Origin of the sequence: Pseudomonas syringae group sp. J309-1 (genome assembly GCF_032582135.1) — a bacterium.
GTDB lineage: Bacteria > Pseudomonadota > Gammaproteobacteria > Pseudomonadales > Pseudomonadaceae > Aquipseudomonas > Aquipseudomonas quasicaspiana.
This window is the reverse complement of the sequence record NZ_JAWHNU010000003.1, coordinates 1-57,671: the sequence shown is the minus strand read 5'-3', so window position 1 is coordinate 57,671 and position 57,671 is coordinate 1. Positions and strand designations below refer to the sequence as shown.

Sequence of the window (57,671 nt, the reverse complement as noted above, 5' to 3'; positions counted from 1 at the left end):
CACGACGGAGGTGGTCACCTGTTGGTGGCGGACGACGCCGCAGGCGGTTTCTTTTCAATCAATGGCGGACGTTTCGGAGAAGACGTTGGCTCAATGTATTACTGGGCACCGGACACTCTGGAATGGGAGCCATTGGAAATTGGCTATACAGACTTTCTGGAATGGGCACTCAGCGACCAGATGCTCATGTTCTACAAAGACCTCAAGTGGCCGACATGGCAAGAGGACCTGGAGAAGATGAGCGCAGATCAATGCATGACGTTTTATCCTTTCTTGTGGACGCAAGAGGGATCGCTGGAGACAAGCAGCCGCAGAATTGTGGACGTCGCAGAACAATATGAGTTGAACATTGACCTTGCTCGCCAGTTGGAACACCCACCGAGCTAGTGTCCAGTCTGTTCACTTCCACCATGGGCGCAAAACGCAGCCCCCGAAGGAGCACGCGGAGGTTAGGACCGCCGCGTTAGCGGTGTATCAGGTTGAACGAGTCACTGCTAATGTCGCGCGGCGCTCGCCCATCAATAGTGATCTTCCCAGTTTTCAAGGGAAGGCTTGCGGGTCGTGCAGGGTTCATATCGGGTGTGGTATCCCAAATACTCCTTATCCAGCGGAGCCATCGTGATGGTCTCGCCTTCCATGAGCTCACCGGTGTGCATCGAACGTCTGAAATACCGGCGTCGAGCGTCGGGAGTAGTGTTGTCGCATGACTCAGCTATCTCGATATACAGCCCGGTTAAATACTCGGCGGTAAAGTCGAGTGAACCGCTGGCGGGAAATTCACCTTTGTAAATGGGGACTCTTTTCTGGCCTCCCCCACAACCCCCTCCACCATAGCCGGGTACCCCGATGCTGCCTATGCAGAAAAACCTGTCGGCGCCGAGTATTAGCTGGTGAATTTTTACCGCCGTGTTGGCAAGCGGTTCGCCGTTGTCATCGACTACGCGCACGGAGAGGTGCAGAGGTTTGCGTAATCGATCCTCGTCCATGTTGGACATGCAGCCTGTCAGGGAAGCTGTCAGTAAGACTGTAGTGGCCAATAGGGGCAGTACTTGCATGTGTTGAGTTCTTCTATGAAGGATTCCATCCCGGACGGCCGTGCAGTTTCCTTTAACGCACCCGGGTTTAAACGTGCGGCATTGTTACATGTTCTGGGGGGACTCGGCGTTGCAATTGGGGACACTTCAAACCTGTGCGCCGCTTACGCTGAGAACCACCATTTCCGGCCCCATCTGCCTGGCATATTGCTCAAGGGCATGGCGAGCAATACTGACCACTTGCTCAGTCAATTCCAGACCCACCCCGGCGCGCCAGCAGGCGATGATGTCCAGCGGTTGAGGCCGCGTCACGTTTTCCAGAATGAAGAGCTTGCCCTCCGCCAGCTCCTTACTGACCAGAGCAGCCGGCAGCGCACCGATGCCAAAGCCGTCGCTCACCAACAGGGTCATGGCGGCTACGGAGTTGACGCAACTGATTCGCGGGCTGTCCACGCCACCTGCGTGCAGCAAATTGAGAATGTCCTGATGCGGACGGGAGTTGCGGGAAAAGGTGATGATGCGTTCGGCAGCCAGTTCGTCGATAGACGCGTAGCTGCGCTGGTAGATGGACCCGGCTTGCACAATCCACTCAACCGGCAATACGGCCAGATGCTGGTTGCGGACCGCATCACTGCGCACCATGTCGGTCTGCACGATCAGGTCCAGATAGCCCTTCTGCAATTGGTCACACAGGTTGAGTGATGTGTCGACAGTCAGCTCGATTTCAACCGCCGGGTAACACTCCATTAACGTCGATATGAACGGGCTCAACCACGTGTGGATGACCGTATCCATTACCCCGAGTCGCATACAGCCCTTGAGATCACTGGTGGCGCTGATGGACTGCTGGAGCGCATGCATCGTGTCGATCATCTGTTCGGCATAGTTGAGCACGCGCTCACCTTCAGGCGTCAGCGACACACGCTTGGAGTCACGCAAAAACAATTTGGCGCCGAGCTCATCCTCCAGCGCGGCAATGCGATTGGAGATGGAAGCCTGGGTGGTGAACATTTTCTCCGCAGTCAGGCGAAAGCTTTTCAGCCTTGCCACCCAGACAAAGGTTTCCAGAAACTTCAGGTTCATGCGTAACAGCCTGTACAGAAATGGTGGATCGACTTACGCAAAGAGCGTCAGCAAGCAGGATCCACACGCAAGTTGTACGCCAGAATTTTCAAAGGCAGGGGTTGCCGAGCGCTCTTAAAGAGTACGCATGATGGCTCGGCGGAAGTCATCGATGTGGTGATGGATAGCTTTGATGGCGGCCGCGCTGTCGCGATTCTCCATCGCGGTGAGTATCTGTAAGTGCTCATCGTAGATGCGCTCACTGTGGTGCATTTCGGACAACGTCAAGAACCAGAAGCGCGCCTGCTTTTCATGCAACGTACGGAGCAGTTCAGCCAGTACCCGATTGCGCGCAGCGGCGGAAATGGCCAGGTGAAACTGCAGATCAACTTCCATCAGACCCTTCACATCCCGGCGCTCCAGCAGCGGCTGTGTGCGCCCGATGATTTCGCGCATGTGGATGAAGTCATCTTCCTGAGCACGCTCGACGGCGAGCTTCACGCACAGCTCCTCATTGGTTCTGCGCACTTCGATCATGTCGAGAATGTCGTTCAATGAGATAGGCGTAACCATCACACCCTTGCGCGGCAGGATGGTCACCATGCCTTCCATTTCCAGACGGTGCAGCGCCTGATGCACCGGCGTACGGCCCAGCCCAAGCATCTGGGTCAGCTGCGCCTCGTTGATGGCTTCACCGGGACGTAGCTGGCAGGAAATGATGCGTTGCTTGATCTGTACATACGCCAGCTCGCGCAGGCTTGCACCACTCTTGGCAGCGGGTTTGCCAACGAGATCGGCGGTGGGCAGGTCAGTTGAATCGAGCAATCCGGAAATCCTCATGGGGCGCTGCTGATATATCACTGTATTTCATATCGTCTGGATTGTCGCTTTCCCCTCTCCCCAATCCGGTAACGAAAACGCGCCGTCAGAACGCATCGTCCGCCCAAAAGTGGTGCGTTTTGGTAACACATGGCCATTTCGTACGTTCTGTCACGACTTTTATCATCCATATAACCCTTTGATAAAAATGGTTTTTTACCTCGTCCCACGGTGTCTGGCATATCAATTGCGTATTGATAATCCTGTGATATATCAGTGTAACTTCACAAATCACTGACTTTCTTCTTATCCGTAACGAGGACTCCGCATTGACTCAGCTAACTCTCCAGGTCGCCAACCACGGCGCAGTAGTCGTAGAAATCGATCACCTGATCATCGCTGGCTGGGCTGGCCGTAACAGTGCTGCCGTGGAGCACCATATTGCCGAGCTGGAAGCCCTTGGGGTCCGTCGTCCAACGACGATCCCCTGTTTCTATCGGGTTGCCGCAAGCCTGCTGAACCCGGACGAAAGCATTCAGGTGCCAGGCAAGGACTCGTCCGGAGAAACCGAGTTTGTGTTGATCCCAAGCAGCATCGGCTTGCTGGTTGGCCTGGGTTCTGACCACACCGACCGCAAGGTTGAAGCCTTCAACGTGACCGTTTCCAAGCAAATGTGCGACAAACCAATTGCCGCCACAGCCTGGCGTTTCGATGAAGTCCAAGGCCACTGGGATCAACTGGTGATGCGCACCTGGCGCACCCGCGATGGTGTTCGCAGCCTTTATCAGGAAGGCCCGGTTACCAGCCTGCTGGCACCCGACACGCTCCTGGCCAAACTCAACGACAGTGCCAGCCTCGCACAAGGCACCGCGATGTTCTGCGGCACCCAGCCGGTCATTGGCGAGTTGGGTTATGGCGAAGCGTTCGAGATGGAATTGTTCGACCCGGTGCTTGATCGCAGCCTGCGCCACGCCTACAGCGTAGAACCGTTGCCAGTCGCGGAGTGATGCAGATGAAGCCAATCAAAGAGCTTGCCGAGGATCTCGCCAGCGGCGCGACCACTAGCGAGGCCTTGGTCACTGCAGCGCTGGAGCGCATCAATGCGCACCGAGCCGAAGGCGGCAATGCATACCTGTCGGTGGATGCTGAAAGTGCTTTGCAAGCTGCACGTGCCAGCGACCTGGCCCGAGCCGCAGGCTATGTGCCCTCCCCGTTGGCGGGCCTGCCGGTTTCGATCAAGGACCTGTTCGACGTGACGGGACAGGTCACGGCCGCTGGTTCCAAAGTGCTGGCCGGTAACGCGCCTGCTGAAATGGATGCGCCTGTTGTTGCGCGCCTGAAAGCTGCGGGCGCGATCCTGCTGGGCCGTACCAACATGAGTGAGTTTGCCTTCTCTGGCCTTGGCCTGAACCCACACTTTGGCTCTCCGACCAGCCCGGCAGCGACCGGACGCATTGCGGGCGGCTCCAGTTCTGGCGCAGCGGTGAGCGTTGCCGAAGGGATGGCGGTGGCCGGATTGGGTACGGACACAGGTGGTTCTCTGCGCATTCCGGCAGCGTTCTGCGCATTGGTTGGTTTTAAACCTACTGCCAGCCGCGTGTCTGCCCAAGGCGCATTCCCACTCGCGACCAGCCTGGACTCCATCGGCGCGCTGACTGCCAACGTCGACGACAGCATCCTGCTGGACAGCGTTTTGTCAGGCGAAACTTTTGATACGCGGCCGGCCTCACTTAAAGGCCTGCGTCTTGCGGTGACGCGGGACTTTGTCATGGACAATGTTGATGCGACCGTCGCAGCCGCTTTCGAGCGCAGCGTGCAACGCCTGACTGACGCGGGTGCATCGATTCGCTGGTTTGACTTCCCCGAGTTGCACGAGCTGCCAAAGATCAATGCTGCGGGTGGCCTGACGGCTGCAGAAGCCTGGTATTTGCATCAGGGCTGGCTGAGTGGTGAGCAAGCAGCTGACTACGATCCACGCGTGGCACAGCGTATTCGTCGGGGTGAAGCGTTGAGTGCCGCTGATTACCTGCATCTGCTCGCCCAGCGTCAGACCATGATTGCCCTCGCCACCCAACGACTGGGCGATGCCGATGCCTGGCTGATGCCGAGCGTTGCCGTGGTCCCGCCAGAGTTGGCACCGCTGGAGCAGGACGACGCGCATTTCTTCGCCACCAACGGCCTGGTTCTGCGCAACACCAGCGTGATCAATTTCCTGGACGGCTGCGCAATCAGCCTGCCCTGCCATGTGCCTGGTGAATTACCGGTGGGCTTGTCCATTGCTGGTCTGAAGGGTCAGGACGCCCGGGTACTGCAAATCGCCCGCAGTGTCGAAGCCCTGCTGCGCAACCCGTAAACCTGAGCGTGATTGTCGTTGCGCTCGTGGCCTTTGCCGCGAGCGAACCGCTATGGCGGCCGCTTTCAGGCTGCCATCTCTTGATCGATGGAGATGCAACATGAACCACAATCCCTCCCTGACCGGCGGCGCTGCTGACGTCGCGCCTGATCAGGCCGCAACTGCCGCGACCTATCGCAAGATCGCCTGGCGTCTGTTGCCGTTTCTGGTGTTCCTGTTCGTGCTGGCCTGGATCGACCGGGTAAACGTCGGCTTTGCCAAACTTGCGATGCTTGACGATCTGGGCTTCAGCGAAGCGGTCTACGGGCTCGGCGCCGGGATCTTTTTCATCGGTTATTTTCTGTTCGAGGTGCCCAGTAACCTCCTGTTGGAAAAGATCGGTGCGCGTCGCACGCTGGCCCGGATCACAATCCTCTGGGGCCTGACGTCAATGGCCATGGCCTATGTCTCAAGTCCGATGTCGTTCTACATTTTGCGGTTTCTGCTTGGCGTGTTCGAGGCCGGGTTCTTTCCAGGCGTCGTGCTGTACCTCACCTACTGGTTTCCCGCCGCACAGCGGGCACGCATCAACGGTATGTTCATGACCTCGTTCGCCATTGCCGGCGTGGTTGGCGGCCCGATTGCCGGTTTTATCATGAGTCGCATGGTGGGCGTCGGGAGCCTGGCGAACTGGCAGTGGCTGTTTATCATCGAAGGCATTCCTTCGGTGCTGGCAGGTTTTGCCGTGCTGCGCTATCTGCCGGAGAAACCCGTCAATGCCAAGTGGCTGAGCCCTGCCGAGCAGCAGATGGTCAGCGCGGTGATTGCCAAGGAAGATGCAGAGCCGGAAAAACACAGCAACCTGAAAGCGCTGGTTCGCAACCCCAAAGTCTGGCTGTGTACGCTGGTGTATTTCTGCATCGTTTCGGGGAACGCCACCATCGCTTTCTGGACGCCTTCGGTGATCAAGTCACTGGGTGTAAACGACACCATGAGCATCGGTTTGCTGGCAGCAATCCCTTTTATCGTGGGTACCCTGGCCATGCTGTGGAACGGTCAGCATTCCGACAAAACCGCGGAGCGTCGCATTCACTGCTCAATGGCAGCCTTGCTCGCAGGATTGGGCTTGATCGCCACCGGTCTGTGTCTGGGCAATGCAACCATGGCCTTGATCGCCCTGACCATTGCAGCAGCCGGGATTCTGGCGGCGTTTCCGGTTTTCTGGTCAATCCCTGGCGCCTTCCTCGCGGGTACTGCTGCAGCGGGTGGCATCGCATTGATCAATTGCATCGGTAACCTCGCAGGCTTCATCGCGCCTTACATGATTGGCTGGCTGCGCACACTGACCGGCAGCCTTGCGGCGGGCCTCTACTTCGTAGCGGCACTGGAGATTCTTGCTGCCGTGTTGGTGTTCTTTCTGTTCAAGGACGTGAAAGTCAGCCGTACGAAATGAGCTGTGGGAGCGGGGCTTGGTCTGGGCGGCATTCCGACGATAAACGATAACGCGGTATGTCTTCCGGCTGCGTCTCATGCATCGCGGGCAAGCCCGGCTCCCACAGGGTTGAGTTGGACTGTCGCGTACCACCGCGCACAAAAAAGCCCCCGTACCATTAGGTCGGGGGCTTTTTTATTCTGATCCCACTACAAACTATTTCTCCAACGGCTTGCCCGCTGTCTCCCTGGCACAGATCAGCGCGATCAAAGTAATACTCAACGCTGCGCACACGTACAACGAAACAGCCAACGTCGAACCATAGGATTTATACAAAGAGGCAATAATCAGCGGCGCAAAACCACCGCCGATAATCCCTGCCAACGTATAAGCCAGCGACGAACCTGCATAACGCACCCGAGTCGGGAATTGCTCAGTGACGAACGCAGCTTGCGGACCATACATCGCGGCATGAATAACCAGACCCACCACTACAGCCATGCAAATCGACAGCGGCTGAGCGCTATCCATGAGTTTGAAGAACACAAACGCCCAGACCATCGCACACAGCGCGCCACCAATATAAACCGGTTTGCGGCCGATCTTGTCCGAGAGAATTCCGAACAGCGGCACACAGATCGCGTTTAGCCCCGCGCCGATCATCGTCGCGGTAAGCGCCAAAGGCCTTGGCAAGTGCAAGACGGTAGTTACATACGTCAGGGTGAACACCACGACCAGCGCATAAAGCACATCCGAACCCACCCGTGCGCCGCCCGCCAGTAACAGCCGACGCCAGTGATTGCTGAATACTTCCTTGATCGGCGTTTTCGCAGTTGCGTTGTGAGCCTCGATTTCCTTGAACACCGGGGTTTCCTCAACACCGCGACGCAACCAAAGACCGAAGATCACCAGCGCGACGCTGGACAGAAACGGAATGCGCCAGCCCCACGACTGGAAGTCTTCAGGACTCAGCCCCCAGGAAACCAGCGCGATGAAACCCGTGCCCAGCAATGTGCCGCAGGAAGGACCGACCTGAGTGAACGAGGCGTTACGACCGCGCTGATGCTGCGCACCGTGCTCCATGGAGAGCAAAACCGCGCCCGCCCATTCACCGCCAATCGCCGCGCCCTGCACAAATCGTAACGCTACCAGCAGAATCGGACTCCAGATGCCCCACGCAGCGTAGGTCGGCAACAAACCCATCAGCCCGGTCGCCACCCCCATCAATACCAGCGTGGTGACCAGCACAAAGCGGCGACCAAGTTTATCGCCCAGGTGGCCAAACACGATGCCACCCAGTGGCCGGGAGATATAGCCGACAGCGTAAGTCGAGAACGCGAGAATGGTGCCGGTCAACGGATCAAACGACGGGAAGAAGATCGCATTGAAGACCAGCGCTGCCATCAGGTTGTAGACCGTGAAGTCATACCACTCCAGTGTCGTGCCGATGGTGCTGGCGGCTGCGAGGCGACTCATCTTCTTGCCCGAAGCCACGGGCGCTGAAGAGGCAACAGGTGGGGAGTCAGACAGCGCCTGTGTGTTTTGCGTCGTACTCATCATGTTCTCCATTAATCAACAATGAAGAAATGATCTGTCGGCACGTTATGGCTGACAAACGGGTTTTTTACACGGCAACGATCAGTTTTTCTTGTGCAAAATGGCCTGCGCACCAATCAAGTGCCGCCGATGAACCACGCTGGCGCAAATGGCAGTCGTGTGTATGGCAAACACCTACTTTGCAGGAACTGCCGAAGGCTGCGATCGCGATGTTTCAGGATGAGCGCTTTCGCTGCCTTCGGCGGCTCTCATCTAACAACACGTAACTATCTGAATTCACAAAGAGCCGGTGGGACCGAATTTATTCGGGAAGAGGCCAGTGCATCCGCAACATCATCTTCGTCTGGAATGCCGTCTTCCCGGTAGACACTAACGTTTTGCTCGTCCCAGTTGCCAGACCCGGGCCACATCCCTCGCCCGTTCCTGCAATAAACGCGGTGCATCTTCACAGGCTTCTGACAGGGCCATCGGGCCGGAAACCACCGAGAATGCGGCGGCAATGCCGTGCTCGTATAGCGCTTCATAGCCTTCACCCAAAGTACCAGCGAGGATGACCACCGCCACATCATGCTTTTGGGCAACCCGAGCAACACCAATCGGCGTTTTGCCCCGCAAGGTCTGGAAGTCGCAACTGCCCTCCCCGGTTATCACCAAATCCGCGCCCTGGACTTTTTGTGCCAGATCGACCAACTCGGCTACGACTTCAACGCCTGGACGGAAGCCCGCTTTCAAGAACGCTTTCGCGGCAAAGCCCATGCCTCCAGCGGCGCCCGCACCGGGTTCGTCTCGCACATCGCGATCAAGGACCGCAGCGCAACGGTCGGCATAACGCGCCAAGGCGTGATCCAGCGACTGTATCTGCTCGGGGCTCGCGCCCTTTTGCCGGCCAAAGGTGAATGAGGCGCCGTGTGGTCCGCATAGCGGGTTATCGACATCGGCTGCGATTTCGAAGCTGACGGACTGCAAACGAGGGTCCATGGCGCTCAGGTCGATACGCGCCAGACCGGCAAGTGCCAGACCTCCGGGGGCCAACGGAGAGTCGTGCTCATCATAAAACTGCACGCCCAATGCAGTGAGCATGCCCGCCCCGCCGTCATTGGTTGCACTGCCGCCGATGGTCAACACGACTTTCTCAGCGCCAGCATCAAGGGCTGCGACAATCAATTGGCCAGTCCCGTAGGTTGACGTGATGCAAGCATTGCGCTGGTCCACCGCCACCAACTGCAAACCACTGGCTTCAGCCATTTCAATGATTGCGGTTCGCGAATTGGGCAACCATCCCCAATGAGCAGTCACGTCAGTGCCCAGTGGCCCGCTGACGACGGTTTGACGTCGTTCGCCGTCGAGCACTGCGAGGATCGCATCCACGGTGCCCTCACCGCCATCGGCCATGGGGCATTGAACAAGTTCTGCGCAAGGAAAGACTTCAGCCAGACCCAGTGCAATGGCCTGGGCAACACCGGCCGCACTCAGGCTGTCTTTAAACGAATCAGGTGCAATAACGATCTTCATTAACGCTCCAGCGATCTGACTGCGCACAAAATAGTGACTACTCGCGAAGCATAATGAAGGTCAGGTCACGGTTTGCACAAGCGAGTGCCCGCAGCCCTCAGGCAAATTAAAAGATTTTAATTGGTCGGTCCAATTCATGATTACGAATATTGGTCTTGCCAATAAAATTCCCGACGTGTAGTTTTTCAAGCGTGATCATCCGAGCGGGCACCTGCCCGACTACAACAAAAAGAGATCAACAAAGAGAGCCTCCTGATGTGTAGATATCCCGCCTGCAGCGCGCTCGGTGCCCTTCCCCCCAACAAGGAGCATCAGCATGCTGACCGTCATCTGTAACGAACCCGGCTCGTTAACCGCTATCGAACGCGATAAACCGCTCAGGCAAGCCGGAGAAGTCCTGATCCGCGTCAAGCGCGTCGGAGTCTGCGGCACCGACCTGCATATCTTCACCGGCAACCAGCCTTACCTCGATTACCCACGAGTGATGGGCCATGAGTTTTCCGGGGTCGTCGAAGACGCCGACAGCGACAGCAAGCTGGCCGTAGGCGATGTGGTTTACGTGATGCCGTACCTTTCCTGCGGGACATGCATCGCTTGCCGCCAAGGCAAAACCAACTGTTGCACCCGAATTCAGGTGCTGGGCGTTCATTGCGATGGGGCTTTTACCGAATACCTGAGCATTCCCCAGGCATTCGTCCACAAGGCCGAGGGCGTTTCGCTTGATCAGGCCGCGATGATCGAATTTCTCTCGATCGGTGCTCACGCGGTACGTCGCTCGAATGTGCAGGCGGACAAGCAGGTGCTGGTGGTCGGTACGGGTCCTATCGGGATGGCCGCTGCGATCTTCGCCAGCCTGCGCGGCGCGAAGGTCACTGTGCTGGATACCCGCGAAGACCGTCTGGCCTTCTGTAACCAACACCTGAACATTCAAGCGGCCGTGCAAATCGGCGAAGGCGACAAGCAGGCTCTGGCCGACCTCACCGGCGATGATTTTTTCGACGTCGTGTTCGACGCCACCGGCAATGCCCGGGCCATGGAACGGGGCTTTGAATTCATCGCGCACGGCGGCACCTACGTGATGATTTCGGTAGTACGGGACTCCATCACCTTCTCCGACCCTGAGTTTCACAAACGTGAAGCCACCTTGATGGGCAGCCGGAACGCCACCAAAGAAGACTTCCACTATGTGGAGGAATGCTTGCGCAACGGTTTGATTCCAGATGCCGCGCTGAACACCCATCGGCTGACACTCAAGGATGTCGCCGAGTCGTTCACCACACTGCTCGACCCGAAACAGGGCGTGGTCAAAGCCATCATCGAGTGCTGAAAAACGCCTATAGAGGACGCACCATGAACCAGCCCTCCTTGCTTGTTTTGTCACCCGGAGATGATGTCGCGGTAGCCCGTGGCGACATTGCCGAAGGCCAACGGCTAAGCGCTGACGGCATTGAGCTGATCGCCCGGCAGCCAATTCCGTCCGGCCACAAGATTGCCCTGCGCGGCGTGTCGGCCGGGCAACAAGTGCTCAAGTATGGCCAGACCATTGGCCAGGCCACGCAAAGTGTTGAGTCCGGCGACTATGTCCATGTCCACAACCTGGCGATGCCGACAGTCAGTACCGAACACAGCGTGCAGAACACTTATGTGCCTACTGCACTGAGCCCCGAGCCGGTTACGTTTGAAGGTTACCTGCGCGACGATGGTCGGGTCGGCACGCGCAATTACATCGGCATTATTTCCAGCGTCAATTGCTCCGCGACTGTCTGTAAACACATTGCTCATGCGTTCTCTGCCGAACGTTTGAAGGACTTCCCCAATGTCGACGGCGTGGTTGCTATCACCCATGGCAGCGGCTGCGGCATGGGGGCTAAAGGTGAAGGCATCGACATTCTCAAGCGGACGCTGAGTGGCTATGCCAATCATGCCAACTTCGCCGGGGTGCTGTTGATCGGTTTGGGGTGTGAGGTCAACCAACTGACGCCGTTGCTGGATAAGCTTGACGATCGGTCGGCCCTGCTCAAGGCCAGCCTCATCATTCAGGACGCAGGCGGCACGCGGGAAACCGTGCAACGCGGCATCGCTCATATACAAGCGATGTTGCCGGTCATCAACAGCTTCAAACGCACAACCGTCCCCGCCAGCCATCTCTGCGTTGGTTTGCAATGCGGCGGCTCGGACGGTTACTCGGGCATTACCGCCAATCCGGCACTGGGCGCAGCGGTGGATCTGCTGGTGCAACAGGGCGGCACTGCGATTCTTTCGGAAACCCCGGAAATCTATGGTGCTGAACACCTGCTCACAGCCCGCGCCGCCTCCCCCGACATTGCAGCGAAATTGATGGATCGGATTCACTGGTGGGAAGCTTACGTACACCACAACGACGGTGACATGAACAACAATCCCTCGCCCGGCAACAAGGCGGGTGGCATCACTACCATTCTGGAAAAGTCTCTTGGGGCTGTCGCCAAAGCAGGTGCAACCGGCTTGATGGGGGTTTATCAGTACGCGGAAACCATTGAAGCCCGTGGACTGGTGTTCATGGACACGCCCGGCTACGACCCGGTGTCGGCGACAGGCCAGGTGGCAGGCGGCGCGAACCTCATCTGTTTCACCACCGGTCGGGGTTCGACTTACGGTTGCAAACCCACACCGTCCCTGAAGATCGCCACCAATACGGGGTTGTTTCAACGCATGGAACTGGATATGGACTTCAACGCCGGAGGGATTGTCGAGGGTCTGGAATCAGTGGCTGAGTCGGGCCAACGGTTGTTCCAGTTGATGCTCGACACCGCTTCCGGGCGGCAGACCTGCAGTGAAGAAAATGGTCTGGGTGATAACGAGTTTCTGCCATGGCAGATCGGCGCGGTGATGTGATGACGGCTTGAGTTCACAAAGCATGGACGCGTTCACCAACGGCGAAGCTATCGGTCGCTATGGTAGCCTTCGCCAACTTTCCGATGGACGCCATAACCATGGTTTCACCGATCAACGCCGCTGAACGAAAGCCGTACCAGAAAATTGCCGATCAATTGCGCAACTACATCGCGCAGGCGGACTTCAAAACCGGTGCCCGGCTTCCCCCTGAACGGGATCTGACGCGGCTGCTGGGGGTGTCCCGACCTTCGCTGCGCGAAGCGCTGATCGCGCTGGAAATCGAAGGCGCTGTTGAAATCAAGATGGGCTCAGGTGTCTATGTGCGCGCAAGCCACAAAGACGGCACCAGTAAGCCGGTGACCTTGGGCGAGAGCCCTTCAGAACTGATGCAGGCCCGTGCGTTGATCGAAGGCGAGAGTGTGATTCTGGCCTGTTTGCACGGAAAGAAAAGTGACTACCGTTATTTGCAGGACTGTATCGACGCGATGCGTGAAAGCATTGCCAACGGCCTGCCGCCGCTGGAAGACGACCGCAAGTTTCATCATCGCCTGGCCAAAATGAGTGGCAACTCGGCTCTGGTGCGGATCATCACTGCGCTGTTCGATGAGCGACATAACCCGATTTCGGCTCACCTCAGCAAGCATTCAGAGAATAGGTCGACCTGGGAGGCGGCGGTGATTGAGCACGAGGCGATTCTTCGCGCCGTTGCCAACAAAGACGTGCTCGGCGCGCAGACCTCGATGCGCCAGCACTTGAGCCGCTCGGAAGGCCGCTGGCTGCAGGCGCTGGAGCCTGAGGATGTCAGGGGTTAGCGTTGACTTTATATCCGTGGCGCCTGTATCGCGGGCACGCCCGGCTCCCACATTAGATCGCGGTTTGCTTTGGAGCGAGGCTTGCCCGCGAAGAACGATAATGCGGTTTTTCTGACAAATAGTGGCGACTGAATCGCGGGCAAGCCCAGCTCCAACAGGAGATCGCGGTCTCCTGTGGGAGCTGGGCTTGCCCGCGATGCAGGCGCTGAGGTCTTTCAGCTCAGCTGTTGCCGCACTGCCAGTTCCACACCCCGAATTTCTGCCAGGCCTTTGAGTCGACCAATCAGCGAGTAGCCAGGATTGCTCTTGCGGTGCTGATCGTCCAGCAGTTGATGACCGTGGTCCGGGCGCAGTGGTAATCGCGGGCCGCCTTCGCGTTCGCGTCTGCGCTCCTCGGTGACCAGCTCGCGGATAACCCCGACCATGTCCACATCGCCGTCCAGATGATGAGCTTCGTGGAAGCTGCGCGGGTCGGCCTCGCGACGGGTCGAGCGCAAATGTGTGAAGTAGATGTAGGGTGCGAAATGCCTTGCCATCGCCACAAGATCGTTGTCTTCGCGCAAGCCATAAGAACCGGTACAGAACGTCAGACCATTGGCCCGGCTTGGCGCGGCGTCCAGCAGCCATTGGGCATCGACGGCAGTTGACAGGATGCGGGGCAGCCCCAACAGCGCCCGGGGTGGATCATCTGGGTGGATCGCCATCCGCACACCGACTTCTTCTGCCACCGGAATCAATGCACGCAGAAAATAGCCCAGATGCTCACGCAATCTGGCTTCGTCGATATCCGCGTAAGTGCGTAGCAAAGCGCGAAAATCTTCCAGGGTGTAATGCTCTTCAGCACCCGGTAAGCCTGCAATCAGGGTATTGACCAACGCCTGACTCTGGCTGGCGGTCAGCCCCTCGAAACAGGCTTTGGCCTGCTGTATATCCTCGGCACTGTACTCCGCCTCTGCCCCCGGACGCTGGAGGATGAACAGGTCGAATGCAGCAAATGCAGTCTGATCAAACCGTAGCGCCCAGCCACCATCTGCCAGTTCCCAGGCCAGGTCGGTACGTGTCCAGTCCAGCACCGGCATGAAGTTGTAGCAGACGATATCAATGCCGCAGCTGGCCAGGTTACGCACGCTCTGCTGATAGTTGGCGATGTACTCGTCACGGCGACCGCAACCGCGCTTGATGTCTTCGTGTACAGGGATGCTCTCCACCACTGACCAGGTCAGGCCTGCGGCTTCGATCATCTGCTTGCGCGCCGCAATGGCCTCTACCGGCCACACTTCGCCGTTGGGGATTTCATGCAGTGCGGTGACGATGCCGGTCGCGCCGGTTTGCCGGACGTCCGCCAGAGAAATCGGGTCTTTGGGGCCAAACCAGCGCCATGTCTGTTCCATATGCTTCTCCTTTTCTTGTTAGTTGTGCCCAGCGAAGCGTTGCAACACGCTGCTGATGCCTTCGCCAACCAGCGAGCCATAAGCCTGTTGCACCGCGTCGCGAAACGCCGGTCGCTTCGCCAGTGCGGTCGGGAATACTTCATCCAGTTCCAGAAACGCATCCACCAGAGGCGCGCCGTCAAAGCGTCCCGCCAGATCGGCAAAGGTGGCATTCAACGGGTCGTCTACGACTTGGGTCGTGGTTTGTGTGCAGTAGCGAATCCAGGCTGCAATACCCAACGCCGTACAAGCGATATCGCGACCTTCGTCGAGCAACTGCTGTGCACCGAGCAACCAGCGTTGCGGCAGTTTTTGCGAGCCGTCCATGGCAATCTGCCGCAGACGATGTTGCAGGCTGTCATTGGCAAAGCGCGCGATCAGATCCCGGGCATAGAGCGAAAGATCGATGCCAGGCGGCATGTCCAGCGTGGGTGCGGCTTCATGGGCCATGTAATGCTCAATGAGACCTGCCATCCGGGCATCATTGACCGCCTCGAATACCAACTCATGACCTGCCAGCACGCCCACGTAAGCCAACAGCGAATGGCTGCCGTTAAGCATGCGCAGCTTCATCGTTTCGAAGGGTTGCACGTCCTCGACCATCTGTACGCCTTCCACCTCCCAGTCAGGGCGACCCAGCGGAAAGTTGTCCTCGATGACCCACTGGCTGAAGCTTTCACACACCACCGCCGCAGGGTCGTGGCAGTCCAGTTGCTGCTCCAGACGACTGAAAGACTCTGCCGTCATGGCCGGGACAATCCGGTCGACCATGCAGCTTGGGAACGCGACTTGCTGGTCTATCCATTGAGCCAGTTCTTCATCCTGTTCTGCTGCCAGACCGCGTACTGCCTGCCGGGTACGCTGGCCGTTGTCAGGCATGTTGTCACAACACAGGACGGTGAACGCCGGGATGTCAGCAGCGCGACGGCGGCGCAAGGCTTCGAGGACGATGCCAGGCGCAGAACGCGGCGTTTGCGGATGAGCAATGTCATGGGCAATCGTCGGGTCTTCAAGGCGCAATTGCCCCGTTGAAGGACTCAGGCAGTAGCCTTTTTCGGTGACGGTGAGCGTGACAATCTTCGTTTGCGGCGTGGCCATGCGCTGCAACAGCAACTCCAGCTCATCACCGCCCTCACCCGTATACAGCGCTTCGCGCACGACAGTAATTTCGCGCAGCGTCACCTGTTCGCGGTCGCGATACTCAGCCACATGGTAGCGACCATCCTGCGCACGCAAGAGATCAACCACCGCACGATTGGAGCGCAGGTTGGCACTGCACAGCCACCAGTCGCTCTGGCCATGACGATTGAGGTTACGTTGCAGGTAGACCGCCTGATGGGCGCGATGAAACGCCCCCAGGCCCAGATGGACAATTCCAATGACCGGTTCTGACTCTGAAGCAGTGCCGGTAGCAGGCACGCGGTTAACAGTCGGCATCGACACACTCCTTATGTTCTGGGATGGCTCAAGGCCGAATCATGTTGCGGAACCGGGACAGCCGCTTCACCGGTGTCTGCAGCGCTTAGCGGTTTTACGTAGCGCGCCACACAGACCGCGCCGATCACGGTCAACAGCCCTGCCAGCAGGAATGCGCTGGTGAACGAGCCGGTGAACTGCACCAGAAAACCGGTCAGGGTCGGGCCAATGATCCCCGAGGTGTTCGCCAGGAAATGCATGAAGCCGCTGACGCCACCCACCCTGGCGGCAGGCACGGTGTCCTGAATGATCGCCCAGTAAATGGCGCCGGTCAGGTACAGGAAGAACACCGCCAGCGCGACGAGAATGACCGCTGGATAAAGGGTTTTGACTATGCCAGCCAGGGCAATACAGCCTGCGCAAGCCAGCAGGCACGTGACCAGTACGACTTTGCGGGAGAACATCATCCGCCCGGTCTTCTTGAACACGAAGTCGGAGATGAAACCGCCCAAGGCCAGACCGAGGAAACCCAGCAGCCATGGAATGACGGTGGCGATACTCATGTCCTTGACGTTCAACCCATGGGCCATGGTCAGGTAGCTGGGGAACCAGGTCAGGAAGAAGAACAGCGTGTAGTTATAGGAAAAGAACGCCAGCGACGTGAACAGCACGGTAGGTTGTTTGAGGTAATAACGCAGCGGATGCACTGGCAACGAAGCCACTTCGCTGGTGCCTTCGGCGCGCTTGATCTCCTCGGCAACCTTGCCTTCAGGTTTGTCCTTGACGAACTTGTACCAGACCGCAGCCCAGATCAGGCCAACCACCATGATGATAATGAACGACACTTTCCAGCCGTAGCTGATGGCGATGAAGCCCACTACCGGCCCGGAAATCGCGCCGCCCAGAGGTGTGCCGGACATCGACGAACCCAGCGCCCTGGCACGCTGTTTTGGCGTATACCAGTTGTTGACCATCTTGCTGGTGGTGACGCTCAAAGGCCCTTCACCCATGCCAAACAGGATGCGGATCAGCACCAACGAGGCGAAACCGACGGTCAGCACAGTGAGGCCGCTGAACAACGACCACAACACCATCGCCAGCAGCAGCGTGGTTTTTGCGCCGTAGCGGTCAGCCGCCCAGCCACCGATAAAGTTGAACGCTGCGTAGCCGACGAAGAAACTACTGAAGATCATGCCCATCTCACCCGTCGTCAGACCGTAGTCCTTCTGGATGAAAGGGGCTGCCACGGACAATGCCGAGCGATCCAGGTAGTTAATGACGCCTGCCAGGAACAGCATGATGATAATTAACGTACGGCCTTGACCAAACATTGGAACCTCCCGCTTTTTATGTTTATTCGGTGAGGGTGCCCAGGGGGGCACTCGTATCTACATCGGACTAGTGACGCGCTTCACCCAACTGCACCAGCACCTTGCGGGTCTGTTCAGGGTGGTTTTCGATCAGGTCGATGGCTGCTGGCATCTCGTCGAAAGACACTTGATGGCTGACCAGCTCCTGAACCTGCAATTTGCCGCTGGCAATCAGCTCGATCACCTTGGGAAACTTGCGGTTGTTCAGGCGTGAGCCCACCAGCGTCAGCTCCTTCTTGATCATCTCCAGTTGCACCAGATCACTCGGTGTAGCATTGAAGCCCAGCAAGCCGATACGCCCGGCTGGTGAGGCCAGGCGGACCATTTGCGGCATCAAGGACGGAATGCACGCAGCGTCGACAATCAGCGGCACGCCTTCGCCGTGGGTCAACTCACGCATCGTGGCTTCGACATCGACAGCCTGACCGTTGAGGGTACGGCTGGCGCCCAGGGCTTTGGCGGTTTCCAGACGCGCATCAATTACGTCGGTGACAGTAATGTCGGTCAAACCCAGCGCCCGGGCCATCTGCACCAGAGTCAGGCCAATCACGCCAGCCCCATAGATCAGCAGACTGTCTCCCGGATGCACGTGCATGCGATCCAGCACGTTGAGCGCGATGGAGTAAGGCTCCACCAGCGCCGCGTGACTCAGGGACATCGAGTCAGGAAGACGATGGGCGTTGCTGGCCGGAACGCAGACCTGCTCGCTGAAACCACCGTCGCGGTGCACGCCAATCACTTGCAGTTTGGTGCAGACGTTGGGGCGATTGATCCGGCACGGGTAGCACGTGCCGCAGCTGATTACCGGGTCGATACACACGCGGTCGCCAGCCTTGAGGTGTTCGACGCCCTCACCCACTTCGCGCACCACGCCAGAGAACTCATGGCCGGTTACTCGAGGGAAACGCACGAAAGCGTTCTGGCCGTGGATGATGTGCATGTCCGAGCCGCAGATACCGGCGTAGGCCACGTCCACCTTGACTTCGCCGGGTGCGATTTGCGGCACCTCGACCTGGGCCAGGCCGAACTCAAAAGGTGCTCTTACTTGAAAGGCTTTCATCGGGTAACTCCTGTCAGGGCGGCCGCCGCCTGATGTTCTTGTTGTGATGATTTGATTGTCTTACCAGTGCCAGAGCGTGCCGTCTTCCAGGCGATTGACCGGCAGGCTGGCGCGTTTGTACGGATATTTCGCTGCGAGGGTTTCGTCGATGTCGACGCCATGGCCCGGGGTTTCGCCTGGGGTGAAATGGCCGTCTTCAAAGCGATAGGCATGAGGAAAGACTTCGTCGATGCGTTCGTCATGAGGCATGTGCTCCTGAATGCCGAAGTTGGGCACCCAGGTATCGAAATGCAGGGCAGCGCCCATGCACACCGGCGACAGGTCGGTGGCGCCGTGAAAGCCGGTCCGCACCTGAAACAGCGCAGCAAAATCGGCAATCCGTCGCACATGGGTAATGCCACCTGCGTGAACCAGGGTGGCACGGATATAGTCGATCAACTGCTCCTGAATCAGCTCGCGGCAGTCATGAATCGAGTTGAAGACCTCACCCACCGCCAGTGGCGTGGTCGTGTGCTGACGGATCAGACGAAAAGCCTCCTGATTTTCAGCCGGGGTGCAGTCCTCCAGCCAGAAAAGGTTGTACGGCTCTACGGATTTGCCCAGGCGCCCCGCTTCTATCGGCGTGAGGCGATGGTGAACGTCATGGAGAATGTGCAGGTCATCACCAAAACGCTCACGAACGGCCGCAAACAGTTTGGGCACATAGTTGAGGTACTTGGCGGTGTCCCACATATGTTCGGCAGGCAGGTCGCTGTCGGCGGGTTCATAGCGTTCACCACTGCGCTTGGCCACGCCATAAGTGGTGGCGATGCCGGGAATCCCGCATTGCACACGCACCGCCTTGTAACCCAGTTCGACATGGCGAGCGACTTCGTCCAGGCAACCTTCGATGTCTTTACCCGTGGCATGCCCGTAGACCATCACCCGCTCGCGGCTCTTGCCACCCAGCAACTGATACAGCGGCATGTTGGCGGCCTTGGCCTTGATATCCCACAGCGCGATGTCCACTGCGGCAATCGCGGTCATGGTCACCGGACCACGGCGCCAGTAAGCCCCGCGATACAGGTATTGCCAGATGTCTTCGATCCGATGGGCGTCGCGCCCGATCAGCGCGGGCAGCACGTGCTCTTCAAGGTAGGCGACCACCGCCAGTTCACGGCCATTCAGGGTCGCATCGCCGATACCGTAAATGCCGGCATCGGTGACGATCTTAAGAGTGATCAGGTTGCGACCCGGACAGGTAACGATCACGCGAGCTTCAATGATTTTCATCAGTTGCGGGCCTCTGCGGCAAAAGAAAATGTAGGCATATCCAGCCTGGGCATGGCGGCGCTGGGGATCAGTGCTCCCCGATGCTGAACCACTTGGGCGGCCAGTCGGTGCCCCCACTGAGCGGCGAGATAAGGCTCGCCGCCTTGTAAGCGACAGGAGAGATACCCGGCGCTGAACGAGTCGCCTGCCGCCGTGGTGTCGACGATGTTGCTGACGGTTTCGGCGGGCACTTCGAAGCGGTCGCCGTCGCAGTCGATCAGGCATGACGCCGCGCCTCGCTTGAGTACCACTTCGCCCACACCGAAGTGTGCGTAAGCACGGAACAAGGCCTCGACGTCTGGGTAACCAAACAGGGCTTCGTCGTCATCCCAGGTGATCAGGGCCAGATCAGTCAGGCGCAGAATCTCGCTATAGGCCTGCCGCGCAGCGTTGGTATCGGGCCACAGGTGGGGACGGAAGTTGTTATCGAAGACGATCCGGGTGCCGGATTGGCGGGCTTGAGCTACAGCCTTCAACAGGCGTGCGCGGCCATCGGGCGTGAGGATCGCCAGGCTGATGCCGCTCAGATAGAGGTAGTCGTAATCGGCCAGAGCCATCAGCATGGTGTCTGCTTCAGGCCCGTCGAACATGCGCCGCGCTGCGGCCTGACCACGCCAATACACGAAGCGTCGTTCACCACGAGTATCGGTCTGGATAACGTAGAGGCCCGGCAATGCGTCCTTGATCACTCGCACGTGCTGGTTGCCGACGCCTTCGTCACACCACAACTGGCGCATGGCATCGCTGAAGCTGTCCGCGCCAATGGCGGTAACGTATTCCACGGCGATGTGCGCAGCTGAATTCAATCGGGCCAGATAAACGGCCGTGTTGAGCGTGTCGCCCCCAAACGTCTGACTGAAGTCTGAGGCTGACTCGGCTCTCATCTCAATCATGCACTCACCCACCATCGCGACTTTGACGGGTTTGTGTGAAACGGATTGCGGCTGTTGTCTTGAAATCACTTTCATCATTACGCGCCTTATTATTTTTAAAACGGCGTTTCACTTGCAAGTTGTAGCGGAGTTTCGATCAGATTTTTCACCTCGTCAAGCAAAATGAAACAGCGTTTTGACTCGCCAGCGTATATCCTTGGGTTTTCCGTTCCCGTTGGAGCCTTCATGGACAACAGCACTCTCCAGAACAATGAACTGGTCTCCGCAGTGGGCCGGACCATGGCGGTACTAGAGGCATTGGCAGAACATCCCGAGGAAAGCGGCGTATCGGAAATCGCGCAGAAACTGGACATGTCCAAAAGCACGGTTTACCGCTTTTTGCAGTCGCTCAAGGCTCGTGGCTATGTCGTGCAGGATGCCGAAGAACGCTACCGGCTCAGCGTTCGGCTGTTTGAACTGGGCGCGCAAGCCCTGCCTCATCTGGACATCGTCCGCGAGGCTGAACCGGGCATGCGCCGTATCAATGAACTGACCGGCGAGACCGTGCATCTGGGGATTCTCGACGAAGGCAGCATCGTCTACGTGCACAAGATCGATTCCAAATACAACCTACGTATGTACTCGCGTATCGGTCGACGCGCACCGCTGTATTGCACAGGGATCGGCAAAGTGTTGATGGCGTGGCTTGAGCAACCGGAGCTGCTGGCACACTTGCAGGAAGAGAGCTTCGAGCGTCGCACGGCCAATACCCTGACCACAGTCGATGCTTATTTGCAGGAACTGCAGGTGGTTCGCGAACAGGGTTATGCCGAAGACCATGAAGAGTTTGAAGACAACATGCGCTGTCTGGCGGCGCCGATTCGCGACCGTTTTGGGCATGTGATCGGCGGCATGAGCGTGTCATTTCCCTGCTTCCGCTTTCGAGAAGAGCTCAAGCAGGACTACGTCAAGCAACTGGTGGAAGCCACGCAACGCATTTCCAGCCAATTAGGCTGGCACGCGTAACTACCTGCTGATCAAAGCGCTCCTTCAATGACCTGCCGAAACGACTCGATAAAAACCGTTTCGGCGCGGTTCATCCTTTGATCGCGGTTCCACATCAAAAACATATCGACATCGACCACGCCGTCAGCCGGTGGTAAACGCCAGATCAGCCCGTTGTGCAAATCGTTGTCCACCAGATGTTCAGGCAAACAACCGATGCCATATCCGGCGATGATCAACCGGCGAATCTCTTCAAAGCTGGGCGATGATGCGACGATTTTTCCGGTGAACCCCTGCTGATCGCGGAACACCGTCAGCGGTGAGAGATTGCCGCCCAACTGGTCGCTGGTGAAGCTGACAAAGTTCTCGCCCTGTAACGCATCCAGTGCCAGTCCGCGTTTGCCGAACAGCCGGTGTCGTTTGCCACAGAAGAATGCATAGCGCTGGCGCATCAACAGCACTCGCTCCAGTTTTGCCTGGGGAAAGCGGCACAGGCCGATGCCGAGGCTGGCGGTTTTCTGGTTCAGCGAGCTCTGAATATCCGAACTGCGCATGACTTCAAGTTCCAGCTCGACACGCGGATGCAGCAGGTGGAAGTCCGCAAGAAAGTCGTCATAGAGCGGTGACTGCACATGACTGATGGACAGCACACGCACTTTGCCAACGACTTCTTCCTCGGCACCCTCAACCGCCGTGCCCAGACGGGACACATTGCCATACATCTCCTGGGCAATGCCAAATACCTCTTCCCCGGCCTGCGTCAGGTCGAAGCGCGGCCCCTTGCGCACAATCAACGCGCAATCGAGCTGTTCCTCAAGCCGTTTGAGCGACTGGCTGACCGCTGATTGCGTGACGAAAAGCCTGGCTGCCGCACGGCTGATACTGCGTTCCTGACCGATAGCCAGGTAAGTGCGCAGCAGGTTCCAGTCCAGTCGATCATTGAGAAAACGCCGACCTTGCCACCTGCCTTGTGCTTCGACCGATTCGTCGTTGTTCATCAACACACCATTAGTAGCCTGACTAATACATAAAATAAGTATTAGCAAATTGATTAATTATAGGCAGCGAGCGATAAAGCAGGGAAGCGCCACAGAGCGCTATGTGAACAGCCTCAATCCCTGCCATAACGCCAATACTAAAAGGGCCTTGCATGCGAACCTCGTCCAACCAGCCTCGTCGCGCGGCTGCCGCGGCATTCATCGGCACCACCATCGAGTTTTACGACTTCTACATCTACGCCACAGCCGCCGCGCTGATCCTCGGCCAGGTTTTCTTCCCCAGCGATACGCCAGGCCTGAGCACCCTCGCCGCCTTTGGCACCTTCGCGGTCGGCTTCATCGCACGGCCCATGGCCGGGATGGTGTTCGGTCACCTGGGAGATCGGCTTGGGCGTAAAAAGATGTTGCTGTTCACCATGCTGCTGATGGGGTTGGCGACCACGGGAATAGGCTTGCTGCCGAGCTACGCCAGCGCCGGCATCTGGGCACCCATTGGTCTGGTGGCGCTGCGCATCGTGCAAGGCATTTCGGTTGGTGGCGAATGGGGCGGCGCAGTACTGATGGCCAGCGAACATGCGCCTAAGGGCCGTAAGATGTTCTATGCCTCCTTTGCGCAACTGGGCAGCCCTGCAGGCTTGCTGCTGGCGTTGATTGCGTTTCGACTGGTTACGTCTCTGGAGCCTGCTGAATTTGCCGACTGGGGCTGGCGTTTGCCGTTCCTCGCCAGCGGCGTCTTGATGCTGATTGGCCTGGCGATCCGCTTTGGCGTTGAAGAGTCACCGGAATTCAAAGAAGTCGCGGAGAAAGGCGAAACCGCCAAGTACCCGGTGCTGGACGTGCTGCGGACCTGCTGGCGGCAGATTTTCTTCGCCGCCTGTGCGGTGACCATCGGCTCGGCGGGCTTCTTTTTCACCAATACCTTCATGATCACTTACGTGACCCAGTATCAGGGCATCTCCCGGGCGACCATTCTGGATTGCCTGTTTATCGTGACCGTCCTGCAATTCATTTCCCAGCCCATCAGCGCGTTGCTGGCCGAGCGTATCGGCGAAGGCCGGTTCCTGATGCTGACCGCCCTGCTCTCGATGTTCATGCCGTACCCGATGTTTCTGCTGGTCGGCACCCAGAACCTGGCGTTGATGACCCTGGGCATCGCCATGGCTGTGATCACCTTGTCAGCGCTTTACGCAGTGATTGCCGGTTACATGGCTCAGGCATTCCCGGCGCATCTGCGTTACAGCGGGATCTCTATCGCTTACCAACTGATCTGTGCGATTGCCGGTGGCAGCACGCCCATCATCGGCACGTTGCTGGCCACTCACTACGCCGGGCAATGGCTGCCTCTGGCGATTTTCTTCAGCGTGCTGGCAGGCATTTCGCTGTTTGGCGTCTGTGGTCTGGCGCGTCTGCGCGGTGACGACAGCACCACACAACAGTCAGCGTTCAACAAGGAGCTTTCATGAATACCCCGGATTCTATCGACGCTGTGGAATGGCAGGCCCGCTGTGAACTGGCCGCGCTGTATCGGCTGGTGGCGCACTTCCGCATGACTGATTTGATCGACACGCACATCAGCCTGCGCATCCCTGGTCCCGAACATCACTTCCTGATCAACCGCTACGGGGTGATCTTCGACCGGATGAAAGCCAGTGATCTGGTGCGGATCGATCAGCATGGCCAGGTGGTCAATGGCGACGTGGAAAACAGCCGGGTAAATGCAGCAGGTTTCGTTGTCCACTCCGCGATCCACATGGCTCGGGAAGACCTGAACTGCGTGATCCATACCCATACCGCAGCCGGTATGGCAGTCGCCGCGCAAGAACACGGCCTGTTGCCGATCACTCAGCATGCGCTGAAGTTCTACGGCAAGCTGGGTTATCACACCTATGAGGGCATCGCCCTTTCGCTGGAAGAACGTGAACGCCTGGTGGCGGATCTTGGCCCCCATAAGGCGATGATCCTGCGCAATCACGGCTTGTTGGCGGGCGGTGGCAGCGTGGCCCAGGCGTTCCATGAAATCCATTTTCTGGAGCGGGCGTGTCAGGCACAGGTTCAAGCACTGTCCGGGAACAGTAAACTCGTGCAACCCAGCGAGGAAGTATGCCGTTTGACCGCCCAACAGTTTGATCGCGATGAAGCCGCAGAGATCATTCAGTTGAGCTGGAACGCCGCGCTTACCCTGATCGAAGACCAACGCGAGTCCTACTGCTCATGACCACCGTCGTCCTGTTGACCAATGACACCGTTCTGAACAGCGAACTGCAAATCGCTTTCGCCCGTAACGCGCCTGAACTCAAGGTGGTATTGCCTGATGACCCGGCCGCCTCCGAGGCGCAAATCGCGGCCTGCTGGTATCCACCGGCGGGCAGCATGGCAAGCCTGCCCAACCTGCAACTGGTGCATTCGGTGGCCGCCGGGGTCGATCATTTGCGTACGGATCCAAGCCGAGCGGACCTTCCCGCCTGCCGCGTGGTGGACCCGGACCATCGGCGAGGGATGACCGAATACGTGCGCTGGGCGGTGCTGCATTTTCACCGTGATTTTGATCGCGTGGCCGCACAGCAGCGTCAAAGCGCGTGGCAGCGTCACCCACAACGTCCTGCCGGGCAGTTCAGAGTGGGCGTCATGGGCCTGGGTTCACTGGGTGCGGCAATCGCCAGTGATCTGGCCGGTGCTGGCTATGCGGTGAGTGGCTGGGCACGTAGCCCGCGAGAAATTCCCGGAGTGATCTGTCATCACGGTGACGAGCAGTTCGATGGGTTCCTCGACGGCCTGGACATGCTGGTCAACCTGCTGCCCCTGACCGACGCCACCCGAGGCATTCTGTGTAGCAAGACCTTTGCCGCCCTGGCTCCCGGCGCGGTAGTGGTGAATGCCGGACGCGGGCAGCACCTGGTCGTCGATGACCTGCAACAGGGCCTAGCCAGCGGGCATTTGCGCGGCGCGGTGCTGGATGTATTCGATCAGGAACCGCTGCCGGTGGACGATCGTTTGTGGCAGATGCCGGGGGTGATCATCACTCCGCACATGGCCTCCGCCGCCTCCGACGATTGCATTGCACTGCAGGTCGCGGAAAACGCCCGCCGACTGCTCAATGGCGAACCCCTGAATAATCTGGTGGACCCAACGCTGGGCTACTGAAGCGACACGCAAGAGGTTGAGCGATGAATGTAATTGAATCCAACGGCGATCGCCTCTGGGCCAGCCTGATGGACATGGCCCAAATCGGTGCCACCGCCAAGGGCGGCAACTGCCGTCTGGCCCTGTCTGAGGAGGACAAAGCAGGCCGTGAGCTGTTCATGAGCTGGTGTCGGGAAGCAGGCATGACCCTTAGCTTCGATGCAATCGGCAACCTGTTCGCCCGCCGTGCCGGGCTAAACGAAAAGCTTGAGCCGATCGTGATGGGCAGCCATCTCGACACTCAGCCCAAAGGTGGTCGCTTCGATGGCATCTACGGGGTCCTGGCCGGGCTGGAAGTGGTTCGCTGCCTGAACGAGCAAGGCATCCAGAGCCCGCGGCCTATTGAGATCGCGGTGTGGACCAACGAAGAAGGCGCGCGCTTCACGCCAGCCATGTTCGGCTCTGCAGTATTCACCGGCACTCTGGCACTCCAGACAGCGCTGGATGCATGCGATGCCGACGGTATCAGCGTCGCTCAGGCGCTGGACGCCACCGGGCACGTGGGTGAGCAACCCTTCAAGCGTCCTTTCGATTCGTATTTCGAAGCGCACATCGAGCAGGGGCCGATCCTTGAAGACAACGGCATTCCGGTGGGTGTGGTGACGGGCGGTCAGGCCATTTGCTGGCTCGACGTGCAGGTCAAAGGCCAGAGCGCCCACGCCGGGACCACACCGATGAAACTGCGCAAGGACGCTTTGTTTGGCGTGGCGCAAATGGCTGCGAAACTTGAAGCCCTGGCTGAAGAGTTCGCGCCCAAGGGACTGGTCACGATTGGCCAGTTGAGCATCGCCAAATCATCGCGCAACACCATTGCCGGCAGCGTGAACTTCACGGTGGATTTGCGTCACCACGAAGACGGGCAGATTGCGCTGATGGAGGAGCTGGTCCGACAGCGTTTTCAGCAGGTAGCGGACGTCCGCGGATTGACCCTGGACATACAGCGCCACTGGCTAAGCCCGGCCACCCCGTTCGACAAGGATTGCGTCGCGGCGGTACGCCGTGCCGTCGAAGCGCTAGGTTATCCGCATCAGGACATCGTCAGCGGCGCAGGTCACGACGCCATCCTGCTAGCCCGACACTGCCCAACCACGATGGTGTTCATCCCCTGTGTTGACGGGCTGAGCCACAACGAAGCCGAGGACGTTTTCCCTGAAGATGCCCGCATGGGCTGCGATGTGCTGCTGAATGCCATCGTTGAGCGGATTCAGCGTTAGCTCAGCCTTCAGCCGCCCGCAGCACCTGTCGGAGCGGTGGGAGCGAGTTCATTCGGGAAGGCGGTATTTCAGGACATACATGTGCTGTGGATGTACTGGCCCTTTCGCGAATGAATTCGCTCCCACGGGATTGGGTTTGCATGGCGGTGACGTTTGCTGACCATCGCAAGCATCACGAATACCCTGTGGGACCGAATTCATTCGGGAAGGCGGTATTTCAGGCCATACATGTGCTGCGGATGTACAGGCCCTTTCGTGAACAAGTTCACTCCTACCAAAACTGTGTTCATGGAAGACACTAACGAACCAGCCGCTTCTCTTTTGACGGCCGGTAACCGAAGAACGCGCTGTAGCACTTGCTGAAATGACTGGGCGAGACGAATCCGCAGGCGACCAGCACCTCAACCTGGGACATCTCGGTATGCTGCAACAAACGCCTGGCTTCGGTGATGCGCAATTCCAGGTAATAGCGCTGCGGCGTGGTGCCCAGCTGTTCCCGGAACAAGCGTTCGACCTGACGACGGGAGCGACCGGAGTACTTCACCAGTTGCTCCATTTCCAGTGGTTCTTCGAGGTTGGCGTCCATCAGCTTCACCACCTCACGCAATGGCGCGCTGACCGATAGATGCGCAGAGTTCTTGATACGCCGATAACGTGACTCTTCAAAAGACAGAATGTCCTCGATGCCTTCGACCAGCGCTTTGTCATGCAGGGTCTTGATCCACTCCAACGCCATGTGGAAAGCCCCCGACGGGCTTGCGGCGGTCAGACGATCCCGGTCCACCACGAACGGCTCGCTGGTGACATGGGTAATCTTGCAGATTTCAGCCAGCGCGGGACGGTGTTCCGGGTGGATCGCGCAACGGTAGCTGTCGAGTAAACCCGCAACACCCAGAAACCACGCACCATTCCACAACCCCGCCAGCGCCGTACCCTGCTCTGCCGCCGTATTCAGTAATGCTGTCAGCTCGGGATAATGCTTGAGTTCGGTCCGGTAGCCGCCGCAGACAACCAGCAAGTCCAGACCGTTTATCCCGGCAGCTGTCATCTGCAGATCAGGTCGAATGACCAGCCCCAGATCACTGACCACTTCGCCCTCCTGCAAGCCAAAGGTACAGGTCGCGAACAAGCCGGGACGCAGCAGATTTGCGGTAATGATGGTGTCCAGCGCCTGGGTGAATGCAGGAAGCGAGAAATGTTCGAGCAGCAAAAATCCGGCTTTTGCCTGACGGGAAGCTGTTGACTCATCTCCAAGATAGCGAAGATTCTTGCCCTTCATGCCACCGCTGAATTGACGTCGCTCAGTCATGTCGTGCGGTTCTCCGCGTCATCAATCTCGTATCGATCGGCGACCGGGCCGTGTTGCGCCATCAGGTCTGCAACCCAGTCGATGAATACCCGTACTTTAATGCTGATGTGCCGGTTCGGCGGAAACGCCACATACAGAGGCATGGGTTCCATTCGCCAGCTTTTGAACAACGGGACCAATTCACCGCTTGCCACGTGTTGTTTTGCCATATAGTCCGGTAGCCAGAGCACGCCCATGCCTGCCAGTCCTGCCGCAAGATACGCATTGCCGTCGTCCACCGCCAACACGTAACGGCCATTAATCGTCAGACGTTCGGTGCCGTTGTGCATGGCATAGGGTAAGGCTTTACCTGTGCGCGCCCACAGGAAACCGATGATCCGGTGCTCAGACTCTTCAAGCTCGCGAGGGTGAACTGGAGTGCCGAGACGCTGCAGATAAGCTGGCGCCGCGTACACTCCAAGCTGCAAATCACCCACCCGGCGAGCCATGAGTGACAGGTCGCTGAGTTCACCGCCGCGGACCACGCAATCGACATTCTCGCCAATCAGATCGACCTTGCGATCACTGACGCCCATATCGATCTGAATATCCGGGTATCTGGCATGGAAACCGGGCAGTGCCGGCATCAGGATCATTCTGGCCAGCGGGCTGGGTACATCCACTCGCAACCGACCTCGGGGCAATGACGCTGCGCTGGAGAGACTTGTCTCTGCGTCATCCAGGTCCGCCAGCAGCCGTACCACGCGTTCGTAGTACACCGCGCCGTCAGCAGTGACATTGACCTTGCGCGTAGTGCGGTTAAGCAGTTTGACCCGCAGCCTGGCTTCCAGTTGTTGAACCAGTTGGGTCACCGTGGTCTTGCTCATGTGCAGCGTGTCAGCCGCCCTGGTAAAGCTCCCCGCTTCAACGACCCGGGCGAATGCCAGCATTGCATCAAAACGGTCCATTCCTGCCCCGCTATCAGAAGGATTGTTTGGAGATCACAAACAGTAGCGGCTAAGGTTGCGCGTTAATCGGGTGGGCGCAAGTGCCTGGGGTTTGTTTTTGTCGACTAATTATCCTGAATGAATGAGATCCTTGTGGGAGATTCTATGTTCGCCTACAAGCGTTGATCCCGGTGGGAGCGAATTCATTCGCGAAGAGGCCGGTGAATGCGCAGCCTTTGTATCGACAAAAATACCGCCTTCCCGAATGAATTCGGTCCCACCGGTCCTGCATGAGCTCGAGATGTTACCAACTTGGGAGCGAGGCTTGCCCGCGATACGGGCGCTTCGGTCCGTCAGGCACACCGCGTTATCGTTCTTCGCGGGCAAGCCTCACTCCCACAGAAAGCCGTGTTTGCAACGCTACAGCGCGGTGTCATGGGGACACCTGCACTGTCAGTTATTTTGTTTTTTTTCGCCCGTCCTTGAAAAAAATCCCGAAGGGCTACGTCTTTGATCATCTGTTTGAGAATTTTTCGCAAACGTAATCAAGACGTATGAAGGATCGTATTGATGCCGCGCTTACCTGCATTGCCGTCTCTTGCCCTGCTCATCATGCTGCCGATGGGCAACGGTTGGGCTGCCGAAGCTTCTGAACGTCCGGGTACTGCCCGTTACAGCATGAGCGCACAACCGCTGGCTTCGGCGCTGGCGCAATTCGCCAGACAGAACCGGTTACAGCTGAGTTTTGACGCCGCACTGGCGACCGGCAAAACCGCACCAGCAGTCAACGGCGAGCTTAGTGAGCGAGAAGCGTTGACCCGGTTGCTCAGGGATTCAGGTTTGGGCTGGTCGCTGACTGAAGACCGCACTCTTCTGCTGTTTGCGCAGCCTGCCAGCGGCTCAATCAACCTTGCGCCGTCGACCATTACCTCCAACCGTTATATCGAACATGCGAACGGCCCGGTGCAGGGCTATCGCGCAACCCGCAGCGCCACCGGGACCAAGACGGACACCGCCCTGCGCGACGTTCCGCAATCCATTCAGGTGGTCTCCCGCCAGGTGCTTGAAGACCAGCAGGTCAATAACCTCGGCGATGCCCTGACCAACGTCAGCAGCGTGCAACGTGGCAACAGCCATGGCGGTTCTTCCGAAAGCTTCATCATCCGCGGGTTCAAAGCCACCACTTATGCGGTGGATGGCATGTTGATCAACCCCTTGGTGTCGCGTCCGGAAGCGTTGCGCGATCTGGCCAACGTCGAGCGGGTCGAAGTCCTCAAGGGGCCCGCGTCGGTGCTCTATGGCCGTGGCAATCCGGGTGGGCTGATCAACCTGGTGACCCGCCAGCCGAGCTTCACCCCGGAAGCCGAGGTCAAGGCGCAGGCAGGTTCTTATGACTTCTATCGGCTTGAAGCCAACGCCAGCGGCCCTCTGGACGAAGCCAAAACCCTGGCTGGGCGCATGACAGTCGCAACCCAGACCGAACGCGGTTTTCGCGACACCTTCCGCGACAGCAAACGCATCTACGTTGCCCCGACCCTGCGCTGGGAACCCAGCGATGTCACGCGTGTGGATGCGGGCTTGGAATACATCGACCAGACCAGCCCTTTTGATCGCGGGCTAATCCCGGTCAACGGCAAGATCAACATGAATGCCGATCGCTATCTGCATGAACCCTGGTCGCGGGACAAGGCGGACAAGGTGTCGGTCTGGTATCGCGCCGAGCACGATGTAAATGACTGGCTGACCCTGCGCCAGATGACCCGCTGGGATCAGTCCCACAAGAATCGTTATGTGGTGGATTTGCGCGGACTGGAGGACGACAACCGCACCCTTGCTCGTCGTGCAACCGATGGCGACGAGCGCATCAAGACTCTGGACATGCAGTTCGAAGCCATTGCCCGCTTCGCCACCGGTGGCCTGAAACACACAGCGCTGGCGGGCTTTGAGTACATCGACGGCAAGCGCAACGTGGCTACGGATCGAGCAACATTGGGTTCAATCGATATTTTCAATCCGGTTTATGGCGCCCGGCCCGGCGCGTTCTCGTTCAACGAGGAAACCGATTATCAACTGGAAGCTTACAGCTTCTATCTGCAGGATCAGATCGATCTGAGTGAACAGTGGAAGCTGATCGTGGGTGCACGCTATGACGATACGCGGCAGCGCAATACCACCACTGACGCGGACTTCGAAGTCACCAGGACTAACCTGAACCCGTCCAAAGTTTCACCCCGACTGGGCCTGGTGTATCAGCCCACTGACTGGCTGGCACTCTACGCCAGCTACAGCACTTCATTCACTCCGCAGAGTGACACCCAGCGCAACGGCAGCCCTCTGGACCCTGAGGAAGGTGAGCAGTATGAAGTTGGCGCCAAGTTTGACCTGATCCCTGACCGCCTCAGCGCCACATTGTCGGTATTCGAGATCACCCGGCAGAATGTGGCAGCAACCGATCCCACAGACGACAACTACTCGGTACAGACTGGCGAGCAGCGCGTGCGCGGGGCTGAACTCGATGTCAGCGGCACTCCTCTGGATGGCTGGGAAATCATCGGTAACGTCAGCGCACTGGACGCCAAAGTCACCAAGGACACGACAATCGAAACCGGCAACCGTCTGGACGGCGTACCGATCCTCAGCGGTTCGATCTGGTCCAGCTACCAGCTACAAGACGGCCCCATGAAAGGTCTCGGCTTCGGCGCGGGCGTCATCGCCGTGGGCGAACGTCAGGGCGATATCGACAACAGCTACGACGTGAGCGGCTACGCCAGGATCGACGCCAGCGTGTTCTACGACATCGACGAAAACATCCGGGTTTCACTCAAAGGCCGCAACCTGACGGATCGCAAATATATCGAAACCGCAGCCAATACCGACGGTAACTACGCGGGCGCACCCGCCTCGTTCATCGCCAGCGTGAGTGCGAAGTTTTGAGTCGTTCCCAACCTGCCCTGAACGCTGAAACACTGCAGGTCGCCTACAACAAAATCCTGCGTAAACGCCTGTGGATCTGTGGCGCTCTTGTGCTCGCGTTACTGGCGTGTCTGGTGGCGGACATCACGCTGGGCACTACCCGGTTCGCTGCCAGTGAAGTCTTGCTGGCAATATTCGATCCGGTCAGCGTTGATCCGGATACTCAGGTGATCGTCCGCGAATTGCGCCTGCCGTTCGCGCTGATGGCCGTGCTGGTGGGCGCGGCGCTTTCGTTGGCCGGGGCCGAGATGCAGACCATCCTCAATAACCCGCTGGCCAGTCCGTTTACCCTGGGCGTGTCATCGGCAGCATCCTTTGGCGCGGCGCTGGCCATTGTGCTGGATCTGGGAATTCCCGGCGTGCCCGGCAGTTGGCTGATTACCGCCAATGCGTTCATCTTCGCTTTTGCGTCGGTGCTGTTGTTACAGGCCGTCGCCAGCCTCACTGGCGGCGTGCAGTCGCTGGTGCTGTTTGGCATTGCGCTGGTGTTCAGCTTCAATGCCATGGTTGCGCTGCTGCAATACCTGGCCTCGGCAGATGCCTTGCAACAACTGGTGTTCTGGAGCATGGGCAGCCTGAGCCGCGCCAGTTGGCCTGCAGTGCAGACCCTGGCCGTGGTGTTTTTTCTGGTGTTGCCATTCAGCCTGCGCGCGTCGTGGCAGATGACTACGCTGCGACTGGGCGACGAGCGTGCCGAAACGCTGGGCATTGATGTTGCCCGGTTACGGTTAGGGGCGTTGCTGCGTATCAGTCTACTGGCCGCAACCGCGGTGGCATTCGTAGGGACCATCGGCTTTATCGGGCTGGTGGGGCCGCACATTGCCCGCATGCTGATTGGCGAAGATCACCGTTTCTTTCTGCCGGTCAGCGCCTTGATGGGCGCGTTGATCATGTCGCTGTCGGCCATTGTTAGCAAACAGCTGATTCCGGGCGTGGTACTGCCCATCGGCATCGTAACCGCCGTCGTCGGCGTACCGTTGTTCATGAGCCTGATTCTCAAGCGAGGCCGGACATGAGCCAGTTGACGGTACGTAATCTGACTGTTGGTTACAAACACAGCACGGTGCTGCATGGCATTGACCTGCCGGATATTGCGCCGGGTCAAGTCGTAGCGCTGGTGGGCCCTAACGGTGCAGGCAAATCGACTCTGCTGCGCAGCCTTGCCGGGCTATTGTCGGCGACGGGAGAGATTCGTCTGGGTGATCTCGATCTGCTGCGTTGCAAGCGTCGCGAACGCGCTGCTGTTCTGGGCTTCATGCCCCAGACCTTGCCCGATGGCATTGCCTTGAGCGTATTGGAAACCCTGCTCGGCGCCTTGCGCGGGGGCGACTCACTGGCCACAGTCGGCAGCGCCCGGGAACAACAAAACAAGGCCTGCGCCGTTCTTGAACAATTGGGCATCCTGCATCTGGCCCTGCAACCCCTGGACAGTCTGTCCGGTGGACAACGGCAAATGGTCAGCCTCGCTCAAGCGGTGATTCGCCAGCCACGTTTGTTGCTGCTCGACGAACCCACCAGTGCGCTGGATTTGCGCTATCAAAACGACGTGATGAGCATGGTCCGCCAACTGGCCGATCAAGGCCGGATCGTCGTGGTTGTCCTCCATGACCTAGGCCTGGCGGCGCGCTGGGCCGATCAGATCATGGTGCTTGAGCGTGGCCGCCTGAATGTCGCGGGCACACCCGAACATACCCTGACGCCGACCATGCTGGAGCAGGTCTATCGGATCCAGGCGCGGGTCGAGCGCTGCAGCCAGGGCCGGGTGCAAATTCATGTGGATGGGTCTGTGGCATGAAGCGCATATTGCAGCTCTCCCCAACAACGGACCCACTGGATGACGCGAAATCTGTGGGAGCTGGGCTTGCCCGCGATAAGTGCACCGCAGATATCAGGTATATCGTGTCCAGCCTTATCGCGGGCAAGACCAGCTCCCACAGGGGTATTGGGGGGTGTCAGTGACTTCGTGCGTTTTTTTAAGGGACGTGGCATTGAGGACATTGGGCCTACTGTTTTTACTCTGCTCTGCAGCTCAAGCCGCCAACTACCCTCTCACCATCATCGATCTCGCCGGGCGCAGCGTCACCCTATCCCATAGCCCGCAACGTATCGTGTTGCAGGACAGCAATACCCTTTTGTCGCTGGCCCTGCTGGAACGAGAAAACCCGCTGGCCCGGGTGATTGCCTGGGATAACAATCTCGCCAGTTCCGACCCTGGCCTGTGGAATGTGGTCAGCCAACGCTGGCCGCATGCTACGCAGATCAAGGACCTGGATTTCCCCGACACTGGCCAGCTGGACATTGAAAGCCTGTTGCGCACCCACCCGGACCTGATCATTGCCCGGCTCAGTGGTCAGGCAGCCATCGAAAACACGGTACTCAACAGCGTACTTGAGCGATTGGACATTCCGCTGATCTACGTCGACAACGAACTGGACCCATTAGTGAACGTGCCCCTTAGTCTGGAATTGCTGGGGCGTGTATTGGGTAAAGAAGACAACGCCGAAGCGTATTTACAGGTTTATCGTCGCCAACTGGCAGAGCTGCGCGAGAAAACAGCTGGTCTGCCAGCGCCCAAGGTGTTCGTCGAAGCCCGAGCCGGGCAAGCCGGATCTGGCGGCTGTTGCCACACTCAGGCCCGTGCCGGTTGGGGATTGCTGATCGAGGACATCGGTGCAATCAACCTTGGCTCCCGCTACCTGCGCAGCGAATCAGCCGATGTGGCGCTGGAAACCCTGATCCTGAGCAAACCCGACGTTTACTTGATGACGGGCACACAGCGTTTGCGCAACGGCGTCACCGCGATACCTTTTGGCTACGGTGCCAATACCGAACGGATCAACAGTGAAATGCAGCGTTTGATGTCCCGTCCCGGCTTTGCGGCCACTGCGAAGTCGCCAAAATCATGCGTACAGGGCCTCAATCACCAGTTTTACAACAGCGTTTTCAACATCGTCGGGGCACAATGGCTGGCGAAAATCTTCTGGCCAGAACAGTTCGCTGATCTGGACCCTGATGCAGAATATCGAACATTGATCCGCGAATTCACGTCGCTACCGGACCTGCCCTTTGTGTTTCATGAGCAGGTTTGTTTCGGTAGCCTTTGAATCTGAATTGAAAAATACCGTCTGTAGGTGCTCGTGAGCGCCTACAGGATCTGGATCAATTCAGAGGTCATAACATCCCGCACGAAGAGCCCCCTTGATGATCGGCAACACCGTCAAACACCTGAAACTATGGGCCCGCCGCCTCAAAGCCAATCTGATTCTGCTATGGCTCTGCTGCCGTCAACCCGACATGCCTTGGCTACCAAAAATCGTCGCATTGGTGACGGTGGCCTACGCCGTGAGCCCTATCGACCTGATTCCGGATTTCATCCCGGTGCTGGGCTTTCTGGATGATGTGATTCTTTTACCGCTGGGCATCGCCCTCGCCTTGCGGCTGATTCCGGATGACCTACAACAGCGCTGCCGACCTGAAGCTGAAGCCATGGCCGGCAAGCGAATCCAGCTCAAAGGCCAATGGCTGACCATAACCTGCATTGTGCTGATATGGCTGCTGATTGCCTGGGCCCTGTGGCGTGCCTTTGCAGGCTAGGACCCGGACAATCGAAAGCCTGTCACTGACGATAAGGCGTGGTTCGCAACTCATCAAGAGTCTGGGCAGACAAGTCATCGCGCCAGCCTGGCACGTTCAGGTCCAGCCACTCCCGCAGCTCATTGAACGCGGGCGCCCTCAGCGCTTGCACAAACAGGCGCAGGGTTCGCGGCAGGTGCGCCAGGTAGCCATGCTTGCCGTCGCGCCCCGCCAGACGCACGAAAATTCCCAGTACTTTGGCATGTCGTTGCGCAGCGAGCCGCCGGTAATCATCAACGAACAGCGGCACATTGAGTTCCGGGCGCTGCATCAGGTAATGACTGAACAGTGCCGCGCGCAGCGGCTCGGACATGTCACGACGCGCATCCTCCAGTAACGACATGAGGTCATAAGCCGCGGAACCGACCAACGCGTCCTGAAAATCCAGAAGGCCGCAAGCCGCCACGCCCTGGCGACTGTCGAGCAGCATCAGGTTGTCCACGTGGAAGTCGCGCAGTACCAGCGTTTCACGGCGTTCGGCCACATCACGGCAGGCTTCGGCAAACAGTTCGAGATAGCGTCCACGCAGCGCCAGAGCGGCCTCTTTGCCGATCAACAACGGTGCATACCAATCGATGAACAGTGCACATTCAGCGCTCAATTTCTGCGCATCGTAGGTCGGCAAGCCGGTGCTGGCGGGTGCCCGATGCAGAGCCACCAGTGCGTCGACGGCCAGGCCATACAAGGCTTCTTCCGGGTGCCCTGAAGCCAGCAGCCGAGTGTACGTGGCGTTGCCAAAATCCTCGATCAACGCGAGCCCGGCCTGTTCATCCACCTGGCGCAAGCCCGGGGCTGACAGTCCGATGCTGTGCAGATAACCGGCCACCTGCACAAATGGCGCGATGGGTTCGCTGCGTGGCGGCGAATCCATCAGCAACAGCCCGGCACCTTGCAGGCGGAAATAACGTCGTGCCGACGCATCTGCGGGCAACGCCTCCAGAACGGCATCGGCAAATCCGGCATCAGCAAGAAAAGCGCCGCGCGCACAGGTGCGGCTGTCCTCTGCGTTGGGTATTGATTCAGCGAGTTGAGTCATCATACCGGGCGACTCAGACCTGCTCAAAGAGCACGTCCTGCGCGCCTTCCCACAGGGTTTTCACGCCCAGGGCACGCAGGTTTTCCTTGCCTTGCACGATGGTCAGGAAATGGTTACCGGCCAACTGGCCCATTTTACTGGCAAAGCAGCACGAGCCGTAGGCGATGAGGATTTCAGTCTCACTGTAAGGGCCCGGATAAAAAAGAATGTCGCCCACTGAAGGGTGGCTGGTGTGATTTTCGAACCCAATCGGCTGATCGTTCAGCAGCAACTGATACTCACCCAGTGGAACCCAGCAGCCCTCGCCGCTCCAGCGCACATGGATCAGCTTCTGCCGGTAAGGCAGCAACTTCAGAAACGCAGCAACGGTGTGCGGCGCATCAGGATGGGTTTCAGCGAGAAACTCGTATCCGCCGGCAGTGATTTTCAGAGTGGTCATGCAGAGCTGCTCTCAAGATAAATAGGTTGTTCAGGTTGCGACTTTACGTATCAGTACCTAGGCGGGCTGGCTTGCTGAAGCCGACTTGCGGACGCTATCGGGTCTATCTGCGGACACTGCGGAGGCAGACAAGCTCACCTCGAAACAGCATCCCTGCGGTATCCGGCTTTCAAGGTTGACCGACCAGCCCTGGTGGACGCAGATGCGCTGCACCAGGGAAAGGCCCAAGCCGAGGCCTTCGCCGCGCTGCTCATCGCCCCTGACAAAAGGCTGAAACATGGCCTGTTGTTTTTCCAGGGGTATGCCGATGCCGCTGTCCTCCACGGAAAAGCGATCACCCTTCAAGCTCAAAAAGATGAAACCTTCGTCCGTGTAATGCCAGGCATTGCGCAGCAGATTGCTCATGACCGAGTGCAGCAACGTTGCGTTATATAAACGATCCGAGCCGACACCCGGCTCGTAACGCAGGGTCAGGCCTTTTTCTTCAATGGGTTTGCGCCACATGTCCACCAACTCGTCGGCGACCGCAACCAGCGTTGCGCGTGGACCGTGGCCGGGTACTTCGGTGTCGATCCGCGCCAGCAACAGGAAGGTTTCCACCAGTTGGCGCATACCCTCACTGGCGCGGGATATTCTTAACACCTGGTTACGGGAGCGCGGATCAACGGCAGGATTTTCCAGCAGCAGCTCACAAGAGCTGGCTAACACCATCAACGGAGTGCGCAGTTCGTGGCTGACGTCGCTGGTGAACATCTTTTCCCGGGTCAAGGCAGCACGCAGACGGCCCAGGGTTTCATCAAAAGACACCGCCAGCTCGCCGACTTCGTCATGAGCATAATTCGTTGCCAGTGTCGGCGCCGCATCCATGGCCTGGTCACGATCACGCACCTCGCCCGCCAGCTTCACCACCGGTGCCATGACCCGTTGCGCCAACAGTCGACCCAGCAATAGCGCCAACAAGACGCTGAGGACGAACCCGACCAGCACGATGGCGAACAGAATACGCTCGCGCTGAATGGTTGCGGTCTGATCCCGCAGCAATACGTACTGACGACCGTCGACCATATCCACCATGGCGTAATAATCGACATTGTCTTTTTTGATCCGGTGAAAGCCGGGTTTCAATGGCTTGAGGCTCTCGGGCATTGCGAAGAGGCCGGACGCGTCCTGTATGTAGAAAAACGAATCCTTCTCCGGACGGTGAGTCCAGTTGGCGACGTCGTCCATCAACAGCAACCTGTGCAGGTCGCCATTCATTGAAAGTGCGGTCAACTTTTTGCCTACCAGGTGAACGGTAACGACAATGCCTGCCGCAAAGATCAAGGCAACCAGAGTACTCATCAGCGTGAAAACGATGACGATGCGCTGTTTGAGACTGTGTTTGATATCCATGCAGCTTCCGTTGACGGTTTACATCGGGGCATTATCAGGCCAGATATGTCGTCATTTCGTCAACGGAGCCGCAAAGTCTGTGCAGAAACCGACAATCAGAACGCCGGGAATGCGCTTACCACCCGCAATGCCAGGCCTTCGTAGGCATCCAGAGTGATGGTGAATTCGCCCTGTTCAGTCAGATCCCCTTCGACCCGTTCGTTGATGATGTCTACCACCGGGCCGGGCGCGATGTCTGGCAGATGCAAAGTTTCCACAATCGGCTCCGAGCTGAAGTTCAGCGCAGTAATCTGCGTGCCCTTCCCGGCTGGCAGCTCGTGGACCATGATCAGCAAGCCTGGGTGTTCAACGTCCGGAATCAGAATCTGCTTGCTCGCAGCGATGTCATAAGCCCGACGCACAGCAAGAATCTTCTTGAGTTGCGAGGCAAATGAATCCGGGCGCTGTAGCTGGCTGATGATACTGCCGTAAAGGGTGCGGGAGCGCGGCATGTTACCCGCAGAGAACTCCGCGTCCGGGTCCAGATCGACCAGATCGTAAGCGCCGCGGTGGATCCAGCGGGTGTCGCCATCCTGCATCAGGTGCTGAACCTGCTCGGCAGGCACCGGTAATGCACCGACCAGATCCCAGCCGGACAACGCAAACACGCCAGGCTGCATGGCGTTGAACATCACCAACAGCAGATGAATGTGCTGAATTTTCTGAATGTCTTCTTCCGTGATGGCGTCCAGATCGCGGATACCCAGCGCAGCCGTAATGATGCTGGCGGTGGTACAGGACACGCCGTTGGTGACGAACTTCATGTTGTACGGAGCGTGCTCGCCTGTCAGCTTCTCGTACATTTCCTCGCGGATATGTTCGCGCAAGATGCTGCCCGGCAGCGTCTGGCCCTGATAGTGGTACGTGTCATGGGCGTGCAGCGTCCAGAAATGCACCAGTTCCAGTGTCAATTCGTCATGGTTCTGCAGCGCATGAATCAGCGACGCCGGATCGATACCAAACGCGTGAACCTGACGCAGCATCAACCGCAGGAACTCGGTGGTGCCCGTCAACAGTGCGTGCTGATAGGCCGGGCGCGAGATGAAGTCGTATGACAGATCGGCGCCGCCGTGGGACATCGACGCGATGTCATCCAGGGTCAGGTTCAGTTCCTGGAAACTGAAACCGCCCGCCTTGCGGATCGCGCCCCCCAATAGCTGGTTACCCGTAATCGACAACGGGTGACTCTCGGACCAGGCATTACCTTCAGCCTTGCGCTCCACGCCGAGGAAGCCATTGGCATCCAGACGCAAAACCCGCGCGCCCATGACGTCAATGGAATGCAGCGCATCACCAATGATCATTTGCTGAGCTGCGAAGCTTGGGTCCAGCCAGTTCAGTGAAGGCTGACCTTCCTTGAAGTAATGCAAATAAACCCAGCGCCGCGCCTTGCCGTCCACGCCCTGGACAATACCCGTGGCGCTCCAGTCGGTTTCCTTGACGCCTGGCTCGAAGAAAATGACCCGCTGTAACTGACCCACGATGTAGTGCTTGTCTTTGAGGGCATCCACCACCTCAGGCATCAGGTTCACCGCATCGCGACCCGCCGGAATGTCCGGCAGCAACTGCCAGTCTTCCTCACGGATTTCCACCATGTGATAGAGGCCCGGATAATCCTCGTAAGCCATTTCTGCCAAACGGAAATCAGAACCCTTGCCGGTGTGGGACGGAATCACGTCATCAATCACCACCGCGTTATGCGCAGCAGCAATGCGACTCAGGCTGAGCAATTGCGCATCGGTGCCCAATTCAGGGTCGATGCCGAAACTGATACGGTCGAAATTGCCGTCGATAGTCGGCGTATGTTGCCGCCCCTGAAGGCCACCGGAGGTTTTCAGCGGCCCGTTGTGGATGCCTTGAATACCGATTTCCGACATGGCATGCCAAAGGGTTTCATCGCCCAGGGCTTCAAGGACAGAGCCGCCAGGGCGAGTGATGATTGACGCCGGATAAGCAGTAAACCAGACGGAGGCAATCGCCGACGCGTCTCGGGGCCGGGATTCGGCGAAAGGGCGCTGCCACAATCTGCCCTGCCCCGAATACAACCTGGCGCGCTGGCGTGCGGCATTGAGCATTGATTGTTCAACCAGCCACTCTACGTACTGCTTGTCCGGTGTCGTCATAAATTCCAATCATCCGTTTCTCGTGAATCGGGCGAAACGATCGGAGAAGATTCAACTGTTCCGATTGAGTCATGTATTACCCGCTGTAAGAGCCTCGCGGGCGGCAAACGTTGCATTTTTGTTTGATCAGCGTGGTCCATAACGCAAAAAACTCCAGCGCCCAATGGACGCCGGAGTTTTTTTGCAAGCCTGTGGCAGGCGCAGTCGTCAGACCCGCCGACGCCATCAGGCCGTCGCGAACAGCTCTTCTTTGATCTGCTTTTGCGCAGCAGTCAGCGCATTGGCACGTGGTTCGTCGCCGTAAGCCAGACCATGAGCGAAGACGAATTTCAAATCAGTCACGCCAATGAAACCGAACAGAACCTTGAGGTAGTCCTCATGACCCACGCTGGTCGGCTGGCCAACGTGCACGCCACCGGCAGTGGAAACGATGATTACCTGCTTGCCGCCAGCCAGACCTTCAGGGCCGGTTTCGGTGTAGCGAAACGTACGACCGGCAACTGCGATGCGATCAATCCAGGCTTTGAGCTGCGTAGGCAGTGTGAAGTTGTAAACCGGCGCACCAATCACAACCACATCAGCGTCGAGGAATTCCTGCAGAATTTGCTCGTTGTTAGCCACTTCCTGCTTCTGCGCGGCATCACGGCCTTCTTCAGGGGTTCCCGCAGCGGCAAGTGTTGCCGGGGAAAAGTGGTTCAGAGAATCGCTGGCCAGATCGCGGTAAGTTACCTGTGCGTTCTGCTCTACAGCGGTGAATGCTTCAACAACGTTGCGGCTGAGCTGGCGAGACGCGGAGTGATCGCCGAGGATGCTGGAATCGATGTGCAAAAGTTTCATAACGTGCTTCCCAATTGAAAAGTCGCCAGCTGGCGATCAAGCGGGGATAATCCTACAGCGCAATCCAATCGCTGATTAGTCGGCATAAATGCGATAGTTCGTTCTACACACAGGACAATTAGTTTAAGCATGCAAGACCTCAACGATCTTTATTACTTCGCCAAAGTGGTGGAATTCGGCGGTTTCGCGGCTGCCGGACGTCTGCTGGGCATCCCTAAATCCCGCCTGTCCCGGCGCATTGCCGAGCTTGAGCTGCGTCTGGGCGTGAGCCTGCTGCAGCGCACCACGCGCAAACTGGCGTTGACCGCTGTGGGTGAACGTTACCTGAGCCACTGTCAGGCGATGTTGCTGGAAGCGGAAATGGCCGACGAAGCCGTTGCGTCGCTTTCGGCTGAGCCCCGAGGGCGTTTGCGGGTGTCTTGCCCGGTGGGGATGACACACTGGAACCTGTCCGGGGTGGTCAATGAATTCCTGATCCGCCACCCGCTGGTGCAACTGGAGTTGATTCTGGTGAATCGCCGGGTTGATCTGGTGAATGAGGGCATTGATGTAGCGCTGCGGGTCCGCGACATTGGCGATGAAGATCCGAGCCTGATTGTCCGGCAGCTGTACCCCGCCCGCACCGTACTGGTAGCTTCCCCTGCATTAATCAGCGGACGCAGCATCACGCACCCTCAGGACCTTGGCAGCTTGCTGGCATTAGGCGCCATCGAGGCGGATCGCAAAGTGCATTTTCAGTTGCTGCACAGCCATGGCGAGCGTTGCGAGGTGGCCATTGAGCCGCGTCTGGTGGTGGATGACTTTCCTATTCGCAAGAATGCAGCCGTACAGGGCCTGGGCATCACATTGCTGCCGCTGATGAACTGCCACGAAGAGCTTGCGAGTGGTCAGTTGATCCGCCTGTTACCCGACTGGTCGCTGCCTAGCGGCAATGTTCAGGCCGCGTACACGCAGCGCCGAGGCATGCTCCCCGCCGTGCGCGCGTGGATCGAACACGTCAGCCTTGCATTCAAAAACGAACCGCTCTGGAGCGATGTTCTGAAGACAACGGAGCAGACCAATGAACACTGAAGATGTCGCCGGGTTTTGCCTGCAACTGCCGGGCACTCGGGAAGATTACAAATGGGGCGGCACACGGGTGTTTTCGGTCGCTGGCAACAAGATGTTTGCGGTGATGGACCTGGCTGGCAAAGGCTTGTCATTCAAGGTAGGCCCCGATCTGTTCCTCGGGTATGTCGACAGGCCAGGCGTTCGTCCCGCGCCGTATCTGGCGCGGGCTTACTGGATCAGCGTCGCCACGCCCTACTCCTTGAGCGATGAGGAATTGCGCGAGCTGCTGACTCGATCCCATCAACTGGTAGTCAGCAAGCTGCCGAAGAAACAGCAGGTTGCTCTCAAGCTGTGACGGCTTGAAGCTGTGACTGTTTAATAGAAATGCCTGCTCAGGTAATTACCGCCGAGAAGCAGGCGGTCTACCCAGACCACCTCGTGCAACACAACGATCAGCCAGAACACCAGTTGAAAGGACAGCTTGCGGGTTTTATGACGCAATGCCTGTTGCGCCACCAACGCGCCCGGCCAGCCACCCAGCAGCTCCACTGAGTGCAGGATCTTCTCCGGCGTTCGCCATTCATTTGCTCTGGCATGACGCTTGTCGCGCCAGTACAGAAAGAATGCCAGCAGACTCATCGCCAGATAGATCGCACCGGGCAACCACACCCCGTTGAGCAGCAACGAGATGAGGCCCGCCACCGGTAACGCACAAACGGCAAGAAATACCGCCAGTTTCACCCGCGGATACCGCGACGGATTCTGTTTCGCCGTTGCGGTTTTGTTCGATTTTATACGCTGATCCATGTTCGTCAGCCGTTCACGCTGGTCCAGTCAATCCAGCCGAACTGCCAGGTCGCCAGAATCAGGATACCGAAGACGATGCGATACCAGGCGAACACGGCATAGCTGTGAGTGGCAATGAACTTGAGCAGCCCACGCACAGCGATCATGGCAAAGATGAATGAGACCACAAAACCCAGTGCAAATACCGGGAAGTCCGCAGGCTGGAACAGGTGCCGGTATTTGAAGCCCGAATACACCGCAGCGCCCACCATGGTCGGCATCGCCAGGAAGAAGGAGAACTCGGTAGCGGTCTTGCGCGACAAACCAAACAGCAGACCGCCAATGATCGTCGAGCCGGAACGAGAAGTCCCCGGAATCATCGCCAGACATTGGGCGCAGCCGACTTTCAGGGCGTCACGCCAGGTCATGTCGTCCACGCTTTCAGCATGCACCACGTGATCGCGGCGCTCAGCCCAAAGCATGATGACACCGCCAATGACCAGGGCAGTCGCCACGGTGATGGGGTTGAACAGGTATTCGTGAATCAAGTCGGCAAAGATCACACCCAGCACAACGGCCGGTAGAAACGCGATCAGCAGATTGATCGTGAAACGTTGCGCCTGACGCTGCTTAGGCAGGCCGGTCACGACATCAAGGATCTTGCGCCGAAACTCCCAGACCACCGCGAGGATCGCGCCGAGCTGAATGATGATGTTGAAGGCCATCGCCCGTTCGCCACCAAAATCGATCAAGTCCGCGACGATGATCTGGTGTCCGGTACTGGAAATGGGCAGGAACTCCGTCAGCCCCTCCACAATCCCGAGAATCAATGCCTGAGCGGCGGTCCAAAGATCCATCATTCCCCCAAGTGAAGCATTGCTCGAAGCAGGCTTCTTGATATTGTCATGTTCAAACAGCGCGCAAATATGCCCGTCGAAAGGTGAAAAGTCCGTTAAAAACGGACGCTTACACCGTCAACCTGCGCAAGGCGTGGCGATCCTATCAGACCTTCAGGCAGTACGCTGCCATTGACGCCTGACGTGCAACCGTTGGCGTAATGGAAGCCGTTTTTCAGTGGCAACCATCAGCGTTTTTTTTCGCTGAATCGCTGCGCTAACCGGTGTATACGCTTACAATCGCCGCCGCTTTCGGCCTCCCAGGAATCGCAATGCCCGCACTCAGAACAATCGCACCGGCAACGGGTGCCATTTTAGCTCCGGAAAAGGTAGCGGCTTGATGAAAGTTGTTGTGCTGACAGGTCCTGAGTCCAGCGGCAAAAGCTGGCTGGCAGGCGAGATACAGCGCTGCTTCGGCGGGCGTCTGGTGGCGGAATATGTACGGCTTTTCATCGAACAGAACCAGCGGGACACCACCTACGCAGATATTCCCGCAATCGCTCAAGGCCAAGTGGACAGCGAAGATGCCGCTCGTGCCTCTCAACCCGGGTTGCTGATTCTTGATACCCATCTGCTGAGCAATATTCTGTGGAGTCAGACACTATTCGGGGGTTGTCCTGCGTGGATCGAGCATGCACTGCTGGCTCGTCATTACGATCTGCATTTGTTGCTCGATCCTGACGGCGTTGACTGGATCGGCGATGGTCAGCGCTGCCAACCCGAGCTCAGTTCACGACAGGCATTCTTCCGCGATACCCGGCACTGGCTTGAGACGCATCACCAACCCTTTCAGGTGATCGGCGGTGACTGGACGCAACGTCGTGAGCGAGCCTTCACGGCAGTTGAACAACTGCTCAAACACGCCTGAGGTGCGCGGCAGCTCAACGAATCTGGTGCTTGTGCAGCAATCGATAGAATGTCGGCCGGGAAATTCCCAACACCTTGGCAGCAACGCTCAAATTGTCGCTATGGCGGGTCAATACATCACACAACGCCTGCCGCTCTGCCCGGGACTTGTAATCATCCAGGGTACCCATCGTACTGATGACGTCGTCATCACCGAGCAATCCCAGATCAGCCGCTTCAATCTGTCGCCCCTCAGCGAGCACCAGCCCCCGGCGAACCCGGTTGGCCAGCTCCCGGACATTACCCGGCCAGTCATGCTTGCCCATTGCAACCAATGCATCCTGACTGAAGTTGCGCACGCGCCTACCGGTTTCCTGGCTGTAAAAGTGCGCAAAGTGATTGGCCAGCAATGCCAGATCACCGTGTCGCTCGCGTAACGGTGCCGTGCCAACCTGAAGCACATTCAGGCGGTAATACAGGTCTTCGCGGAAGCGTTTTTTGCGAATGGCGGACTCGAGATCAACGTGGGTTGCGGCCAGCACCCTGACATCCACAACGATGGCTTCTCTTCCTCCCACGCGCTCAACCTGTTTGTCCTGAAGAAAGCGCAGCAGACTGGCCTGCAGCTCCATCGGCAAGTCCCCGATTTCATCGAGAAACAACGTGCCGCCATCGGCTGCCTCGATGCAGCCAATTTTCAGTTCATTGGCCCCTTCGAACGCGCCTTTCTCGTAGCCGAATAATTCGCCCTGAAGCAGGTGCTCGGGGGTCGTGGCGCAGTTGATCGCAATGAATGGCTTGCTGCGCCGATGGGACTGGGTATGCAGAGTGCGCGCCACCAGCTCCTTGCCAGTACCGGGCTCGCCACGTATCAGCACTGGCGATTCGGTAGGCGCCAATTTGCTCAGCAGCCTGCGTAATTCACGGATGGGGCGACTTTCGCCGAGCATCTCATGATCGGGCCCTGATACATAAACCGCCCCCTGAGCCCTCAAACGCGCCATGCCATAGGCGCGCCCCAGCGTGACCTGCATACGTGCAACATCGAACGGCAAGGTATGGAAGTCAAAAAACCATTCACAGACAAAATCGCCGATCTTCTCCCGGCGCAGGTCATCCGGGGTCAATACGGCGATCCATTCGGTGTGGCTGCGCGTGATTAGGTCCTTGACCACTTCCGGGTGCTCAAAGTGATAAGGCATCAGGCGAATCAGACCTACATCGCAACTACGACTAACCGCGGCTTCAACGGTACTGCTGTCGACATCCCAGCCAGCGGCGCGCAGAACGGGAATGAGCTGATGACAATCATCACAAGGATCAACAATTAGCAAACGTCGCAGTGGTGGTGCCGATTCATGCATGGGGATTCCTTGGCGCTGCGATTTGATAATCATGTTTATAAAATCATTTTATAAACAGTCAGTTGAGGATATTGATTTGAACGTTAGCAAATTTTTGACAGTCGCTTGGACCGATTGACTATAGGGGCCAGATCGAAAGGTAATTAGCCGTTGATGGTCCGCAGAGTGGATATTTCCGGACCGTGCGGCTGTGCTGGAATATTCGTCGAACTTCAGCTTTGCGCACGGTGAACACAGGGGGCAGTCAAAAAAATCTGAAAATAATCGGCGACCTGTGTGACTTGACAGCTATCGAGTGTCATCAACACAAGTAACCCGCTGAACGGTAAGCCCAACCGACAGCGCACAATTTTGATATGGGCACTTGAGGAAATAACCATGAACGCCCCACTGCGCTTCAACGATGCACTCTTGATCGCTGGACACGCTTTTGAACCTTTCCAATGCGTCGCCTGGGCACCGCAAGACGGTAACGGCGAGCTGAGCCTGACGGTCATCGACCGTACCAGCAATCGTATTGGCCGCCGCCAGATCGCGCGCAGCACTTACTCCGATGCCAAGCGCCTGGCCAACGAACTCGAACTGGCCCGTGCTGAAATCAGCAACGAAGGCCACCGCCTCGAGCCGTGGACCATGCCTGCCTGAAGTCAACGCAGTCACCTTATTCGAAATGCTTTTCTGTAGTAGCGCGCTTGCCCGCGATCGCGTCAGCACAGGCGATAAATTCATCGACTGACAGACCGAGTCGCGGGCAAGGTGGAACGCCACCCCGGTCGCTCTACAGGTCAAATGTTTGCTTCGCGACGGCGCTGTGTCAGGGCATAGAGCAAGTTACACAGGCCGCATTCCAGCTGTTCGGCAGGTCTCTGCCTAACGAGCCTTCAGCTCATCAATGTGCTGATACTCAACGCCCAGGCTCTGTGCCATCTGCTGTGCCCTTCCCAGGCGGATCGGTCCGCTTTCGATATCGATCAGCAGGCCCGGGCAGTTGAATGGCGGTAACCCGCCTGAATCCTTGACCCGTCCGTCCGTCATGACCAGAAGGTGCTGCTTCTCGGCAGGATGCTGCTTCTTGCGTCTATCCAGCCACTGGCGTGCCTGATCAAACGCATCGATTAATGGCGTGCCACCACCTGCCCCCAGTTCGTCCAGCCAGGGCTGTAATGCACGGGATGCCTTGAGGCCCTGATGTTGCCAGCGCGGCGTGTTGCCGTTCGCCGTCAGCAACGCCAGACGTACACGACGACGGTAAGCGTCGTCGAACAGTTGAGCCAACAACCCTTTAGCCCGGCCCAAGGCCTGATGGCGCCTGGTCGAGGCCGAGGCGTCGACGATCACCAGCCACAACTCACCGGGCTGCTGACTTCTGGGTTGACGGATCAGATCGGCGCGAACCTTGGGCCGCCCGCGTAACAGCGTCGGCAACCAGGCAATGGCTCCGTCGGCACCGCTGCGCAACGCGCCAGTTCGACCACCGGGAGCTTTACCGCGCCGGGGCTTGGCATCCATCCCCGGAACAGTGCGAGGACGGATGCCTAGGGCTTTTTTGGCCAGCTCGGCACTTCGCGACGAGCGCCTGTCTGCATGGCCTGCGCAGGCAATTCCCCCCAACTGCCCTGCCCCTGATCCGGCGCGGACTGTGGTTCGGGAGTTGACGGATTTTGCTGCGATGCAGGTTGTTGCGGCTGCTGATCCTGGGGAGGCGGCTGTTCTTGAGAAGAATTACGGCGTCGGTGACGCAAGGCAAACTCTGCCACGGCGTCAATGTCCTGATTTTCAATCGCTGACACACCGCGCCATGCCGCATGGGCACGGGCGGCGCGCAGCCAGACCAGATCAGCGCGCATGCCATCGACACCCGCCGCAAAACAGCGCTCGGTGATGACCGTGAGTGACTGATCATCCAGCTCGATGTTGCCCAGAACCTTGCGTGCCTGTTCGCAGCGCAGCTTTAGCGCCTGTTGTTGCTCACTCCACTGCGCGCAAAAGGCCTGCGGGTCGCTGTCGAAGTCCAGACGGCGGCGGATGATTTGCCCGCGCTCGGTCGGCAAGGTCTGCCCGCTCAATGCCACGTTCAGGCCAAAGCGATCCAGCAGTTGAGGACGCAGTTCGCCTTCCTCCGGGTTCATGGTGCCAATCAACACGAATCGCGCGGGGTGGCGATGGGAAATACCGTCACGCTCTACCTGATTGACGCCACTGGCCGCAACGTCCAGCAGCAGGTCAACCAGGTGATCCGCCAGCAGATTCACTTCATCGACATACAGCACGCCGCCGTCGGCCTTGGCCAGCACGCCTGGTGAAAACTCGGCTCGGCCTGCGCCCAACGCGGCTTCAAGATCCAGCGTGCCCACCAGCCGCTCTTCAGTGGCGCCGAGCGGCAAGGTGACGAACTGACCGCTGGCCAGCAAATCGGCCAGACCACGCGCCAGGGTCGATTTCGCCATGCCACGCGGCCCCTCGATCAGCACACCGCCGATTTTCGGGTCGATGGCGGTCAGGCACAGCGCCAATTTCAGTTCGTCAGCCCCCACAACGGCGGCCAGCGGGAAATGCGGGGTATCGCTCAAAGTCTCGTCAGGCAACGTCATCAGCTCTCTTCTATGTCCAGCAACAGGCTTTCCAGCGCGTCACGGTAATTACCCGGTTCCTGCCATAAGCCGCGCTGTTGCGCTTCAAGCATGCGTTCGGTCATGTCCCGCAAGGCGTCAGGGTTGTGCTGCTGAATGAATTCCCGGGTCGACGCGTCCAGCAAATAGGCATCGGCCAACAGTGCGTATTGGTGATCGTCAATCAGTTCGGTGGTGGCGTCGAACGCGAACAGGAAGTCCACGGTGGCGGCCATCTCGAAGGCCCCTTTGTAACCATGGCGTTTGACGCCGTCGATCCATTTCGGATTAGCCGCGCGGGAGCGGATGACCCGGTTCAGCTCTTCCTTCAGCGTCCGGATCTTCGGCAAGTCTGGCTGGCTATGATCGCCATGATAGCTGGCAGTCTTCTGGCCGCTGAGGCTCTCGGCGGCTGCAAGCATGCCACCTTGAAACTGGTAGTAGTCGTTCGAGTCGAGCAGGTCGTGCTCGCGGTTGTCCTGGTTCTGCACTACCGCCTGAACTTGCGACAAGCGTTTTGCAAAGCGCTCCCGCGCAGGCGTGCCCTCATCGGCGGCACCATAGGCGTAACCGCCCCAATTCAGATAAACCTCGGCCAGATCATCCCGACTCTGCCAGAGGCGACCGTCGATCGCGCCCTGCACACCCGCACCGTAAGCCCCAGGCTTGGCACCGAAGATACGCCAGCCTGCCTGACGCGCAGCGTCATCATCGGTGACGCCAGTGCTCAACAAGGCGGCACGCTCTTCGCGAACTTTGGCGGCCAACGGATTCATATCGTCGGGCTCGTCCAGTGCCGCCACGGCTTGTACCGCAGCGTCGAACAGCCGGATCAGATTGGCGAAAGCATCGCGGAAAAAACCGGAGACTCGCAGCGTCACGTCAACCCGCGGCCGATCCAGCAAGCTCAATGGCAGAATTTCGAAGTCATCAACGCGCTGACTGCCAGTGGCCCAGACCGGCCTTACACCCATCAACGCCATGGCCTGAGCAATATCGTCTCCGCCAGTACGCATGGTTGCGGTGCCCCACACCGACAGACCAAGCTGACGTAAATGATCACCATTGTCTTGTAAGTGCCTCTCCAGCAAAAGATTTGCTGACTGGAACCCGATGCGCCACGCTGTGGTGGTAGGCAGATTTCGCACATCGACCGAGAAGAAGTTTCGCCCGGTGGGCAGCACGTCTATACGCCCGCGACTCGGCGCGCCGCTTGGGCCCGCTGGCACGAAACGTCCGCTTAAGGCGTCCAGTAAGCCCTGGATTTCTCCCGGGCCGCAGGCGTCGAGTCGCGGCGCCACAACCTCTTTAAGATTATTAACAATATCCAGTAGATCTTTGTTTTCAAAGGGAATACTAAATTCAGTATTACTGACAACCTGTTCGATCAACCACGCAGCGTAAAGCTCAAGACGCTCACGGGTATCACCCGCCGTGCGCCATGGATCAGTGCTGACAGCGAGCAGCGCTTCAGGTCTGGCAGAAAGCCAGGGTTCAGCAAGTTCGCAATCCAGTGGATCAAAACCCAGCTCGAAGGCTTTGCTCAAGGCACGCAGCAGACTCGACTGCGCACCGCGACCGTCACCTCGCGGGATGCGCAACAACGCCAGCAAGGTATCGATGCGCAGACGGCCGGCGGGAGACTCACCAAAGATATGCAGACCGTCGCGAATCTGCGATTCCTTCAAATCACACAGATAGGTGTCCAGCCGTGGCAACCATGTCGCCGCATCGTCATCCTTTAAGGCATCACCCAGCGCCAGCTCACGATCGATTTGAGTTTCGCGGACCAGTTTGAGGATGTCGCGTTGCAGCTCCAGGGCACGACGCGGATCGAGCAGTTGGGCTTCGTAGTACTCGTCCGCCAGCAACTCCAGGTTACGCAACGGCCCATAGGTTTCAGCACGGGTCAGCGGCGGCATCAGGTGATCGATGATCACGGCCTGGGTGCGGCGCTTGGCCTGGGCGCCCTCGCCCGGATCGTTGACGATGAACGGGTAGATATTAGGCATCGCGCCGAGAATCGCATCCGGCCAGCAGGTCTCCGACAGACCGACGCCCTTGCCCGGCAGCCATTCCAGATTGCCGTGTTTGCCCACATGCACCACGGCATGGGCGCCATAGGCTTTGCGCAGCCAGAAATAGAACGCCAGATAACCATGGGGCGGGACCAGGTCCGGGTCGTGATAAACCGCGCTGGCGTCCACTTGATAACCCCGTGCTGGTTGAATGCCAACGAAGGTCAGGCCAAACCTGATCCCGGCAATCATCATCCGTCCATTGCGGAACATCGGGTCTTTATCCGGCGCGCCCCAGCGTGCAATCACCGCTTCACGGTTGGCCAGAGGCAGTTGCTCAAACGCAGCGGTATACTCGTCGAGCGCCAGGCTTTGGTGGCAGGGACGAAGGTCGATGCTGTCCAGATCATTGGTGACGCCACCGAGCAACTGGTGGATCAACTCAGTACCGGTGTCCGGCAATTCGGCAACCGGATAACCCTCCCCCTGCATGGCTCGCAGGATGTTCAGCGCCGCCGCTGGCGTATCGAGGCCGACACCATTGCCGATTCGCCCGTCGCGCGTGGGGTAATTGGCGAGAATCAACGCAACGCGCTTGTCAGCATTAGGCAAGCGCCCGAGCAATATCCAGCGACGCGCCAGTTCGGCAACAAAGTCCATGCGCTCGGGTTGCGGGCGATAGCAGACCACATCCGACTGACTGCGCTCACTGTGCCAGGCCAGATCCTTGAAGCTGACCGGCCGACTGATGATTCGCCCGTCCAGTTCGGGCAACGCGATGTGCATCGCCAGATCCCGAGCACCCAGACCTTGCTCGCTGGCCCGCCAGCCAGGTTCGTTATCCTGAGCGCAAATCGCCTGAATCACCGGGATGTTACGCCGGAATGGCCGCAAATGCGGCGTTTCCGGGCTGGACTGAGCAAAACCGGTGGTGTTGAGGATCAGCTCAACCCTGACCTCGTCCAGCCAGTCTTCGACCACCGTCATGCAGCCCGCTTCCTTTAAGCTGGCTACGGCGATGGGCAAAGGATTCAAGCCTTGAGCCTGCAAACGGGCGCAAAACACATCGATGAACGCGGTATTGGCAGCCTGCAGGTGCGAGCGATAGAACAGCAGCGCTGCGACTGGCTGATCCGGCACCCAGTCGGCGAACCATATTTCAGGATCGGCACTGACGCCTTTCGGGTGGTAAACCGCAGTACGCGGCAATGCTTTGGGCTCGGACCAGGCGTAATCCCGATCCAGCAGGCGATTCGCGATGCAACGGTAGAACTCCAGCGCGTTGTACATGCCACCCTGACGCAGAAACTGCCATAACCGGTGGCAATCCTCAGCGGGTGCGGTGCTGCGCTCAGTCAGCTCGGGGTCATGGCGATCACAGCCCGGCACCATGATCACCTGCACGCCGCGGGCTGCGAGCTCCATGAGTCGCTCAGCACCGTAGCGCCAATAGCCTATCCCGCCGTGCAGAGAAATCAGAATGACCTTGGCGTGGCGCAGCACTTCATCGAAATAGAGGTCGACGGAAGCATGGTTCTGAACCTGCATCGGGTTAGCCAGACGCAAGCTCGGGTAATCGTCCGGCAATTGCTGCGCCGCTTCGGCGAGCAATGCCAGGCTGGAATCGCCACTGCAGAGAATCACCAGCTCGGCGGGGGTTTGTCCGAGGTCGGCAATGCTGTCGTCCGGTACAAAACCACCGGGCTGGGTTCTCAACAGGTGCATGGGTCAGTCCGCTAGCGCAGCGCGCAGTTGGGATTCAAGTGCCGCAGAATCAAGCTTCTGACCGATCAGCACCAGGTGAGTGGCACGCTCTTCATCAGCACTCCAGGCGCGGTCGAAGTGTTTGTCGAAACGCGTGCCTACACCCTGAATCAGCAAGCGCATCGGTTTGCCGGCAATGGCCGCGAAACCCTTGACCCGCAAGATGCCGTGCTGCACGACCAGTTGGGTCAGCGCGGCAAGCAGCAGGGTTTCTTCGGATTGAGGCAGCTTGATGGAAATGGAGTCGAACGCGTCATGGTCGTGGTCATCATGATCATCGCCTTCGTGGTGATCGTGATGGGTCTTGCGGCCATCGATATGCTGCTCGGATTCAGCCCCCAACCCCAGCAAGACATTGATCGGCAGACGACCGCTGCTGGCTTCGATGACTTTGACCGCAGGCGGCAGCTCTTCGGAGACTTCAGCGCGCACCGCAGCCAGACCGGCCGCGTCCATCATGTCGGACTTGTTGAGGATGACCAGATCGGCGCTGGCCAGTTGATCGGCGAACAGCTCATGCAATGGCGACTCATGATCCAGGTTCGGATCGAGCTTGCGCTGAGCGTCGACCTGATCAGGGAATGCAGCAAACGTACCTGCAAGTACTGCCGGACTGTCGACAACAGTAATTACCGCATCGACGGTGCAGGCATTGCGAATTTCCGGCCACTGGAAGGCTTGTACCAGTGGCTTTGGCAGGGCCAGACCGGAAGTTTCGATGAGGATGTGATCCAGATCGCCACGACGCGCAACCAGTTCACGCATGACCGGGAAGAACTCTTCCTGCACAGTGCAACAAAGACAGCCGTTGGCCAGCTCATAAACGCGGCCAACCGCCTCTTCTTCAGTGCAGCCAATGGTGCATTGTTTGAGGATTTCGCCGTCGATGCCCAGCTCGCCGAACTCATTGACGATAACCGCAATCCGTCGACCTTCCGCGTTATCCAGCATATGGCGCAGCAAGGTGGTTTTGCCCGAACCGAGGAAGCCGGTAACGATAGTGACGGGAAGTTTGGCCAGTGTTTTCATCGGATGCCCTTTGGCAATACGGCGGGCAAGCGGGACGAAAACCCTGTGTAGCCACAGATGTGTAGCCACAGAGATACGATTCGCCACCGGATCACCCCGCCCGGTTGTAGTGAGAATTCGTCGGGCTCAAGGCCCGAATCGAGGCAGGTCTCCTGGCTTGCGGTACCCATGGAAAGCTTCCAGGGCAGTCATTGCGCCTTCCCGCCCTTGACGGGCAGTGGCTGTACAGAGAGTGCAATGACCGTGCGATAAATCAGCACCGCTTACAGTTGCGGGGGCAGCCGCGGCATTACCGCGTTCCCGTCTTAGCTCCAAATCGTCTGACCCGCAGATAGACTGGAGAACCTCGAACCCGCAAGGCTACGCAGTGACTGCGGGCAGGTCAATCAACTGATTGACGTTCCACGCAGGCGCATGCTCTCCTACATGCCTTGTTACGGGTGCCCCTCACGGGGTGAAACGGGAAACCGGTGAGTTCAGACCTCTGGTCTGTGCAAGTCCGGCGCTGCCCCCGCAACGGTAAGCGAGCGAAGAATCAGATCCACTGTGCGCATCACGGCATGGGAAGGCGATTCTTGCAGGTCGGCGCCATTCAGCGCTCAACCCCTCGCAAGCCCGGAGACCGGCCCGACATGAAACAAATAACGAACCCGCGGTGGGCGGGCGCAGTTGCACTCCCCTGATATTCGTCAGTGGGATAGTGCTGCGCATGCCTGCTTGCCGACATCAAGAGGGAAGCGCCATGTCGATCAGTACAACCAGCCATTCCGCCAACACTGCAACTACCCAGAGCCAACGTCTGACCGCCGCCATCAGCGCAGCCATTCTTGGCGCCTGCCTGGTCTATTTTGCCGGGTTCTCGCATATCGAAGCGGTCCACAATGCCGCTCACGACACCCGGCACAGCGCCGCCTTCCCTTGCCATTGAGACCTGACGCCATGTTCAAGCGAATCGCTCAAACGGCCGGGTTCACCGGCCTGTTCGCCGCCCTGCTGTTGACCCTGCTGCAAAGTTTCTGGATCACGCCGTTGATCCTGCAAGCCGAAACCTACGAGAATGCGCCTGCCGAGCAGGTTCATGAGCATTCACATGGCGAAGCCGCACCCGCTGGTCACGTGCATGATGATGAAGCCTGGTCGCCGGAAGACGGCTGGCAGCGCATCGTGTCGACCACCGGGGGCAATCTGGTGGTCGCCGTCGGTTTCGCACTAATGCTGGCCGCGTTGTACACGTTGCGAGCGCCTGGCAAGACTTCGCAAGGCCTGTTCTGGGGGCTGGCCGGCTTTGCGGTGTTTACTCTGGCGCCAACTTTGGGCCTGCCGCCCGAGCTGCCGGGCACCGCTGCAGCGGACCTCAATCAGCGACAAATCTGGTGGATTGGCACCGCGGCCTCGACGGCTGTCGCGCTCGCGCTGATCGTGTTTGCGCAGAACTGGCTATTGAAAGCCTTGGGCGTGGCGATTCTGGTAGTGCCTCATCTCATTGGTGCACCGCAGCCTGAAACCCACGAGAGCCTGGCACCTGAGGCGCTGGAGTCGCAATTCGTGATGGCTTCGCTGCTGACCAACGCAGTGTTCTGGATCGCCATGGGGCTGATCAGCACATGGCTGTTCCGTCGTAACAATCCTGAGCAGGACCAAGCGTGACCTTGAGCAACTTTGACATACGCTGTCGCGCAGCAAACATTTGACCGGTAGGAGCTAACTTGTTGGCGAAGCGGAATTTCTGACGATGCAGGTCCGACGTCTCGCCAACAAGTTGGCTCCAGGATCACCCGTTTGCTGCTCGGCAGCGCTGTATCAGAGCCACCGGGCGACCGCCTGCAGAAAAGCATTTCAATTCAGTGAGTAATATTTTGCTTGATAACAAGCGTCCGACCCTGGTGGTCGGCCTCGGTTGCCAGCGCGACTGCTCTGCGGGCGCACTGCTGGAACTGATCGAGCGCAGCCTTGAAAGTCATAATCTGCGCCTTAAAGACATCAGCGCCCTCGCTTCCATAGATTTGAAAAGCCGAGAGCCAGGACTGCTGGAGCTCGCGAATCAGCTTGATTTGCCGTTGAGTTTCTTCAACGCCGAACAATTGGCCGCTTACGAACCGCAGCTTAGCCATCGCTCCCAAATCGCCTATGATCACACCGGCTGCTATGGCATCGCAGAAAGCTCAGCGCTGGCGCTGGCAAGCCAATCAGGGACGGCCGAGCTGCTGATCCCCCGCCAGAAATCTTCTCAAGCCACGTTTGCTTTGGCCATCAGCCTGTCAATTCGCTGATAATCGCGATTTTTGCCCCTACACATCTGGAGTCTTCATGACGGTCTTTTTCATCGGCGCAGGTCCCGGCGATCCTGAGCTGATCACGGTCAAGGGCCAACGATTGATCCGCAGTTGCCCGGTGATCATCTATGCAGGCTCGCTGGTGCCTGCTGCCGTTCTGGAGGGTCATCAGGCGGTTCAGGTAAGCAACAGTGCCGAACTGCACCTGGAGCAGATCATTGCCTTGATGAAAGCGGCTCATGAGCAAGGCCAGGATGTGGCCCGTGTACACTCCGGTGACCCGAGCCTGTATGGAGCGATTGGCGAGCAGATTCGCCACTTGCGTGAGTTGGGCATTCCGTTCGAGATTATCCCCGGCGTTACGGCTACTGCGGCCTGCGCTGCGCTGCTGGAGACCGAGCTGACGCTGCCGGATATTTCCCAAACGGTGATCCTGACCCGTTACGCAGACAAGACGTCAATGCCAGAAGGCGAAGCCCTGGCCGATCTGGCCCGCCACAGGGCGACCATGGCGATTCATTTGGGGGTTAGCAACCTGCCGAAAATAGTTGCTGAACTGATACCGCACTACGGAGCAGATTGCCCGATCGCAGTGGTGCATCGCGCCAGTTGGCCGGATCAGGACTGGGTGATTGGCACGCTGGCGGATATTGAAACCAGGGTCGAAGAAAAAGGCTTTCGCCGCACGGCATTGATTCTGGTAGGCCGTGTGCTATCCAGTGATGCATTCAGCGAGTCATCGCTGTACCGCGCCGGGCATGCTCATTTGTTTAGAAAGTAAGAGGGCGCGCGGTAAGCACAATTTACTGTGGGAGCCGGGCTTGCCCGCGATGAGGGTGGCGCGATCTAAAGTTAATCAACCTCATCGCGGGCAAGCCCGGCTCCCACAGAGGATTAGCATTCCAGCTTATAACCGCAGGATGCTCAGGTATCCCGATCACACAAAAAGCCCCGAACGCGTCGTAATGCTGTTCACTTAAGCGGAGCAGCCTTACGGTCCACTGGGTACCGGGTTTTAGAAATCTTCACCGTCCTTGGC

Annotated in this window: 51 protein-coding genes and 2 riboswitches (1 of these 53 running past the window's edge); of the genes, 25 read left to right on the top strand and 26 right to left on the bottom strand. The window is 58.3% G+C overall.

The genetic code is table 11. The annotated features are described in order from the left end of the window. On the top strand, positions 1–387 hold the 3' portion of the coding sequence (locus tag RX972_RS02465) for a DUF2625 domain-containing protein (RefSeq protein ID WP_316872446.1). It extends 270 nt beyond the left edge of the window; only the last 387 of its 657 coding nucleotides appear in the window; its start codon lies off the left edge, out of view; the stop codon is at positions 385–387. A gap of 131 nt (positions 388–518) precedes the next feature. Here RX972_RS02465 and RX972_RS02460 read toward each other — a convergent pair whose 3' ends face one another. The 3 genes from RX972_RS02460 to RX972_RS02450 all read right to left on the bottom strand — a co-directional run bounded on the left by RX972_RS02460 (position 519) and on the right by RX972_RS02450 (position 2,921). Then, complete coding sequence (locus RX972_RS02460; protein ID WP_164706176.1) at positions 519–995, bottom strand: hypothetical protein; 477 nt, start codon at positions 993–995, stop codon at positions 519–521. Positions 996–1,181: 186 nt separating this feature from the next. Then, a complete protein-coding gene (locus RX972_RS02455) occupies positions 1,182–2,117 on the bottom strand; it encodes a LysR family transcriptional regulator (protein ID WP_316872445.1) in 936 nt (311 codons plus the stop codon). Between the two features lie 114 nt (positions 2,118–2,231). Further along, positions 2,232–2,921, bottom strand: coding sequence for a GntR family transcriptional regulator (locus RX972_RS02450; protein ID WP_255877811.1), 690 nt, complete (start codon positions 2,919–2,921; stop codon positions 2,232–2,234). 323 nt (positions 2,922–3,244) lie between these two features. On the opposite strand from RX972_RS02450, the gene RX972_RS02445 reads away from it, so the two are divergent. From RX972_RS02445 to RX972_RS02435, 3 genes are all read left to right on the top strand, one after another. After that, the gene (locus RX972_RS02445; protein WP_316872444.1) at positions 3,245–3,922 is read left to right on the top strand and encodes a DUF2848 domain-containing protein; all 678 of its coding nucleotides are present in this window, start codon (positions 3,245–3,247) and stop codon (positions 3,920–3,922) included. A gap of 5 nt (positions 3,923–3,927) precedes the next feature. After that, positions 3,928–5,268, top strand: a complete 1,341-nt coding sequence (locus RX972_RS02440) for an amidase (protein ID WP_316872443.1) — start codon at positions 3,928–3,930, stop codon at positions 5,266–5,268. Positions 5,269–5,368: 100 nt separating this feature from the next. Beyond that, positions 5,369–6,700: an MFS transporter gene (locus RX972_RS02435; protein WP_316872442.1), complete on the top strand. Its 1,332-nt coding sequence runs from the start codon at positions 5,369–5,371 to the stop codon at positions 6,698–6,700. A gap of 195 nt (positions 6,701–6,895) precedes the next feature. On the opposite strand, the gene RX972_RS02430 is transcribed toward RX972_RS02435, so the two are convergent. Continuing rightward, positions 6,896–8,236, bottom strand: a complete 1,341-nt coding sequence (locus tag RX972_RS02430) for an MFS transporter (RefSeq protein WP_027900940.1) — start codon at positions 8,234–8,236, stop codon at positions 6,896–6,898. Positions 8,237–8,605: 369 nt separating this feature from the next. Next, positions 8,606–9,748, bottom strand: coding sequence for a glycerate kinase (locus RX972_RS02425; RefSeq protein WP_316872441.1), 1,143 nt, complete (start codon positions 9,746–9,748; stop codon positions 8,606–8,608). Between the two features lie 316 nt (positions 9,749–10,064). On the opposite strand from RX972_RS02425, the gene RX972_RS02420 reads away from it, so the two are divergent. The 3 genes from RX972_RS02420 (at position 10,065) to RX972_RS02410 (ending at position 13,434) form a co-directional block, all read left to right on the top strand. After that, complete coding sequence (locus tag RX972_RS02420; protein ID WP_316872440.1) at positions 10,065–11,075, top strand: zinc-binding alcohol dehydrogenase family protein; 1,011 nt, start codon at positions 10,065–10,067, stop codon at positions 11,073–11,075. Between the two features lie 23 nt (positions 11,076–11,098). Then, positions 11,099–12,622, top strand: coding sequence for an altronate dehydratase family protein (locus tag RX972_RS02415; RefSeq protein WP_316872439.1), 1,524 nt, complete (start codon positions 11,099–11,101; stop codon positions 12,620–12,622). Positions 12,623–12,720: 98 nt separating this feature from the next. Then, positions 12,721–13,434, top strand: coding sequence for a FadR/GntR family transcriptional regulator (locus RX972_RS02410; protein WP_316872438.1), 714 nt, complete (start codon positions 12,721–12,723; stop codon positions 13,432–13,434). A gap of 215 nt (positions 13,435–13,649) precedes the next feature. Here RX972_RS02410 and uxuA read toward each other — a convergent pair whose 3' ends face one another. The 6 genes from uxuA to RX972_RS02380 form a co-directional block, all read right to left on the bottom strand. Then, positions 13,650–14,825: a mannonate dehydratase gene (gene uxuA / locus RX972_RS02405; protein WP_316872437.1), complete on the bottom strand. Its 1,176-nt coding sequence runs from the start codon at positions 14,823–14,825 to the stop codon at positions 13,650–13,652. 18 nt (positions 14,826–14,843) lie between these two features. Then, positions 14,844–16,301 carry a mannitol dehydrogenase family protein gene (locus RX972_RS02400; RefSeq protein ID WP_316872436.1) on the bottom strand — a complete coding sequence of 486 codons (1,458 nt, stop codon included), beginning with the start codon at positions 16,299–16,301 and terminating at the stop codon, positions 14,844–14,846. Between the two features lie 11 nt (positions 16,302–16,312). Further along, on the bottom strand, positions 16,313–17,611 hold the full coding sequence (locus RX972_RS02395) for an MFS transporter (protein ID WP_027901235.1): 1,299 nt from the start codon (positions 17,609–17,611) through the stop codon (positions 16,313–16,315). A gap of 67 nt (positions 17,612–17,678) precedes the next feature. Then, positions 17,679–18,710 (bottom strand): Zn-dependent oxidoreductase, encoded by a 1,032-nt coding sequence (locus RX972_RS02390; RefSeq protein WP_099271327.1) that lies wholly within the window; start codon positions 18,708–18,710, stop codon positions 17,679–17,681. A 60-nt stretch (positions 18,711–18,770) separates the two neighbouring features. Continuing rightward, complete coding sequence (gene manD / locus RX972_RS02385) at positions 18,771–19,982, bottom strand: D-mannonate dehydratase ManD (RefSeq protein WP_027901233.1); 1,212 nt, start codon at positions 19,980–19,982, stop codon at positions 18,771–18,773. Then, the gene (locus tag RX972_RS02380) at positions 19,982–20,989 is read right to left on the bottom strand and encodes a sugar kinase (RefSeq protein WP_316872435.1); all 1,008 of its coding nucleotides are present in this window, start codon (positions 20,987–20,989) and stop codon (positions 19,982–19,984) included. The genes manD and RX972_RS02380 overlap by 1 nt, the downstream gene beginning before the upstream one ends. A gap of 150 nt (positions 20,990–21,139) precedes the next feature. On the opposite strand from RX972_RS02380, the gene kdgR reads away from it, so the two are divergent. Next, on the top strand, positions 21,140–21,919 hold the full coding sequence (gene kdgR, locus RX972_RS02375) for a DNA-binding transcriptional regulator KdgR (protein WP_027901231.1): 780 nt from the start codon (positions 21,140–21,142) through the stop codon (positions 21,917–21,919). A gap of 11 nt (positions 21,920–21,930) precedes the next feature. Here kdgR and RX972_RS02370 read toward each other — a convergent pair whose 3' ends face one another. Further along, a complete protein-coding gene (locus RX972_RS02370) occupies positions 21,931–22,896 on the bottom strand; it encodes a LysR family transcriptional regulator (RefSeq protein ID WP_316872434.1) in 966 nt (321 codons plus the stop codon). Between the two features lie 152 nt (positions 22,897–23,048). Here RX972_RS02370 and RX972_RS02365 point away from each other — a divergent pair, with 152 nt between their 5' ends. From RX972_RS02365 to RX972_RS02350, 4 genes are read left to right on the top strand one after another with little or no spacing between them, the layout of a single operon-like run. Beyond that, positions 23,049–24,359, top strand: coding sequence for an MFS transporter (locus RX972_RS02365; protein ID WP_231678156.1), 1,311 nt, complete (start codon positions 23,049–23,051; stop codon positions 24,357–24,359). Beyond that, entirely contained in the window at positions 24,356–25,111 is a 756-nt protein-coding gene (locus RX972_RS02360; protein WP_122706770.1) for a class II aldolase/adducin family protein, read from the top strand. The genes RX972_RS02365 and RX972_RS02360 overlap by 4 nt, the downstream gene beginning before the upstream one ends. Continuing rightward, complete coding sequence (locus RX972_RS02355) at positions 25,108–26,037, top strand: glyoxylate/hydroxypyruvate reductase A (protein ID WP_316872433.1); 930 nt, start codon at positions 25,108–25,110, stop codon at positions 26,035–26,037. The genes RX972_RS02360 and RX972_RS02355 overlap by 4 nt, the downstream gene beginning before the upstream one ends. 23 nt (positions 26,038–26,060) lie before the next feature. Then, positions 26,061–27,290: a Zn-dependent hydrolase gene (locus RX972_RS02350; protein ID WP_316872432.1), complete on the top strand. Its 1,230-nt coding sequence runs from the start codon at positions 26,061–26,063 to the stop codon at positions 27,288–27,290. A gap of 298 nt (positions 27,291–27,588) precedes the next feature. On the opposite strand, the gene RX972_RS02345 is transcribed toward RX972_RS02350, so the two are convergent. Both RX972_RS02345 and RX972_RS02340 read right to left on the bottom strand, forming a co-directional pair. Next, positions 27,589–28,599, bottom strand: a complete 1,011-nt coding sequence (locus tag RX972_RS02345; RefSeq protein ID WP_316872431.1) for a GlxA family transcriptional regulator — start codon at positions 28,597–28,599, stop codon at positions 27,589–27,591. After that, positions 28,596–29,546: a LysR family transcriptional regulator gene (locus RX972_RS02340; RefSeq protein WP_316872430.1), complete on the bottom strand. Its 951-nt coding sequence runs from the start codon at positions 29,544–29,546 to the stop codon at positions 28,596–28,598. The genes RX972_RS02345 and RX972_RS02340 overlap by 4 nt, the downstream gene beginning before the upstream one ends. A gap of 549 nt (positions 29,547–30,095) precedes the next feature. On the opposite strand from RX972_RS02340, the gene RX972_RS02335 reads away from it, so the two are divergent. The 5 genes from RX972_RS02335 to RX972_RS02315 all read left to right on the top strand — a co-directional run bounded on the left by RX972_RS02335 (position 30,096) and on the right by RX972_RS02315 (position 36,092). Then, complete coding sequence (locus tag RX972_RS02335; protein ID WP_316872429.1) at positions 30,096–32,459, top strand: TonB-dependent receptor; 2,364 nt, start codon at positions 30,096–30,098, stop codon at positions 32,457–32,459. 17 nt (positions 32,460–32,476) lie between these two features. Then, complete coding sequence (locus RX972_RS02330) at positions 32,477–33,514, top strand: FecCD family ABC transporter permease (protein ID WP_231677717.1); 1,038 nt, start codon at positions 32,477–32,479, stop codon at positions 33,512–33,514. Continuing rightward, positions 33,511–34,293, top strand: coding sequence for an ABC transporter ATP-binding protein (locus tag RX972_RS02325; protein ID WP_316872428.1), 783 nt, complete (start codon positions 33,511–33,513; stop codon positions 34,291–34,293). Before RX972_RS02330 ends, RX972_RS02325 begins: the two co-directional genes overlap by 4 nt. Before the next feature lie 202 nt (positions 34,294–34,495). Further along, on the top strand, positions 34,496–35,602 hold the full coding sequence (locus RX972_RS02320; RefSeq protein ID WP_316872427.1) for an ABC transporter substrate-binding protein: 1,107 nt from the start codon (positions 34,496–34,498) through the stop codon (positions 35,600–35,602). Between the two features lie 97 nt (positions 35,603–35,699). Beyond that, a complete protein-coding gene (locus RX972_RS02315; protein ID WP_263272180.1) occupies positions 35,700–36,092 on the top strand; it encodes a YkvA family protein in 393 nt (130 codons plus the stop codon). 22 nt (positions 36,093–36,114) lie between these two features. Here the strand turns inward: RX972_RS02315 and RX972_RS02310 are convergent, their stop codons facing one another. The 5 genes from RX972_RS02310 to RX972_RS02290 all read right to left on the bottom strand — a co-directional run bounded on the left by RX972_RS02310 (position 36,115) and on the right by RX972_RS02290 (position 41,997). After that, positions 36,115–37,170 (bottom strand): aminoglycoside phosphotransferase family protein, encoded by a 1,056-nt coding sequence (locus RX972_RS02310; RefSeq protein ID WP_316872426.1) that lies wholly within the window; start codon positions 37,168–37,170, stop codon positions 36,115–36,117. Between the two features lie 10 nt (positions 37,171–37,180). Continuing rightward, entirely contained in the window at positions 37,181–37,606 is a 426-nt protein-coding gene (locus RX972_RS02305) for a DUF3830 family protein (protein ID WP_027901218.1), read from the bottom strand. Between the two features lie 57 nt (positions 37,607–37,663). Next, positions 37,664–38,998 carry a HAMP domain-containing sensor histidine kinase gene (locus RX972_RS02300; RefSeq protein WP_316872425.1) on the bottom strand — a complete coding sequence of 445 codons (1,335 nt, stop codon included), beginning with the start codon at positions 38,996–38,998 and terminating at the stop codon, positions 37,664–37,666. 95 nt (positions 38,999–39,093) lie between these two features. After that, the gene (gene treS, locus RX972_RS02295) at positions 39,094–41,160 is read right to left on the bottom strand and encodes a maltose alpha-D-glucosyltransferase (protein ID WP_316872424.1); all 2,067 of its coding nucleotides are present in this window, start codon (positions 41,158–41,160) and stop codon (positions 39,094–39,096) included. Between the two features lie 225 nt (positions 41,161–41,385). Further along, positions 41,386–41,997: an FMN-dependent NADH-azoreductase gene (locus RX972_RS02290; protein ID WP_122398044.1), complete on the bottom strand. Its 612-nt coding sequence runs from the start codon at positions 41,995–41,997 to the stop codon at positions 41,386–41,388. A gap of 129 nt (positions 41,998–42,126) precedes the next feature. On the opposite strand from RX972_RS02290, the gene RX972_RS02285 reads away from it, so the two are divergent. Next, complete coding sequence (locus tag RX972_RS02285; RefSeq protein WP_099271310.1) at positions 42,127–43,068, top strand: LysR substrate-binding domain-containing protein; 942 nt, start codon at positions 42,127–42,129, stop codon at positions 43,066–43,068. Further along, positions 43,058–43,402, top strand: coding sequence for an MmcQ/YjbR family DNA-binding protein (locus RX972_RS02280; protein WP_316872423.1), 345 nt, complete (start codon positions 43,058–43,060; stop codon positions 43,400–43,402). Before RX972_RS02285 ends, RX972_RS02280 begins: the two co-directional genes overlap by 11 nt. A 20-nt stretch (positions 43,403–43,422) precedes the next feature. On the opposite strand, the gene RX972_RS02275 is transcribed toward RX972_RS02280, so the two are convergent. Both RX972_RS02275 and RX972_RS02270 read right to left on the bottom strand, forming a co-directional pair. Further along, positions 43,423–43,854, bottom strand: a complete 432-nt coding sequence (locus tag RX972_RS02275; protein ID WP_316872422.1) for a DUF1294 domain-containing protein — start codon at positions 43,852–43,854, stop codon at positions 43,423–43,425. 5 nt (positions 43,855–43,859) lie between these two features. After that, positions 43,860–44,690, bottom strand: coding sequence for an undecaprenyl-diphosphate phosphatase (locus tag RX972_RS02270; RefSeq protein WP_027901213.1), 831 nt, complete (start codon positions 44,688–44,690; stop codon positions 43,860–43,862). Between the two features lie 379 nt (positions 44,691–45,069). On the opposite strand from RX972_RS02270, the gene RX972_RS02265 reads away from it, so the two are divergent. Further along, positions 45,070–45,597 carry an AAA family ATPase gene (locus RX972_RS02265; protein WP_316872421.1) on the top strand — a complete coding sequence of 176 codons (528 nt, stop codon included), beginning with the start codon at positions 45,070–45,072 and terminating at the stop codon, positions 45,595–45,597. A gap of 13 nt (positions 45,598–45,610) precedes the next feature. Here the strand turns inward: RX972_RS02265 and RX972_RS02260 are convergent, their stop codons facing one another. Next, the gene (locus tag RX972_RS02260; protein ID WP_316872420.1) at positions 45,611–46,939 is read right to left on the bottom strand and encodes a sigma-54 dependent transcriptional regulator; all 1,329 of its coding nucleotides are present in this window, start codon (positions 46,937–46,939) and stop codon (positions 45,611–45,613) included. 378 nt (positions 46,940–47,317) lie between these two features. On the opposite strand from RX972_RS02260, the gene RX972_RS02255 reads away from it, so the two are divergent. Further along, positions 47,318–47,584, top strand: coding sequence for a hypothetical protein (locus tag RX972_RS02255; protein ID WP_027901210.1), 267 nt, complete (start codon positions 47,318–47,320; stop codon positions 47,582–47,584). 225 nt (positions 47,585–47,809) lie between these two features. Here RX972_RS02255 and RX972_RS02250 read toward each other — a convergent pair whose 3' ends face one another. Genes RX972_RS02250 through cobW form a run of 4 tightly spaced genes read right to left on the bottom strand, consistent with a single transcriptional unit; the run spans position 47,810 to position 54,359 of the window. Beyond that, the gene (locus RX972_RS02250) at positions 47,810–48,448 is read right to left on the bottom strand and encodes a vWA domain-containing protein (RefSeq protein WP_099271305.1); all 639 of its coding nucleotides are present in this window, start codon (positions 48,446–48,448) and stop codon (positions 47,810–47,812) included. A 26-nt stretch (positions 48,449–48,474) separates the two neighbouring features. Beyond that, positions 48,475–49,509, bottom strand: a complete 1,035-nt coding sequence (locus RX972_RS02245; protein ID WP_410478187.1) for an ATP-binding protein — start codon at positions 49,507–49,509, stop codon at positions 48,475–48,477. Positions 49,510–49,529: 20 nt separating this feature from the next. Then, complete coding sequence (gene cobN, locus RX972_RS02240; RefSeq protein ID WP_316872418.1) at positions 49,530–53,291, bottom strand: cobaltochelatase subunit CobN; 3,762 nt, start codon at positions 53,289–53,291, stop codon at positions 49,530–49,532. Positions 53,292–53,294: 3 nt separating this feature from the next. Continuing rightward, complete coding sequence (cobW, locus tag RX972_RS02235; protein ID WP_231677712.1) at positions 53,295–54,359, bottom strand: cobalamin biosynthesis protein CobW; 1,065 nt, start codon at positions 54,357–54,359, stop codon at positions 53,295–53,297. Positions 54,360–54,483: 124 nt separating this feature from the next. Next, positions 54,484–54,723, bottom strand: a riboswitch (cobalamin riboswitch). Positions 54,724–54,780: 57 nt separating this feature from the next. Next, a riboswitch (cobalamin riboswitch) is annotated at positions 54,781–55,005 on the top strand. 96 nt (positions 55,006–55,101) lie between these two features. Between cobW and RX972_RS02230 the strand changes: the two genes are divergently transcribed. The 4 genes from RX972_RS02230 (at position 55,102) to cobM (ending at position 57,413) form a co-directional block, all read left to right on the top strand. Further along, positions 55,102–55,287: a CbtB domain-containing protein gene (locus RX972_RS02230; protein WP_122805329.1), complete on the top strand. Its 186-nt coding sequence runs from the start codon at positions 55,102–55,104 to the stop codon at positions 55,285–55,287. An 11-nt stretch (positions 55,288–55,298) separates the two neighbouring features. Next, positions 55,299–56,006, top strand: coding sequence for a CbtA family protein (locus RX972_RS02225; RefSeq protein WP_316872417.1), 708 nt, complete (start codon positions 55,299–55,301; stop codon positions 56,004–56,006). 206 nt (positions 56,007–56,212) lie between these two features. After that, positions 56,213–56,629 (top strand): cobalamin biosynthesis protein, encoded by a 417-nt coding sequence (locus RX972_RS02220; RefSeq protein WP_099271432.1) that lies wholly within the window; start codon positions 56,213–56,215, stop codon positions 56,627–56,629. A gap of 37 nt (positions 56,630–56,666) precedes the next feature. Beyond that, the gene (gene cobM / locus RX972_RS02215) at positions 56,667–57,413 is read left to right on the top strand and encodes a precorrin-4 C(11)-methyltransferase (protein ID WP_316872416.1); all 747 of its coding nucleotides are present in this window, start codon (positions 56,667–56,669) and stop codon (positions 57,411–57,413) included. Positions 57,414–57,671 lie beyond the last annotated feature (258 nt).

Bases quoted from the DNA above. Each gene is read 5' to 3' on its own strand.
- RX972_RS02460 (WP_164706176.1), bottom strand. From the start codon at position 995: ATGTCCAACATGGACGAGGATCGATTACGCAAACCTCTGCACCTCTCC.
- RX972_RS02415 (WP_316872439.1), top strand. From the start codon at position 11,099: ATGAACCAGCCCTCCTTGCTTGTTTTGTCACCCGGAGATGATGTCGCG.
- uxuA (WP_316872437.1), bottom strand. From the start codon at position 14,825: ATGGAACAGACATGGCGCTGGTTTGGCCCCAAAGACCCGATTTCTCTG.
- RX972_RS02340 (WP_316872430.1), bottom strand. From the start codon at position 29,546: ATGGACCGTTTTGATGCAATGCTGGCATTCGCCCGGGTCGTTGAAGCG.
- RX972_RS02250 (WP_099271305.1), bottom strand. From the start codon at position 48,448: ATGGATGCCAAGCCCCGGCGCGGTAAAGCTCCCGGTGGTCGAACTGGC.
- RX972_RS02285 (WP_099271310.1), top strand. From the start codon at position 42,127: ATGCAAGACCTCAACGATCTTTATTACTTCGCCAAAGTGGTGGAATTC.
- RX972_RS02225 (WP_316872417.1), top strand. From the start codon at position 55,299: ATGTTCAAGCGAATCGCTCAAACGGCCGGGTTCACCGGCCTGTTCGCC.
- RX972_RS02420 (WP_316872440.1), top strand. From the start codon at position 10,065: ATGCTGACCGTCATCTGTAACGAACCCGGCTCGTTAACCGCTATCGAA.
- RX972_RS02430 (WP_027900940.1), bottom strand. From the start codon at position 8,236: ATGAGTACGACGCAAAACACACAGGCGCTGTCTGACTCCCCACCTGTT.
- RX972_RS02455 (WP_316872445.1), bottom strand. From the start codon at position 2,117: ATGAACCTGAAGTTTCTGGAAACCTTTGTCTGGGTGGCAAGGCTGAAA.
- RX972_RS02395 (WP_027901235.1), bottom strand. From the start codon at position 17,611: ATGTTTGGTCAAGGCCGTACGTTAATTATCATCATGCTGTTCCTGGCA.
- RX972_RS02315 (WP_263272180.1), top strand. From the start codon at position 35,700: ATGATCGGCAACACCGTCAAACACCTGAAACTATGGGCCCGCCGCCTC.
- RX972_RS02370 (WP_316872434.1), bottom strand. From the start codon at position 22,896: ATGAACAACGACGAATCGGTCGAAGCACAAGGCAGGTGGCAAGGTCGG.
- RX972_RS02360 (WP_122706770.1), top strand. From the start codon at position 24,356: ATGAATACCCCGGATTCTATCGACGCTGTGGAATGGCAGGCCCGCTGT.
- RX972_RS02260 (WP_316872420.1), bottom strand. From the start codon at position 46,939: ATGCATGAATCGGCACCACCACTGCGACGTTTGCTAATTGTTGATCCT.
- manD (WP_027901233.1), bottom strand. From the start codon at position 19,982: ATGAAAATCATTGAAGCTCGCGTGATCGTTACCTGTCCGGGTCGCAAC.
- RX972_RS02275 (WP_316872422.1), bottom strand. From the start codon at position 43,854: ATGGATCAGCGTATAAAATCGAACAAAACCGCAACGGCGAAACAGAAT.
- RX972_RS02290 (WP_122398044.1), bottom strand. From the start codon at position 41,997: ATGAAACTTTTGCACATCGATTCCAGCATCCTCGGCGATCACTCCGCG.
- RX972_RS02400 (WP_316872436.1), bottom strand. From the start codon at position 16,301: ATGCCGACTGTTAACCGCGTGCCTGCTACCGGCACTGCTTCAGAGTCA.
- cobW (WP_231677712.1), bottom strand. From the start codon at position 54,359: ATGAAAACACTGGCCAAACTTCCCGTCACTATCGTTACCGGCTTCCTC.
- treS (WP_316872424.1), bottom strand. From the start codon at position 41,160: ATGACGACACCGGACAAGCAGTACGTAGAGTGGCTGGTTGAACAATCA.
- RX972_RS02365 (WP_231678156.1), top strand. From the start codon at position 23,049: ATGCGAACCTCGTCCAACCAGCCTCGTCGCGCGGCTGCCGCGGCATTC.
- RX972_RS02230 (WP_122805329.1), top strand. From the start codon at position 55,102: ATGTCGATCAGTACAACCAGCCATTCCGCCAACACTGCAACTACCCAG.
- RX972_RS02380 (WP_316872435.1), bottom strand. From the start codon at position 20,989: ATGAAAGTGATTTCAAGACAACAGCCGCAATCCGTTTCACACAAACCC.
- RX972_RS02270 (WP_027901213.1), bottom strand. From the start codon at position 44,690: ATGGATCTTTGGACCGCCGCTCAGGCATTGATTCTCGGGATTGTGGAG.
- RX972_RS02335 (WP_316872429.1), top strand. From the start codon at position 30,096: ATGCCGCGCTTACCTGCATTGCCGTCTCTTGCCCTGCTCATCATGCTG.
- RX972_RS02325 (WP_316872428.1), top strand. From the start codon at position 33,511: ATGAGCCAGTTGACGGTACGTAATCTGACTGTTGGTTACAAACACAGC.
- RX972_RS02355 (WP_316872433.1), top strand. From the start codon at position 25,108: ATGACCACCGTCGTCCTGTTGACCAATGACACCGTTCTGAACAGCGAA.
- RX972_RS02425 (WP_316872441.1), bottom strand. From the start codon at position 9,748: ATGAAGATCGTTATTGCACCTGATTCGTTTAAAGACAGCCTGAGTGCG.
- RX972_RS02345 (WP_316872431.1), bottom strand. From the start codon at position 28,599: ATGACTGAGCGACGTCAATTCAGCGGTGGCATGAAGGGCAAGAATCTT.
- RX972_RS02300 (WP_316872425.1), bottom strand. From the start codon at position 38,998: ATGGATATCAAACACAGTCTCAAACAGCGCATCGTCATCGTTTTCACG.
- RX972_RS02390 (WP_099271327.1), bottom strand. From the start codon at position 18,710: ATGAAAGCCTTTCAAGTAAGAGCACCTTTTGAGTTCGGCCTGGCCCAG.
- RX972_RS02280 (WP_316872423.1), top strand. From the start codon at position 43,058: ATGAACACTGAAGATGTCGCCGGGTTTTGCCTGCAACTGCCGGGCACT.
- RX972_RS02350 (WP_316872432.1), top strand. From the start codon at position 26,061: ATGAATGTAATTGAATCCAACGGCGATCGCCTCTGGGCCAGCCTGATG.
- cobN (WP_316872418.1), bottom strand. From the start codon at position 53,291: ATGCACCTGTTGAGAACCCAGCCCGGTGGTTTTGTACCGGACGACAGC.
- RX972_RS02305 (WP_027901218.1), bottom strand. From the start codon at position 37,606: ATGACCACTCTGAAAATCACTGCCGGCGGATACGAGTTTCTCGCTGAA.
- RX972_RS02255 (WP_027901210.1), top strand. From the start codon at position 47,318: ATGAACGCCCCACTGCGCTTCAACGATGCACTCTTGATCGCTGGACAC.
- RX972_RS02435 (WP_316872442.1), top strand. From the start codon at position 5,369: ATGAACCACAATCCCTCCCTGACCGGCGGCGCTGCTGACGTCGCGCCT.
- RX972_RS02410 (WP_316872438.1), top strand. From the start codon at position 12,721: ATGGTTTCACCGATCAACGCCGCTGAACGAAAGCCGTACCAGAAAATT.
- RX972_RS02310 (WP_316872426.1), bottom strand. From the start codon at position 37,170: ATGATGACTCAACTCGCTGAATCAATACCCAACGCAGAGGACAGCCGC.
- RX972_RS02265 (WP_316872421.1), top strand. From the start codon at position 45,070: ATGAAAGTTGTTGTGCTGACAGGTCCTGAGTCCAGCGGCAAAAGCTGG.
- cobM (WP_316872416.1), top strand. From the start codon at position 56,667: ATGACGGTCTTTTTCATCGGCGCAGGTCCCGGCGATCCTGAGCTGATC.
- kdgR (WP_027901231.1), top strand. From the start codon at position 21,140: ATGGACAACAGCACTCTCCAGAACAATGAACTGGTCTCCGCAGTGGGC.
- RX972_RS02440 (WP_316872443.1), top strand. From the start codon at position 3,928: ATGAAGCCAATCAAAGAGCTTGCCGAGGATCTCGCCAGCGGCGCGACC.